Consider the following 57,671-nt stretch of genomic DNA (forward strand, 5'->3'; position numbering starts at 1 on the left):
TCTCTGGCGTCAGGCCGCGATTCAGCGATTCCAGCTGATGTGCCAGCTTAATCAGCGCACCAGGCGTGATTGCACTGTAGTTTCCTGCGGTTTCTTTTGCGGCAGCAATAAATTTTTCGCGCTGATCCTGATAGCTGTGCATCAGTTCACCCAGCTGGTTCACTTTCTGCAGCCCCTCTGGGTTCCAGCTAAAACGCTCCAGGCGCTGATAGAGCGAAGTGAACTCTTTCAGCGCCTCAACGTTCCGCACGGCAAACTGCTCATCTTTCGTGTACTGATACAGAGTGCGATTCAGCCGCGCTTTACCGAGCGTGTTCACCATCTCAACCGTCACGGTGCGCCGGGCTGAGTTATCTTTAATGCTGCGAAAACAATCAAATGCGATAACAGTGATTGCCAGTGAGGCGGCTATCACAATAACAAAACCGGCTCCCAGTTTCTTTCCGATTTTAATATTCGAGAGGGAGTGAGCAAGGCCCATAAAATTCACCTTTAGTGAGATAATGAAATGCAGTCAGAGGGAGGCGGAACACGTGCTCTGCCGTCAATTTACTATCGTCACGGCTTACAGAAGCTTGATATCTATTTTTAACGTTCGTCTTTTTATAAATAAATAAAAGATGATCCAGAACAATATGGCGTCGGGGAAAACAGGATCGCGCTAAATAAGCGGCTCCCCGCTACCGGATGCGGCAGCGCCCGGTATCAGGCGGCGCTGCCTGAAAAGCGCCGGGTCAGAACGGTCCCCAGTTGATAGCGACCCCTGTCAGCAGCATCACCACACAGATCACAAACCAGATTGCGATGACCGGGGCAACAAAGCGCAGCCACTGACCGAATGAAACGCCTGCCGTGGCCAGCACCGCCATCAGCACGCCGGAAGTCGGGCTCATACAGTTGACGATCCCTTCACCCAGCAGCACTGACTGCACCATCACCTGGCGCGTCAGGCCAAGGTTATCGCCCAGCGGTGAGAAAATAGGGATCAGAAGCGCCGATTCTCCGGAGCCGGATGAGATACCAAAGTGGATCAGCGCGGCGCTGATAAACATGCCGATAGTTGCCAGCCAGGCGGGTACCGGCTCCAGCAGATCGGAAAGAAACCCCACGATCGGGTCGAGTACATTGCCCTGCTGCAGCACCAGTGAAATGGCAGCTGCCATCCCCACGATAAACGCCCCTTTAACCAGCGTGGCGCAGCCTGCCAGAAAGGTGTTGGCAATGTCCGAGCCTGAGAGACGGCCCATCAGTCCGACCACAATGGTCAGCAGGATAAACATCGCTGACATCTCTCGGGTGCCCCAGTGATAGCGCACCGTACCGGCAATAAAGAGCAGCAGCGCCAGCGCCGTGGTCGCCAGAATCAGCTTATGTCGTCCGGTTACCGGAGCAGTACTCTCCGCAGCGGCAGACATAGCGGGCCGGCACTCACCGTTTTTGCGCGCCCGGCGCACCGCGTGGATCAGGTAAAGCGCGGCGCTGACCACAAACAGCAGGCAGGTCAGGGCGCGCAGCAGCATGCCGGAGAACAGCGGCAGCTGCGCAAGATGCTGCGTCAGCCCGGTAGTGGCCGGATTCAGGATCGCCACGTTATATCCGGCGGCGCAGGTCAGATAGACCAGCGAGGCCCCAAGCATAGGAGAGAGTCCGAGTGAGCGCCCCACCAGCAGCCCGATCGGCACGAAAGCGACCACCGCATTGACGACCACGCCGGTAGTGCCCAGCAGCGAGAAAATCACGGCGAAAATAATGATGATACGCGTGTCACTCAGCGTGCTGCTGCGCGACAGTGCCTGCAGAGCCGTCGCTATCGCCCCGGTTTTCTCGATTACCGCCAGTACGCCTCCGGTAAACAGGATCAGAAAGATAATGGGGGCCTGTTTAACCATGCCCGCAGCGATCGCCATAAAGATCTCCAGCGGCAGCACACCGCTCTGCGGCACCGCATGCAGACTCTCTTTGACGGCAAACTTAATGCCGTCGCGCGTCTCATAATCGTAGACGCCCGCCGGGATAATCCAGGTCGCCACCGCGGCCAGCACCAGAATAATAAACAGCAGCAGGTAGGGGCTGAGGCCCTCCCGCTGGCGGGCAGCCCTGTCCGGTTTTTCCAGCGATATCTGTGTCATGGCGTCTCTCCGCTCAGCAGGCCAGCCAGCAGCGCCGTACGCTGCACCACCTCTGCAACAATAATATGCTCATGCCGCGCGTGAATACCGGCACCGGTGGCACCCAGCCCATCCAGCGTGGGCAGCCCGAGTGCGGCGGTAAAGTTGCCGTCGCTACCGCCGCCCACGGAGGCCGCTTCCAGCGTCAGACCGAGCTGACGACCGATGTGCGCCGCGCGGGTAAACAGTGCGCGTGATGCCGCGCTCTGGCGCATAGGCGGGCGCCCCTGCTCACCGCTGATATGCAGGGACACGCGCGGGTCATGCGGCTGGAGCTGCATAATCGCCGCGTGCAGGCGGGCCGCCTCCTCTTCAGAAGTGACGCGCGTATCCACTTCCAGACGCGCGCGATCTGCCACCACGTTCGCCCGGCTGCCGCCGCTGGCAACGCCGACGTTGACCGTAGTGCCGCGTTCGGGCGCGTTGAGCGCGTGCAGCGCCAGAATCTGCTGCGCCATCTCCTGCACCGCGCTGGCCCCTTCTTCCGGATTGTTGCCGGCGTGCGCCGCCAGGCCGGTCAGCGTAAGGTCATAGCGGCCGGTGCCTTTACGGGCGACCTTCAGCGCGCCGCTGCCCGCTACCGCTGGCTCGACAACAAATACCTGGGCGGAGCCCTGGGCATGCGTTTCAATCCACTGCTGCGAACCGGGGCTGCCCAGCTCTTCATCACTGTTGCAGAGAAACACCACATTCTGCCAGCCGGGCAGATCAAGCTGCTGCAGCGCGCGTACTGCCCAGATCGCCTGTACCAGGCCCGCTTTCATATCGAGAATGCCGGGGCCGTACAGGCGTCCCTCTTCTTCACGCAACGTAAGCTCGCCTTTATCCCAGACGGTATCGAAATGGCCAATAATGGTGCTCTGCGGCGTTTGTCCGCCCAGCGAAAATTTCAGGTTATTACCGTATTGCTGCTGCGGTGTTATTTCCGCACGCACGTTAAGACGCTGCTGAAACAGCTGCTGCAGCACTTCACCGCAGGCGTCAACGGCAGATTTGTCATCAGAGGGAGATTCAGCCGCCACCAGCGTTTTTATGTCCGCCAGGATATCTGCGGCATGCTGTTCCAGATAAAGAGTAATCGCTTTCATTTTATAGTTTTCCTGTCTGTCGGGTTTGCACAGGCAGTATGCGCAGAAAAAATGCTACAGAAAAATAAGCCCTCGCGGCTATTATTGTTGCTCTCAGGTCAACAGATAAGCGCAAAGTATGACGTTATCCAGCTATCCGGAAAAATCGATAAGTTACTTATATGAGGTCGGAATGCACGGCGGGATCCGCCGCGCTGCAGATGCGCTGGGCGTCAATGCTTCCGCCATCAGCCGCCAGCTCGCGCAGCTAGAACGCGCGCTGCAGCTGCCGCTGCTGGAACGACGCGGCAGAAACGTGGTCCTGACCGATGCGGGTAAACTGCTGGCAGAGGATTATGCGCTGACCAGTCAGCGCCGCCGTCAGCTGGAGCGGCAGCTGCAGGATATGCGCCATATGCGCGGCGGCAGCGTTACGCTGCGCGTGGGTCAGGGGATGGCAGACGAAGTGATTCGTCACGTGATTGCCGAGTTCTCTCAGGCTTACCCGGCGGTTTTCGTGAATATTCAGTCGGGAGATATGCAGACCACGCTGACGCTGCTGGCAAAAGGTGAGGTGGATATGGCGGTGAGTTTTGGCCCCTCCGGCCCGCCCGGACTCCGCTGTAACAGCTTCAGGCGCGGTCCGATCTGTGCGGTCGTGCCGCCCTCGCATCCACTGGCTGCGCTGGATAAAGTGACGCTGTCACAGCTGGCTGAGCACCGTCTCATTGGCATGGATGAGCAGTTTGGTCTCCAGCGCTATCTGAATGCCATGTTCAGGAGTGAAGGACTCATCTTTACGCCCGCCTGTAGCTGTAACCTGTTTACCAGCGCCGTTTCTCTGGCGCTGGCCGGGCAGGGCGTGGCGTTCATGACGCCGCAGACGCTGAGAAGTATTCACGAGTGCGATCGGCTGGTCGCGATACCGCTCGACCACCGCATTGCGCGCGAGAGTCAGTGTCAGCTGCTGCACAGCGCCGATCACCGCATGACGCCCGCTGCGCACTATCTCTGGCGACTGCTCAACAGCTATTTCGCGCGCTCCGCTGATGGATTACCGGCATAAAAAAAGCCGGACAGTGTCCGGCTCAGGGTTCAGGGCTGGTCGCGATTAGAGCGCCATATCCTGTTTAGCAGATTCTTCGCGCGGCTTAGCCTGCATTGGCGCGGCCTGCTGCTCGCTCATATTGATGACCGGTGGTTTGGTCAGCTGCAGCACAGACGCGGTGTTATCCCATACCTGCTGCGTCAGCGCGGTATTGCCATTCAGTTTCTGGCCAAAGCTCGGCACGATAGTACGGATTTTTTCCTGCCACTCCGGTGAAGCAAACTGCTGCGGGAACAGCGATTTCATCACGTTCAGAGTGATAGGCGCAGCGGTTGAAGCACCCGGTGACGCGCCCAGCAGGGCCGCAACGGTTTTCTGCTGATCGGTGACAATTTCTGTACCGAGTTTCAGCACGCCGCCTTTATCCGCATCTTTCTTGATAATCTGTACGCGCTGACCCGCCTGGATCAGTTTCCAGTCCTCTTTGCGCGCGTTAGGATAGTACTCTTTCAGCGCGGCAAAGCGGTCGTCATCGTTCAGCATTACCTGACCAATCAGGTATTTCACCAGGTCAAAGTTATCGATACCCACGTGGGTCATCGGCATAACGTTGCTGGTGGTGGTCGCGCTCAGCAGATCGAACAGCGAACCATTTTTCAGGTATTTGGTTGAGAAGGTGGCGAACGGCCCGAACAGCACCACTTTTTTACCGTCGAGGTTACGCGCATCGATATGCGGAACCGACATCGGCGGTGCACCTACGGAAGCCTGACCATACACTTTCTGCAGGTGACGGCTGGTGATCTCCGGGTTTTCGGTCATCAGGAATGAGCCGCCTACCGGGAAACCGCCGTAATTGTCCGCTTCCGGAATGCCGGTTTTCTGCAGAAGCTTGATAGCCGCGCCGCCGGCACCGATAAAGACATACTTCGCATCAACGCTGCGATCTTTACCGCTCTTCACATCTTTGATGGTAACGTGCCAGGAGTTATCGCCGTTACGTTTAAAATCGGTGACTTCAGACGAGGTTTCCAGCGTGAAGTTCTGATCTTTTTTCAGACTGCCGATCAGCTGACGGGTAATTTCACCGTAGTTGACGTCAGTACCGACCGGCGTCCAGGTCGCAGCAACTTTCTGTGCCGGATCGCGGCCTTCCATCACCAGCGGTGCCCACTGCTCAATCTGTTTGTGATCGGTTGAGAACTTCATGCCCTGGAACAGGGTGGTTTTCTGCAGCGCGGCGTAACGCTTAGTCAGATACTCAACGTTCTTATCACCCCAGACGAAGCTCATGTGCGGCGTAGAGTTGATGAACGAACGCGGATCGTGCAGCACACCGCGCTCAACCTGGCTGGTCAGGAACTGGCGGGTAATCATGAACGATTCGTTGATCTCCAGCGCTTTGCTAACGTCGATTGAACCGTCTGCACGCTCTGGCGTGTAGTTCAGCTCCATGTTAGCAGAGTGACCGGTACCGGCATTGTTCCAGCCATTGGACGACTCCATCGCCACGCCGTCGAGACGCTCGACCATCAGCTGCTTCCAGCCCGGTTGCAGCTCCTGCAGCCAGGTGCCCAGAGAGGCACTCATGATCCCGCCGCCAATCAGCAGCACGTCGGTTTTTTCTGGTGCGTTTTCAGCGTGAACCGCTGAAGAAACAAGCAGTGCGGTCAGCGAAAGCGCGGACACAATTTTTTTGGTCTGATTCATGCCAGTCCTGTTCTTTATTCAAAGCAGATGAACGTTAAAAATTCGGTTGGCAAATTAAAATATTGTTACGGAAAGATTAACCTGTTTTTAGTTATTTAACTATTTACGCAGATTAATTAAGTTACATAATTATATTCAGGCTAAATAAGCAGCAAATAAGGCGAAGGAAGTGAGGCTAATATCGGCAGGATAACCGCTTCTGTAACGCGGTTATTCTTTATAACCACAGGCTGGACTTAAAGCAAATAAAAGTGCGGATAATTGCGCCCGCTGGTTATTCAGCAGGCGCAGAGCGTTAGCCGTTCAGCGCAATCTCATCACCGGTATAATAGAGTGTCGCTTTCGCCGCCAGTACCGGGTGCCCGTCATGCGCCGGCTCATGCGACTCCACATCACTGATATGATATCCCGCCGCTCCGGCGGCCAGCGTCTTTTGAACCACCGCATCGGTTAAATCTTCCATTGAGGTTGCCCAGCTCACGCTGGTTACGCTGGTGGGGCGCAGCGAAGCGATCTGCTCTGGTGTCAGATCGGCACGCACCAGCACCGGCTGAGTATCCTGCGGGGTAAAAATAGAGATGACATCATTGATCAACGCTTTCATAGGCCTGCTCCTGAGAGAATTGCACGGTATGGTCCGTTATGCATTTTTCTGCCCGGCTTGAAAAGCGCGGGCGACAGAATGACTAAACACCCTGCCGCGCCGTCTGGTTTAGCTTTAATTGCTAATAAGTTGTTAAGAAAAATTCTGCCACAACTTTGTCACTCTTACAGCAACCTGGTTGCATCTGCTTACAGGTTTATGCCGTGTTTTGGTGCACTTACGGGTTAAAACTCACGCTGACCACCCAGTTCGATAACGCGGTTAGGCGGAATATGAAACTGTTCATGAGCGCGCAGCGCGTTGCGCTGGCAAAAGTGAAAAATGCCGCCGCGCAGGCGCGCCAGACCACGACGCTGCTTCATCACCAGCGTGTCGTGGGAGGTAAAGAACGACGCTTCACTGACCGAGCAGCCAAAGCCCTCCAGCCCGCACAGGTGCAGGATCTCAGCCATCGACGGCGTTTCGCGCCAGCCATAGGCGGCAGTAACCTGCCAGAAGGAGGCGGAAAGCGGCGTCAGCGTAATACGCTGCTGGTTATGCACGCGCGGCGTGTCAACGGTGCGGATATGCAGCAGCACGACGCGACGGTGCAGCACGCGATTATGTTTAAGGTTGTGCAGCAGCGCCTGCGGGATCTCAAACTCTTTACGCGCCAGAAACACGGCGGTGCCCTCCACGCGGCTGGGCGGGCTTTTTTCCAGCGAGCTGACCAGCGCCAGCAGGCTGGCCTGGCTGCTGTCGAGACGCCGGATCAGCCGGTTGCGCTCGCTGCTCCAGATAAGCATCAGCGCCATCATGGTCAGCGCCAGCAGCACCGGGATCCAGCCGCCTGACAGCAGTTTCATCAGGTTTGCGATAAACAGCGGCACGTCGATGCACAGCATCATCAGCAGGAACAGCCCCGCCAGCGGCAGCGGCCAGCGCCAGTTGCGCCGCGCCACCACGCCTGCCAGCCCGGCAGTGATCACCATCGTACCGGTCACGACAATGCCGTAAGCAGAGGAGAGCGCCGACGACTCACGAAAGGCCACCACCACCAGCATCACTGCGGTAAACAGCAGCCAGTTCACAACCGGAATGTAGATCTGACCTGACTCAGTATGCGAGGTAAAAATAATGCGCATCGGCGGCAGAAAGCCCTGCCGTATCGCCTGATGCGTCAGCGTATACACGCCTGAAATCACCGCCTGTGCAGCGATAACCGTTGCCAGCGTCGAAAGCACAATCAGCGGGATCTGCCCCCACGCCGGTGCCAGCAGGTAAAATGGATTGCTGAGCGCGGCGCTGTTCGCCATCACCAGTGCGCCCTGACCAAAATAGTTGAGCACCAGCGCCGGCATAGCGATAACCAGCCAGGCGAGGCGGATAGGGGTTTTGCCCAGATGCCCCATATCGGCATACAGCGCCTCGGCACCGGTAACCGCCAGAACCACCATGCCGAGCGCCGCCAGCGACAGCGCAGAGTGGCTCAGCAGAAAGTCGAGTGCATAGTGCGGACTCAGCGCCTGAAGCACCTGCGGATTAAGCAAAATGCCGCGTAGGCCAAGCAGGGCAATGGCGGCAAACCAGACAAACATCACCGGCCCGAATATACGGCTGACCTTTTCAGTTCCCTGGCGCTGAATGACAAACAGCAGCGTCAGAATAACCAGCGCCAGCGGAACCACAAACCGCTCCAGCGCGGGTGAAACCACTTCAATGCCTTCAATGGCGGAGAGCACCGAAATCGCCGGGGTGATCACCCCGTCGCCATAAAAAAACGCGCCGCCGATCAGACCGGCCAGCATCACAGCGTGTCCCGCTTTGCTGCTGACACCGCGGCGCGCCAGCGCCATCAGCGTCAGGATGCCTCCCTCTCCGTCATCATCCGCGCGCATAACAAAACAGACATATTTCAGGGTAACAATCAGCGTCAGCGCCCAGAAGATGAGCGATAAAAAGCCCATGACGGCAGCCGGTGTGACGCTGCCATCAGGCAGAATCGACAGACACTCTTTCAGGGTATAAAGCGGGCTGGTGCCGATATCACCAAAGACGATACCGGCAGCAGCCAGCATGCCGGCAGGCAGCGAGGCTTTGTGCGGGTGTTTCATAGCGTTCCTGCTCAGGTTAACAGAGAGGCGCGGTCTCTTCAGCGCCGGAGTTATAGCGGCGAAGATAGCGGTTTTCGGCGCAGGCAGGGAGAGGGTGGCGAATATTTACACACCATTTTTACGCCGGAAGCGCAAATTTTTACGCGTTTTTTATATCGCTTTGCGTTTAACAGCCATAAAAAAGCCGCCCCTCAGGGCGGCATGCGGTTAAGGCTTACCAGCCTTTGATAATATCGCCTTTATAAATCTCGTTGGCTTTATCCAGTACCGGCTGCGAGCGGAAGGCCTCTTTCAGTTTCTGCACGTTCGCACTCTCTTTATTATCTTCACGCGCCACAATGGCATTGACGTATGGCGATGCTTTACCTTCCATAAACATACCGTCGCGTGAGGCGGAGAGGTTCACCAGCGCCGCAAAGTTGTTATTGATAATGGAGAGATAAACCTGCGGATCGTCCAGCGTGCGTGCCAGCTGCGGCGTATCGACTTCAACAAACTTCAGCTTTTTAGGATTAGCAGTGATATCCAGCGTGGTGGGCAGCAGACCCGCTTCAGGTTTCACTTTGATCAGGCCCTGCGCCTGCAGCAGCAGCAGGCTGCGACCCAGCGTGGTCGCTTCATTTGACAGCGTGATCGTCGCGCCATCCGGCAGTTCATTCAGGCTTTTAATTTTGCGGGAGTAGCCGGCAATCGGGAACACAAAGGTATTGGTGATCACAGCAAATTTATAACCGCGCTCTTTTGACTGCATCTCAAGATAGGGCAGACTCTGAAAGGCGTTTGCATCCACGTCTTTGTTGTAGAGCGCCTCGTTGGGCTGCACGTAATCGTTAAACGCAATCACCTCAACATCCAGCTTATATTTGTCATGGGCGACCTGCTTCACTGTCTGCCAGAGCTGTTCATCCGGGCCGCTGTTGATCGCAACTTTGATTTTTTCGTCATTATTATTGTCGCAGGCGCTAAGCAGCGTAACAGAAGCGGCCAGCAGCGCGGTCAGTAAATGTTTTTTCATGTTTGCAGCATCCTTATTCTTGTCAGCCCCGGACTATAATATGCGTCCAGACGTCTGTACATCCATAATTAACAGGTGGCTTATGCTTTTAGTGCATAAGTTATGCGCTACTTCAGGCAGTTGAGATAGCGCTGCGCGGAACGTGCGACGGCGCTATCGGCATCCTGCAGGATCTCACGGCCGTCAAATGCGCCGTAAAGCTGGGCAAAATGCCGGTTCTGCAACCGCTGCATCATGTCGCGTACCACCCGGGCAGGGAGCGGCAGCATGTTGGGATAGCTCCACATAAATGACACGGCATCCGCGCCCGGCGTCACCTGCAAAATATCGCCGCTCAGCATTACACCCGAATCGCGCTGCCAGTGCAGCACCGTGCCCCCGGCAAAGTGCCCGCCGAGACGCAGCAGCGTGACGTCAGGCAACAGGTCATGCTCCTCCTCCTGCCACAACCGGATCCACGGGCTGTCGCGCATGATCCACTCTCTGTCGCTGGCGTGCAGCCAGATGGGGGCGCTGAAGGCGGCGGCCCAGTCCTGCATCGTGGTGTAGTAGTGGGGATGGGAGATAGCGATCGCCTGCACGCCTCCCAGCGCATGGATCAGCGTTTCGGTGGCGTCATCCAGATGAGCGATGCAGTCCCAGAGAATATTGCCGTGCGGGGTGCAGAGCAGAAAAGCGCGCTGGTTAATACCAAATGCCGGCAGGCTCTGCAGCGAAAGCAGCCCGGGCAGGTGCTGCTGCCACCGGTTGGTATGCGCGGCGCGTAAATCCGCCTGCGCTATCCACCGCTGCCCGCCTGGCGGAATAAACTGGCGCTCATCTTCACAGACGGGACAGCGCCGGGGAGCCGGTTCGGCGTAAGAGGTGCCGCAGGCAGTGCAGAGCGTAATCATAATCTCTCCTTATCAGCTGATCCGATAAGGATAGCTACTCTGTAGCGGGCTGCAGCTCGTAAACCCAGGCAGCGATCTGCTCACCCCGATCGGTGGTCACGGCGACCGGCACGCGATCGTATCCCTCTTCAAACGCGTCGAGCAGCGGCCAGTGCGCGTCAAGATGCGGCGAGAAAAACAGATAGCCTGGTACGCGCGCGCCATCCGGTGAGAGCACCACGCCGGGAAAGTCAGCGGCAGCGCCCCAGCCCCGCGCATAATAGGTGCCGCTGACGCTGCCGGCCAGCCATTCGCCGCCTATCTGCTCCAGAAGATGGGCGTTATCGTGCCCGGGCTGCAGCGTACCGTAGACAAACAGAGGTTTCATACCACTCCTGTAAGGGTTGCGTTATACGAACCGGCTATTGTGACGCAGCGGGCGGGGCCGGTAAACGTCACGGGCGGGAAAAATTCCGCGTCAGTTAGACGAAACGTCAAATGTGGCATTTACTCATAGGAAGATTCAGGTCCCTGCAGGTAAAAAAGGGGGACATTACGACGGAGCAATTCATGTATCACCTTGATGTGCAGGTTCTTGAAACCGCGCAACACTGGGCAGAAGCACATCCGGTATGGCTTTGTACCGTACTGAGCACCTTTGGCTCCTCGCCGCGTCCGCCGGGTGCCATGATGGCGATCCGCGCCGATGGGCACTTCTGCGGCTCGCTCTCCGGCGGCTGTGTGGAGGAGGATTTTCGCCAGCGTATCGCGGCAGACGCTTTCAGCGAGGCGAGCGCCGTTGTGCGCTATGGCGATGGCGGACTCACGCCTGACCGGGCTCTGCCGTGCGGCGGCGTGCTGGATATTCTGGTGGAAAAGCTGCCGCAGGGAGCGGCATCCATTCACTATCTGCGCCAGATGCACGATGCGCTGGTTCGGGCCGAAGCCATCAGTAAAACGCTGCTGCTGCCGCACCCCTGCGCCGGCATAGAGACGCACCCCTATACGCAGCAGACCGCCGCGCACATTACCGGCAACCAGGTTACGCTGACGCTCTCTGCGCCGCCGCGCCTGATTATCGCCGGTCTCTCCAGCGTAGGCATTTACTGCGCCAACTTTGCGCAGGCGCTGGGATTTGAGACGCTGGTCTGCGAGCATCGTGATGAGGTGCTGGAGAATATGGGCGCGGAGTTGCAGGCTGGCGTGCGGATTATACGCTGTTTTCCGGCCCGCTATCTGGAGCGTGAGGGGTGCCACAGCGCAACGGCGATTCTGTCACTGACCCACGATCCGCGTATCGATGACCTGACGATGATGGAAGCGGTGATGCTGCCGGCATTTTACCTTGGCGCGATGGGCTCGAAGCGCAACAGCAGCCGGCGGCTGTCGCGTCTGGCGGAGATCGCCGGGCTGACGCCTGAGCAGCTGGCGCGCATTCACGCCCCGGTGGGGCTGGATATTGGCAGTAAAACCCCGGCAGAAATTGCGCTATCGATTATGGCAGACATCGTGCGTCATAAAAATGGCCTTGCAGCCCGTCAGTAAGCCCGTTCCGACAGCCCTGGCCCTTTGCGCCAGGGCATTTTTTGCGATAATCCCCCACAAAGTTTGTCCTTTTTTCTGACAACACCTTCCGAAATGCGCTCAGCGTCTAGACTTAGCGGGTGCGCACGCTATCAAGAGATCCTAAACGCGCATCCCGATCGATTCTTTCACTATTGGAAATGAGCCATGTCAGAAAACATACAACTGCACCTCGAAGTCAATGGGCAGCCCATTGAACTTAGCGTCGACCCGCGCGTGACGCTGCTGGACGCGCTGCGTGAACACCTGACGCTGACCGGTACAAAAAAGGGCTGCGATCAGGGCCAGTGTGGCGCCTGTACCGTGCATATTAATGGCAAGCGGGTGCTGAGCTGCCTGACGCTGGCCGTGCAGGCTAACGGGCAGCAGGTCACCACTATTGAAGGTCTGGCGCGACCTGACGGTACGCTACATCCGGTTCAGGCGCGTTTTCTGGAGCATGACGCGTTTCAGTGCGGCTACTGCACGCCGGGGCAGATCATGTCTGCCGCCGCCTGCATTGCCGAAGGACATGCCGGATCTGCTGACGAGATCCGGGAGTATATGAGCGGTAACCTTTGCCGCTGCGGTGCTTATCCTAATATCGTCGACGCCATTCAGCAGGCCGCCGCCGATCTCAGTTCGGAGGCGCGATGAATCCCTTTGATTACCTTGCGGCGAACAGCCCTGAACAGGCGCTGCAGCAGAAGCAGCGTGCCGGCAGCCGGTTTCTGGCAGGTGGCACCACGCAGATTGACTTAATGAAATGTGACGTGGAACAGCCCGCGGCGCTGGTGGATATCAGCGGTCTGCAGGAGATGCGTGAAATTGCGTTCAGTGCTGACAGCCTGCGCATTGGCGCGCTGACGCGCATGAGCGAACTGGAGCATCACGCAGAGTGTCAGCGTGAAGCGCCGGCGATTTATCACAGCCTGTGGCAGGCGGCGTCGCCGCAGCTGCGTAACATGGCCACCATTGGCGGCAATCTGCTGCAGCGTACCCGCTGCGTTTACTTCCGCGATCCGCATACGTTCAGCGCCTGTAATAAGCGCAATCCGGGCTCGGGCTGCGCCGCGCTGGAGGGCATTAACGGCAACCACGCCATTCTGGGTACCAGTGACAGCTGTATTGCGGTTTATCCGGGCGATCTGGCTGTCGCACTGACCGCCTTTGATGCCGTGGTTATCGTGCGCAATGCCGCACAGCGCGAGCGCCGTATCCCGATCGATCAGTTCTATCTGCTGCCCGGCGATACGCCGCATCTGGAGCACGATCTCGCCAGCGATGAGATGATTATTGCGGTGGAGCTGCCGCGCACCGCCGCGCTGAAACATTCGCACTACCTGAAAGTGCGCGATCGCAGCTCGTATGAATTTGCTGCCGCCAGTGCTGCCGTTGGTATTGAGCTGGATGGCGACCGTATCCGTGACGTGCGTATTGCCGTGGGCGGCGTGGCGACAAAACCCTGGCGGGCACAGCAGGTGGAAGGAGCGCTGCGCGGCCAGCCGTTTGATGAACAGACGCTGCGTCGTGTCGCAGAGCGTATCGTGCAGGATGCGAAAACACTGCCGCAGAATCAGCATAAAAAAGTGCTGACACCGCGCGTGATTGCACGTGCACTACTTCAGGCTGGCGGCAAGGCGTAACGGGGAGATTGTATGGACAAGCAGGAACAGAACTATCAGGCACTCGGTGCCGGACGCAGTCGGGGCGACGGCGTGGTGAAAGTCACCGGCGCTGCGCGCTATGCGGCGGAGTATCAGCCTGAGAATATGCTGTATGGCGTGGTGGTGCAGTCCACTATCGCCAGCGGCCGGATGACGGATATCGATACCGCTGAGGCGGAACAGCAGCCTGGCGTAGTGGCGATTTATACCCATCTCAATCCGCTGAAGATTAACAAGCCCACCGCCATTGCTGATGGCGGCGCGGCGCAGTCTACCTACACACCGCTGCAGGATGACAAAATCATTCATAACGGTCAGAACATCGGGCTGGTGGTGGCAGAAACGTTTGAGCAGGCGACCTGGGCTGCCAGTCTTGTGAAAGTGCGCTATGAGGAAGCGAAGCCGCTGGTCTGGATGGACGATCCGGCAGCGGAGCGCCAGGAGAGCGCTACCGTTGAAATGGGGAATGCGCAGCAGGCGATGGCGCAGGCAGAAGTGAAAATCAAAAGCTGCTACGCCACGCCGCGTGAATATAACATGCCAATGGAACCGCACGCCTGTATCGCCTCATGGCAGGATAATGCGCTCACGGTATGGGAGCCAAGCCAGTGGGTGATGGGCGCACAGACTGAAATAGCTGAATGGCTCGGCATTGAGCAGCAGCAGGTTCGGGTGATTTCTCCCTATGTGGGCGGCGGTTTTGGATCAAAACCCGTGCCCTATACCCATGTGGCGCTGGCCTGCGTGGCATCGCGCGCGCTGACGCGTCCGGTGAAAGTGGCGCTGTCGCGCCCGCAGACCTTTACCGGACTGGGCGGTCGTCCGGCAACGCAGCAGACGATTGAGATGGGGGCCGCACAGGATGGAAAACTGCTGGCGATCCTGCATGAAGGTTTGAGCGATACCTCGCTCATTGACACCTTCGCTGAAGGGACGAACAAAGTCACCGGACGCATCTATGATGTGCCCAACGTCTATTCACGTCATTACGTGGCCGCTATTAACACCGTTACGCCAGGCTGGATGCGCGCGCCCGGTGAGAACCCGAGCGCGTTCGGGCTTGAGGTGGCGATGGATGAGATGGCCTATGCGCTGGGTATCGATCCGCTGGAGCTGCGTCTGCGCAACTACGCAGAACAGGATCCGCAGGAGAACCTGCCGTGGAGTACGCGCCGCCTGAAAGAGGCTTACAGCGCGGCTGCGGAAGCCTTTGGCTGGAAAGATCGCACCATGGCGCCGCGATCAATGCGCGAAGGCCGTGAGCTGATTGGCTGGGGCATGGCAACGGCAACCTATCCTGTGAACAAAGCCCCGGCTGAGGCGCGCCTGATCCTTAACAGTCAGGGTGAGCTGGTGGTGCAGAGTGCAGGCGCCGATATCGGTACCGGAACCTACACCATTCTGGCGCAGACCGCGGCAGAGGTGCTCTGCCTTGATTCAACCCGTATAAAAGTGGAGCTGGGCGACACCCGGCTGCCGCGTGCCGGCGTTGCGGGCGGTTCGCAGCTGGCCGGCAACCTGACCGGTGCCGTGCATAAAACGGCGGTGGCACTGCGTGACCGGCTCTACGCGCTGGCAGGCGCTTCTTCAGATGCTCCGTTCCCGCAGACCGACGCTGAACAGCTGACGCTCTGCGCAGGAGGCGTATGCCTGAAAGGTCAGCCGGAGCGGGCAGTATCGCTGGGCGATCTGGTGCGGCTGAGCGGTGAAGAGACGCTGGCGGTAACGGACGGCACCTTTAAGCCGGACGAAAGTGCAGAAGAGCGCGATGAAGCGGTGCACTCGATGTCGCGGATGACCACGCCGGAAGCGTTCTCTTCGCACAGCTGGGGCGCGCAGTTTGTAGAAGTGCGCGTGGATGAAGATTTCGGTACGGTGCGCGTCAGACGTATGGTCTCTGCCTTTGACAGCGGGAGGCTCTACAACCCTAAACTTGCACGCAGCCAGTGGATTGGCGGAATGGTCATGGGGCTCGGGCAGGCGCTGCTGGAGGGCGGGGCGGTCGATCCGCGTAACGCCCGCATCGTGAACAATAATCTCGCTGACTATCTGATTGCGGTGAACGCTGACGTGCCGGAGATTATCACTATCGACGTGGGTGAACCGGATCATCACGCCACGCTGATGGGCGGCAAAGCGGTGGGCGAACTGGGTATTGTCGGCATGGCTGCGGCTATCAGTAACGCCGTCTATCACGCAACCGGCAAGCGCATTCGCGATCTGCCGCTTTCCCTGGAGAAGTTACTCGATTAATGCAGGCTGGCGGCGTCAGGAGGATGCCGCCGCTTTACCCCGTGGGCGCTTATATGACAATTCCCTATCTCAGGCCTGGTGAACAGGTGGTGCTTTACGACGGCGTGTGCAAACTCTGCAACGGCTGGGTAGCATTTTTGCTGCGACACCGGCTGGATCGGCGGGTACGGTTTGCCACCGTGCAAAGTGAGGAGGGTAAAACCTTGCTGCGTCATGTCAACATGCCCGTTGACGATATCCACACCATTGTGCTGATTGGTGAAAACGGACACTGGCTGCGTGCCCAGGCAATCTGTCGCGTGATGAAAAGACTCCACAGCGGGTGGCGTATTTTTGCGCTGCTGCGTTATTTCCCCGATGCGGTAAGCAATGCGATATATAACCTTATTGCCCGAAACCGCTATCGCCTTTTTGGCCGCTATGGTGATGTCAGACAGCTCTCTCCCGATTTTCCCGAAAGATTTATTGCGCGTTGAACAGCATCAGTGCTTTCATAGCAGAAAATAATAATAAGCGGCGCAGGTAAATAAATTTTCTGCATGGTGCGCGCTTATGCGCTACGTCAGAATGGTTTACGGGTATTTTTATAACTTCATGATTATAATGTAATTTTACGGCATTCCATGCAGCAGAAAGTTGCAGCGAATGTTTTGCATACGTTTCTTTACATACTAAATTACATTTTAAGGCTTATTAAAACAAATTACACCTCACTAACAGAGTGCATTTTCATCCATTTCTTCCCTCAAAAATACTTACCCTCGCGGAAAATGGCAGAACAGAAATAACGCCATATACTTTAAGCATATTCTCTTCCGGAATATACCCTGACTCTTATTTTCTTTCGCAGCGCAGCGGACGTATTAATGACGCCGCTGTACAGGAGTAATTAACATGGACCAGACTGCATTTCTCATCGGGTTTTTGGTAATGGCGCTTGCGTCACTGGCAATTTATGCCACCGGCAGTAAAACCTTTCCCTCCCGTCACCATACCCTGATGCATGCATCAGTGCCTTTTATCGCCGCTACGGCGTACCTGGCGATGGCGTTTGGCTACGGCAATCTCACGCTCGACAGCGGCACGACGGTCTATATGGCACGGTATGCTGACTGGTCAGTCACCACGCCGATTCTGCTGGCGGGACTGGTTATGCTGGCTTTTCATGAACATGGCAAACCGGGTGAGATGGGCGGCTTTCTGACCGCCATCATTGTGCTGGATGTGATGATGATTGTGACCGGCCTGATCTCTTCGCTGGCGGAAACCGCAGCAGGAAAATGGGTCTGGTATCTCTGGTCCTGTGCCGCATTCCTTGGCGTGATCTACCTGCTGTGGGGACCGCTGCGGAGGATGGCAGCAGAGCGGGGCAGCGCGCTGGCGGGGGCCTATAACAAAAACGTGGCGCTGCTGACGGTAGTCTGGTTTATCTATCCGGTGGTATTTCTGATCGGGCCGGAAGGGCTGAAGATTATTTCCGATCCAGCTTCGATTTGGGCATTCCTGATCCTGGATATTATCGCCAAAGTTTTCTACGCCTTTTACGCGGCGGCGAATCTGGAAAAAGCGCTGCGCTACGCAAAACGCGATGGCGCCGTGCGGGTATGATCCTGCGGCAGCATACCGGCTGGCTGACGCTCTGGGGGGCAGCTCTGGCTGCCTCTTTCAGTCCGCAGCCGGTTCAGCTGCTGTTCGCCATCGTCGCTATCGGCATTATCGGTATGGCACACGGCGCAAGCGATCTTGAGATTGTCAGGCGCGAACAGCAGTGCGTTTTTCTGGCGGGTTACGGCGTGGTAATTGTGCTGTGCCTGTTCTGGTGGCACTGGCGGCCGGCAATCGCGCTGCCGGGCTTTCTGCTGGCCTCTGCTATCCATTTTGCGCTGGAAGATGCACCGCACGGCTCTCTGGCTGAACGACTGGCGCGCGGCGTCAGCCTGATTGCGACGCCTGCCGCGCTGCATCTGGCAGAGTACCGGACGATTTTGCACCAGGCCGGGCTGGCATCTGCCATGCCGGAGAGCATAACTGCAGCACTGGCTGTGGCAGGCGGCTTTACCGCCGCAGCGCTATTGCTGGCAGGCATTCTGCGGCGCGACAGGCGTCTGCTGGCCGGAACGCTGGCTCTGCTGGTGCTGCCACCCTTTGTCGGTTTTTCCGTGGGCTTTTTGATCCTGCATGCGCTGCCGCAGACCCGCGAACGGCGTGATTTACTGGGCTTCAGACATTACGCAGACTACCTGCGCGCCGTCTGGCCGGTGCTGACTGCGGCAATTCTGCTGGCGATAGCGATAACGTTTATGATGCAACCCACCGATAGCGCCGGCGTGCGTTCGCTGTTTGCCGCGCTCGCTGCGCTGGCCATTCCTCATTTGCTGATTACGCCGTGGTTTGAGAAACCGCCGTACCGTAAATAATGCGTGCCATTCATTACGCCATCCTCTATTCAAATATAAGCAGGAAAATGGCAGGTGAGATAATAAGAATTTCCTGCCAGAAAAACTGTTTTAATTAATAATGTATCACCATGCGACATTGTACTGTCAGTTTGCGACATAACGCGGATATTTCAAAATTAATATCCCTATCTCTATGTAATTATTGACTTTTCGCGCGCGATCACTTGTTGCATTCATGAAGCCAGTCACAACTCTGGCACGCGCAATCCATTCTCTGTTTAATTACGCACTATTGCGTATTAGATTTAACGCGTCATCACTCTTTATTATCTTACGGTTTCGTAAGTGTCCGGCAGTTAATGTGCATATCAACATATAATGGAGATTTTATGGGCGCAAATTCCAACCGCGGTGTGGTGTATCAGGGGCCAGGTAAAGTCGAGGTACAGGATATTGCCGATCCGGTCTTTGCTAATCCGGCCGGCAAGAAGATTGGCCACGCCGTGATCCTTAAAGTGCTCTCCACCAATATCTGTGGCTCAGATCAGCATATGGTACGCGGACGTACCACTGCGCCTGCGGGTATGGTGCTTGGCCATGAAATTACCGGTGAAATTATCGAAAAGGGCGCTGACGTTGAGATGCTTAACGTCGGTGATATTGTCTCGGTGCCGTTTAACGTTGCCTGCGGGCGCTGCCGGTGCTGCCGTGAACTCGATACCGGCGTCTGCCTGACCGTCAATCCGGCGCGCGCGGGCGGCGCGTTTGGCTATGTTGATATGGGTGGCTGGGTAGGCGGGCAGGCGAAATATGTGATGGTGCCCTATGCGGACTTTAACCTGCTGAAATTCCCTGATCGTGACCAGGCGCTGGCGAAGATTCTGGATCTGACCATGCTGTCTGACATTTTACCGACCGGGTTTCACGGCGCGATCAACGCGGGCGTGGGCGTCGGCTCAACCACCTATGTTGCAGGCGCCGGTCCGGTTGGGCTGGCCGCGGCGGCCTCAGCACAGATCCTCGGTGCGGCGGTGGTGATGGTAGGAGACTTCAACAAAGAGCGTCTGGAACACGCCAGGAAAATGGGCTTTGTGCCGATCGACCTGAGCCAGCATGACCGCCTGGGAGAGATGGTCGCGCAGGTTACCGGCACGCCGGAAGTCGATTCAGCTATCGACGCCGTCGGATTTGAAGCGCGCGGCCATTCCGGTAAGGAGCAGCCGGCGGTGGTGCTGAATCAGATGATGGAGATCACCCGCGTGGCCGGTAATATCGGCATTCCGGGCCTGTATGTGACGGAAGATCCGGGCGCGCACGATAAATCAGCACAGGAAGGCTCTTTGAGCCTGAAGTTCGGCCTCGGCTGGTCTAAAGCGCAGTCGTTCCATACCGGGCAAACCCCGGTGGTGCGTTACAACCGGCAGCTGATGAACGCCATCCTGCACGATCGTCTGCCAATTGCGAAAATCGTTAATGCCAAAGTGATCCCGCTTGAAGAAGCGGCGCAGGGATATGCCCAGTTCGACGCCGGCGTAGCCGCCAAGTATGTGCTGGATCCGCATGGCATGCTGACGGCAAAATAGTCTGGCGCAGGTAAACTTATTGGGCAAGGCGTAAGGCACGCGCGAAGAGGCGCTGTGCCTTACGCTTATTTAAGTGCGCATAATCATGATTATGTTAAATTCAATATCTTGTGAATTATGAGGCTTATCATTAATGACTATGTATAACCCCCCGCACGCGGGTGAAATCATTGCCGATATTATGGAAGATCTTCAGATCGGTATCAGAGAGCTGGCGCGTGCTTTAGCTGTAGCTCCCTCCACCGCTTCAAGAATAGTATCGGGAGCAACGGCGGTAACGCCAGAGATGGCGATCAAATTATCGGCCGTGATTGGCAGTACGCCTGCGATATGGCTGCGCATTCAGGCCGCTTATGATTTAGAGCGGGCAGCCAAAACTGTTGACCTCTCGGTTCTGAATACCAGCTTCAAGCCTGACCCGCTGCAGGGTGTCAACTGAAGCCTGTGGGTAACGTAAGCAGCTGGCGTTAATTGCTCACTACACTGTGCGCCGTTTCACTGAAAGCAAGAGCTTAAGCAGAACGATATGAGTGGAACACGATATCTTTCTTCAGTTGCTACCTGCCTGAGGATAAACGCTGCAGGAAAAATTGTTTGGGCGCGGCGTGCATGTCCCAATACCTTACCGACCACGTTTGAATACTCCCCGCATAGTGTTCAGCGAGAAGGCGGCGGTCACTGCTAACGATCTTTATAAGTACAACTTCATATAATGGGACTTATATGAACTTATAAAGAGGGTATTGACGGGAGTTGTGATGATGGGCGTGGTGCTTCAGCTCAAAAAACCGGCGTCGCTACGTGAATTCTGCAGGTATTGCAGCACTGGTTACCCTGCAGAATTCACCCAGCGTTGCCGGTTTTATCAGCAAAAAACAGCACCGGAGTGCTGTGTAGTTTGTCGGGTTACCAGAAACGTACGCCGGTAAGATGCAGCGTACGGGCGATGCCGCCTGCTGCAATCAGCGAAAGCGCGATTCCCAGCATAGCCATTGCGTTAAAGCCAAAGTGCCGGAACAGCAGATAGCCCGCCACGCAGCCGGTAAGAAAAGAGAAGATGGTTACAAGGTGGGTATAAAGAAGCTTGCGATGCAGATGGCGCTCCCCCGCTTCGCTGCTGCTGAACGTTGCCCGCAGAAACGAGCCCAGCGCAATACCGGCATCGGTCAGCGTACCGGTTACGTGCGTTGAGCGTACGCGACCAGACGAGAGCTGTGTCGAGGTGGAATTATGGATCCCCATCAGCAGGCCGAGCGTGACAAGGATTTCACCGTTGTTACGTTCTGAGTACCACAGGATCTCCACCACTGACGTCATCAGCAGAAGCAGTCCCTCAATGAAAAGCACCTGACAAAAAATGGTCCTGATATTGCGTTTAAGCCCCCAGGCAACCGTCAGGCGCGCGATCATTGAGCCGGTGACAAATGCCAGAATTAAGCCGGCCAGAAACAGCAGATCCTGCAGATCGGAACCTGAAACTTCAGCAGAGATTTGGGAGGTGTTACCGGTCATATGGGAGGGGAAAAAACCAAAAGCACCGAATGCCATGGCGTTAAGTATACCTGCAGTGGTCGCCAGCGTGAGCGCCAGCAGGCGATCTTCGCTGTGCGAACGTAACTTCTTTTTTCTCAGCAGCATCCTTCTCTTACCTCGCAGCGTTAAGGCACATAATATTAGCGTAGCGCACTATTCAGCATAGCGAAGTCTGGCCAGGACGCCTGTAACTAACTGCTTTCAATAGTTAATAATGTCAGAAAATGCAAATTCAGAGTGAGAGCCGGAATAACCCGCTTTTAGTGACGTTGTCACATAATACAGGCGATTCCGGCTATGGCGTTACTTATTATCAAAATAATCAGCCGGCATCTGTCCCGGTGCCATGTTGATCACCTCGTCATTGTCTGGCCCCTCATTTTTCATATAAGTGACCTGAGCAAACTCCGGGATGATGATATAAGGATAGGCCGGTCCCTCGTCACGAAAACGCTGCATATCTCCAATAAATTCATTTTGATAACAGATCGTTTTTTCCGGATGCTGCCCTTCCCCGGCGATCCACTGCGGGAAAAAAATCGTGCCGTGAATAAGTTTACGTTCGAGGTCGAACAGCAGGCTTACGCAGGTGCCGGTGGGTTCATGCCAGTCAACCTTATAGATACCGGGTGCAAACTGCACCGCATGCATCTTCTGATGGGTAACCCAGCGTCCCCCTACGAGCCCCTGATGAATACGGTAGTCGCAGGTGGTTGCATTACGGGCATACCACTCATATTTCCAGCCGTTGTCATAGGTATAAACAAAGTGGGTTCCGATAAATGCAGACAGATCGCTGGCCTGTTCTGTCGCTGATGCGATTGAACTCATGCTTCACCTCACCAATGGGTAAAAAAAGCGTACTGGTAAGGTATAGCGCGTAAAACGGAATTGCGTATCGCTTAACGACGTTTACACATACCCCATCAGTCTCAGCATCGACCGCGCTTCGTGCATGGCTTCATTGCGATGTGTCACTCCCAGTTTCTGATAGAGGTTACGAATGTGGGTTTTGATGGTGGTGGCGGCGACATCAAGCTCGCCGGCAATCTGCTCATTGCTGTAACCGGAATAGATCAGACCCAGCACCTGCCATTCGCGCTGCGTCAGTGGGCTGGTGCGGACCAGCTCCGGAACATCGGGATGGTTGAGTAAACGGCTGACAAAGCCCTCATCAAAATGAGCAAATTTATGCCGGTGATACTTATTAATTTCGTGCAGGATGCGGCGGGCGCGATGTTCATCTATCTCTTCCAGCACCGAAAGCTGCAATAGCTGCCGCAGCTGCTGCGCCATGATCTCGCCCTCAATCACAAACTGACTCATAAATCCTGTACTGCGCGCCAGCTTCAGGGCGGCAATCAGCACCCGCTGCGCATCGGGTTTACGATTAGTCTGCCAGTAAAGCTGATTAAGCAGCAGCAGGTTGCTGTTAAAATCGCTGGTGAGGTGAAGCGCCTGGGCATTCTCATTCAGCTCATCCAGAATGACTTCTGCCTGAATCAGATCGCCCGCCAGAAGCTGTGCCCGCGCCACGTTACGCCACTGCTCCTGCAGGAAGTGATTATTGGCGCTGGCCGGCCGGGAAGTAACGCGCAGCCACTGGCTGGCGCTGGCGCTATCCCCGGTCAGCTGCCAGTAAAGGATACGCGCTTTATCCGCGTTGGCGATCCAGTCGATATGCAGCGTGCCGTTATTGAGCAGATTCTCCAGCCGGGTAATGTGTGATCGGGCATTATCCAGATTACCCCGCGCCAGCGAGCACTGGATCAGCAGTCCCAGACACTGGATCTGCTGCTGCGGAGGAAAGCCGCGCAGCACCTGCATGCCACTGCGAGCCGCCTGTTCAGCTTCATCAAGCCGGCCCCAGGCCCAGAATAGCTGCGCGCGAATGCGTAACAGAAACTCATGCAGCGGAAACTGTGCGAGATGCTGTTCGTGAACCAGGCGAAACGCCTTTTCCTGCATCTCCCACGCCGATTGTAAAAATCCCTGTGCAAAGAGAATTTCGCTCTGCTGGATCAGGCTCCAGAGAACGTAGTGCCAGGTCTCTTCATGCCGCGCCATCTGCTCTGTCTGACGCATCAGGGCCAGCGAATCAGCCAGCTCACCTTTGCAGTGCATGACCTCGCCGTGGACAGAGGTCGCGACAATGCGGCTGTAGCTTTTCGACGCCGGCAGCAGCTGCAGGGCAAGACGCGCCAGCTGCGCGGCTTCATCCGCATTGCCATCATTGATGGCCACCTGAGCGCGTATCGCATGCAGCTCGCCCTGCAGAGAGGCATCCATCTCACAGCGGCGCTGCTGTTCAAACTGCGCCAGCAGGCTGTTAACTTCGGAAAAACGATGCTGGCTCTGCATCAGCCACGCCTGCAGCAGCACCAGCTCCGGGTTTTCCAGCAATAGCGGCCATGGCAGTACCCGCAGCGAAGACTCCAGCAGCGCCAGTTCGCTTTGATTAAACAGGGTCCAGGCGTGCTCCAGCAGCACGTCGCGCAGCATATCGGTATCACCCGAGGCCAGGGCATGGTGAATCGCCTCGCCCGGAAAACCCTGCCTCATCCAGCCACGTGCCGCCGCACGATGCAGGGCCGGCAGCTCCGCGCTAAGCTCCCACTGACAGCGCTGGCGCAGAAAACTGCCAAACAGCGGATGGTAGCTGAACCACTCGCCCGCATTATCCATGCGCTGTAAAAACAGCCCCTGCCGCTCAATCTCCTCCAGCCGCATGCGGCCATTGTCTTCACCCGTGACTGACGTCACGAGGGCGTCATTCATTGAGCGCAGCAGCGCACTCTTCAGCAGAAACTGACGGGTATCGGCATCGACAGTATCCAGAACCTCCTCAACCAGATAATCGGTGAGATGGCTGGCGTTGATGCCTGACAAACGACGCGCGGAGTCCTGCGCCGAGCCTGCGCCCTGCCGGGCAGAGATAGCAATCAGCTGCAGTGCGGTCGCCCAGCCTGCCACATCGTCACACAACTGGTCGCTCTCTTCGCCGGGCAGCGGCGCCTGCAGCCGGTTAGCAAAAAATTGTTTAGCTTCATCGTGCGTAAAAGCAAGCTGCTGGCTGCTCAGCTCCAGCAGCTGTTCACGCACGCGCAGATTGGCGATGCCCAGCTGTGGCAGACCGCGCGACAGCACCACCAGGGTCAGATTTTCCGGCTGATGCTTCAGAAAAAAGCGCATCGCCTCATGAATAACCGGATTAGTAATATGATGATAATCGTCAATAACCAGCCAGGCCGGACGCTGATAGTCAGCCAGCTCAATAAACAGCTGCGAGAAAAGCGCATTGAGATTAACGTAGTGCCGCTTTTGCGCCAGCGATTCACTGCGGCTGCAGCTGCCCTGAGTGGCCTGCTGCAGCGCAGCAATCAGATAGTCAGCAAACCGTTCCGGCTGATTATCCCCCTCATCCAGCGAATACCATCCCAGGTCGCGCTTTTCTGCCGCCCACTGTGAAATCAGCGTGGTTTTACCGTACCCTGCGGGACTGGTAATCAGTACTAACCGGTAAACGGCGGCTGCATTCAGTTTCTGCAGCAGACGGCTACGGACCACCATGGCGTCATGGCGCACAGGACGACTCAGTTTTGACGGGATCAACATCGACGCACGCTCCTCCGTTAACGTCTGCGCAGTATTATTTTACGCTTCGTAATTATTCGACATACACGTTATCCATACGCCATCTTAATGCAAGCGAACTCAGCAGCGCGGCTTAACAAAAGCGAGGGGTATCACACTCCTGTCGCGCTTTCGGAGTTTCCTTACCCTCTCCTCCCTCTCTATCCTCCTGCCTGAATAGTGCCGGGGAGGAGGAGATACCTGAAAGGCGCAGGCAAAATGCACGATGACCTCTTCCTCTGACGGATGCTTAAGCCATGACCCAGTTACCTTTTGATTCCGATCGCTTTTCTGCTGCCCTGACGCGTCAGTGGCAGCGCTTTGGCCTGTCCGGTGCGCAGGCGATGACCCGGCAGCAGTGGTGGCATGCCCTGAGCGGTGCGCTTGCCGAACTGCTGGCTGAACTGCCCGCGCAGCCGGCAGCGGGACCGCAGCGCCACGTTAACTATATTTCGATGGAGTTTCTCACCGGCCGTCTGACCGGCAATAACCTGCTTAACCTCGGCTGGTATCCGGCGCTGAACGATTTGCTGCAGCAGCAGGGGCAGTCGCTGAGCGATGTGCTGGAGCAGGAGATCGATCCGGCGCTGGGAAACGGCGGTCTGGGTCGCCTGGCCGCCTGTTTTCTAGATGCGATGGCAACCACGGGTCAGCCCGCTATCGGTTATGGCCTCAATTATCAGTACGGACTGTTCCGGCAGCATTTTAGCGACGGGGCGCAGCAGGAGCAGCCGGATGACTGGGGGCGAAATCGCTACCCCTGGTTTCGCCATAATGCGGCGCTGACGGTAACGGTTAATCTGGGCGGCAAGGTGATAACTGAGCAGGGAAAAACCCGCTGGATCCCGGCGTTTCAGCTGCAGGGTGAGGCCTGGGATCTGCCGGTTGTGGGTTACCAGAACGGGGTGGTTCAGCCGTTGCGCCTGTGGCAGGCGAGCCACGCGCAGCCGTTTGACCTGCAGCGGTTCAATAACGGCGATTTTTTACGGGCAGAAAAGCAGGGCATTGATGCAGAGAAGCTGACTAAAGTGCTCTACCCCAACGATAACCATCAGGCGGGTAAGAAACTGCGCCTGATGCAGCAATATTTTCAGTGCGCCTGTTCGCTGGCGGATATTCTGCGCCGCCATCAGCAGGCGGGTCACGCTATTGAAACGCTGGCCGATCGCGAAGTCATTCAGCTCAACGATACGCATCCCACTCTGGCGATTCCGGAACTGATGCGCCTGCTGCTGGATGAGTATGATTTCAGCTGGGAAAGCGCCTGGCAGCTGACGCAGCGCACCTTTGCCTATACCAACCACACGCTGATGCCGGAGGCGCTGGAGTGCTGGGATCTGACGCTGTTCCGAACCCTGCTGCCGCGCCACATAATGATTGTGAATGCAATCAATGCGGCCCTTAAGCAGCAGGTTGAGGCGCAGTGGCCCGGCAATGCTGCCATCTGGGCCAGACTGGCGGTGGTGCATAACCACCAGGTGCGCATGGCTAACCTCTGCGTGGTAACCTGTTTTGCCGTTAACGGCGTCGCTGCCCTGCACTCAAAGCTGGTAACAGAGGATCTTTTTCCCGAATATCACGCGCTCTGGCCGGCGAAATTCCATAATGTGACGAACGGCGTGACGCCGCGCCGCTGGATCAATCAGTGTAACCCGGCGCTCGCTGCCCTTATCGACCGTTCGCTGAATAAACCCTGGCTGACCGATCTCGACGCGCTGCGCGCGCTGGAGCCCCTGGCAGAAGACGCCTCATTCCGCGCAGAATATCGCGCTATCAAACAGCAGAACAAACGCGAGCTGGCGCAGTGGGTGGAACAGAAAACCGGCATTGTGATTAATCCGGACGCGCTGTTTGATGTACAGATAAAACGGCTGCATGAGTACAAGCGTCAGCATCTGATGCTGCTGCATATTATTGCACTGTGGCAGACGCTGGTCAGCGATCCGCAGGCCAACCTGGCGCCGCGTGTGATGCTGTTTGGCGCAAAAGCGGCACCCGGCTATGCGCTGGCTAAAAATATTATCTACGCCATTAACAAAGTTGCCATGACGATAAATGCCGATCCGCGCGTGGGCGATCGGCTGAAGGTGGTGTTTATCCCGGACTATAACGTCTCGGTCGCAGAAAGACTGATCCCGGCAGCCGATCTCTCGGAACAGATCTCCACGGCTGGCAAAGAGGCGTCAGGCACCGGCAATATGAAGCTGGCGCTGAACGGCGCCCTGACCATCGGTACGCTGGATGGCGCTAACGTGGAGATTGCCCGCGAGGTTGGCGACGAGAACATCTTTATCTTTGGCCATACCGTGGAGCAGGTCAGCGCGCTGAAAAAAGCGGGTTACACCCCGGCGGTCTGGCGCAAAAAAGATAAACAGCTGCATCAGGTGCTGACAGCGCTGGAGGATGGCACCTTTAGCGACGGCGATTGCACGGCGTTTGATGCGCTGGTGAAAAGTCTCGGGGCGGAGGGTGGCGATCCTTATCTGGTACTGGCCGATTTCCGCCACTATCTCAATGCGCAGCAGGATGCAGAAAAACGCTGGGCCGATAGTGAAGCCTGGACCCGCGCGGCGATCCTGAATACCGCACGCTGCGGCATGTTCAGCGCCGATCGCGCTATTCGTGACTATCAGCAACATATCTGGCAGGCGGTGCGCTGAAGATGACAATGACAACGCTTACTCCGGCAACGCTGATCGCGCCGGAATATATTGACGCTCACGGCAGGCCGCGCCGCATTCCGGCCGCCACCGAGCAGTGGCTGCACACGATCATACAGCCGCCTCTCGCCACGCCCTCAGCGCTGCCCCCGGTAGCGATTTTTCGTGGCGGAGAAGCCGTGATAGTAGAGCCGGCGCTGAGCGGGAGGGCAGCATGGGAGCTGACCAGTGAAGCGGGCGAGCGCTGGTCAGGTGAGTGCCAGCCTGGTGAAACGCTGCGGTTGCCGGCACTGCCGGAAGGCTATCATCAGCTGACCCTGACGCAGCCGGCGCTGTTGTCGCGCTGCAGCCTGATTGTTGCGCCGCCGCGCTGCTATGAGCCACCGGCATTGCTGGCTGGCGACAGGCTCTGGGGCTGCTGCGTGCAGCTCTATACGCTGCGATCGCAGCATAACTGGGGCATCGGCGACTTTGGCGATCTGCGCCAGATGGCGGCAGAGATCGCGCAGCGCGGCGGCGCGTTTATCGGGCTCAATCCGCTGCACGCCCTCTTTCCGGCTAATCCTGAGGGCGCCAGCCCCTACAGCCCCTCCTCGCGCCGCTGGCTGAACGTGCTCTATATCGACGTCAACAGCGTGGAGGATTTCAGACGCAGTGAGGCGGCGCAGGCGTGGTGGCAGCAGCCTGATACCCAACAGCGGCTTGCGGCCGCGCGTGACAGCGAATGGGTGGATTACGCCGCCGTTACTGCGCTAAAGCTGGAGGGCTTACGCCTGGCCTGGCGACAGTTCAGGCGACGTTCGCCGGATGAGCCGGTGATGCAGGAGTTTGATGCGTTTGTAAAAGCGGGCGGACAGAGCCTGCTGAGTCAGGCGTTGTTTGATGCGCTGCAGGCGCATCAGCGCGCTAAAAATCCTGCGCTCTACGGCTGGAGAAGCTGGCCGGAAGCGTATCAGCATCCCGACAGCGCCGCCGTACTGGCGTTTCGTATTGAACATAGCGACGAAGTACGCTTTTACCTCTGGCTGCAGTGGCTGGCCGCCTCTCAGTTCGCAGCCTGCTGGTCCGTCTGCTGCGCGCAGCAGATGCCGGTTGGCCTCTACCGCGATCTGGCGGTAGGCGTCGCGCAGGATGGCGCAGAGACCTGGCGCGAACGCGATCTCTATTGCCTGCAGGCCAGCGTGGGTGCGCCGCCCGATATCCTGGGGCCGCTGGGGCAAAACTGGGGGCTGCCGCCGATGGATCCGCAGATCCTGACAATGCGTGCGTTTACCCCGTGGATCGATCTGCTGCGGGCCAATATGCGCGACTGCGGCGCGCTGCGGATTGATCACGTGATGGCGCTGCTGCGCCTCTGGTGGATACCAGAACATGAGAAGGCCGCTGAGGGCGCCTACGTTCACTATCCGGTTGATGCCCTGCTGGCCATTCTCGCGCTGGAGAGCCAGCGCCATCGCTGTATGGTGATAGGTGAGGATCTGGGCACTGTACCGGAAGCGATAGTCGCTAAGCTGCGCGACAGCGGCGTCTACTCCTACAAAGTGCTCTACTTTGAGCAGACGGCAACGCGCGCTTTTCGCGCGCCGGAAGCCTGGCCACGGCAGGCGATGGCAGTTGTCACCACGCATGATATGCCTACCCTGCGCGGCTGGTGGCAGAGTGATGACTTAACGCTGGGCAGCAGGCTGGGCCTCTATCCGGATAAAGCGATCCTGGCGGGTCTGTACCGCGAGCGCGCGGCGGCAAAAAAGGCGCTGCTGCATACGCTGCAGCAGCAGGGAGCGCTGGCGCACCGCTATCCGCTTCAGCGCGGCCGCGCGCCCATGCGCCGCGCGATAAACCGTGCGGTTCACCGCCTGGTGGCGGCCAGTAACAGCGCCCTGCTTGGCCTGCAGCCGGAGGAGTGGCTCGATATGGATCGGCCGGTAAACGTGCCCGGTACGGTGGAGAGTTACCCTAACTGGCGCCGTAAGCTCACGCTGTCGCTGGAGGCGATGTTTACGGATGAAGGGATCACGCGCCTGCTGCAGGAGGTCAGTCACGTGCGTCAGCAACGCTCCTGATCAGACGCCCCGGGCCGGGGCGTTTTTTGCAATAAAAAAGGTGCGCCGGAGCGCACCAGGTGCTGCAACTCAGCACTGTCGGGGCAGGTTCACCCCTTGCCTTTTACACTGCTGATAAACGTTTGCCGCGCTGAGGTGGACCCCAGTCGTTCGGCCTCATTCAATAGCTTCAGCGCTTTATCAATGTTGCCCTGGCTGACCGCCTGACGGATATTCTGATTGAAGTAACTCTCGGTGTCGTTTTCCAGCGGCACCGGCTTCACGGCAGAGGCGGGACGCACGGCAGCGGGCGCAGGCGCCTGAGTATTGCCGATCATAACCGGAGCCGGTGTTGATGAACCAAACAGCGGGCCAACCAGAATAGAGGACGCGGAACTGGTGGAGACTTTCAGCTTCAGCCTGCCGCTCTGGCTGTGTGTGGCAACCGGATCGGGAATATCAGGAACCGCATGGCCGGTGCCTCTCGCGTAAGCTTTGGCCGGATCGACCAGCGTGGTGGTCTGGGTCAGATCTCTGTCGGTGGTAAAGACCAGCAGATAAATTTTCTGCTGTCCCGGCACCGGCGTCAGTTTCATTACGCCTTCAAGACGATCGGCGCTCATGACGCCCGGCTGCTGGTAAGCAAAGAACTGCGACGGGAACCACGCTGCCGGACGCAGGTTTTCATCGAGCACCAGTACATTAGGCGCGAACACGCGGTTGTCAGCGACCTCGCTGCTCAGCGTAACGGTCAGCTCACCCTGACTGGCTGGCAGGCTATACGCCGCAACCGGACCACGGATACCCGGCAGAGTATTTCCGGTGCCGCTGTCGCTCAGCAGAGTGGTTACCGCACGCGACGTGTCAGCAGGTTGCCAGTTCAGGCGCTGCAAAGTTTCGGGTGAAACGACGGGCGCTGTGGAGAGATCCTGCGGCACCAGATTAATATCAGCGACAGCGGGCAGCGTGACGCCGGCCAGCAGCGCAGCGCTCAGGCAGAGCGCGGTAAGCGTTTTTTTCATCGTTTTATCTCTGATAGCTGGAGGCAGTGCCGGCACCAGGCAATGGCCAGCGCTGCCTAATCGGTGAGCCGCACCGACGGATGCGGCCGTTCTGTTACAGGGTAACGCTGTGGCTTACCACCAGATTTCCATCTGTGCGCCAAAGCTCCACTCGTCATTGTCGCCCCGGCTATTGGTGAACAGGCCGTTACCGGTGCTGTCAGCTGCGGCCAGCGTAGTCAGGTTGCCATCTGCATTTTTGCTATAGCCCCACTTCTCATCCCATTTGGCATAGGTCGCAAACAGGCGCAGCGCCGGACGGGACCAGATGCTGTCGCCCGCCTGCCACTGCTGGGCCAGGGTAATTTTGTACTGCCCGTTGCGATCGCCAACCTGCTGCGACTTCACATTGTCGTAGCCCAGCTCAAGCAGCGTGCTCATGATAGGCGTCCATTTGTACATCGGGCGCACGCCCACGGTGTACCACTCGTTGCCGCGATTATTATCGAGGTCGGTGTTCTGATACATCGCGACGTACATCAGGTCCCAGCGCTCGGCCAGCGAGATGGCACCGTGATCCAGCACGCGGTACATTTTGCCGTCGTTGTTGATATTCGTGCCCTGCGGCAGCCCTTTGCCCTGCGAGGTCAGCGCGTCCGTTGCGTACTGAAGTACAAACTTGTTGTAGCCTTTCAGCATGCTCTGCGTATGTTCGGCGGTGAAAAGCCAGCCATCTTTGGACGCGCCATCCTCCAGACGATACCCGTCGCGCGCATTGGCACGGCCATAGTCGACGCCGAGCTCCAGCACGCCATCCGGGTTGGTCTCCAGACCCGCCAGGCGCACATCAAACACGTCGTTTGCGGTGCTGGTTGCGTAGTCGCGGATGCGATCGCTGGAGAAGGTGTAGGAGCCGCCCGCTTCTGATGAGCGCGTGGCGGCGAAAGAGAGTTTGCCGAAGCCGAGGTCAACATCTTCCAGGCCTGCGCCGGGACCGGAGATATCCCAGTAGTAGAAGTCGATCATATGCACGTCGTGACGCTGATAAAAGCGCTTACCGGCCCAGATGGTAGAGCCCGGCAAAGCGTCAATCAGGTTTTTGCCTTTAACGTTGGCTTCGCGGAAAGCAGGTGAAGTTGCCTCCCAGTCATTCTGCTGCGATACGGAGTAGGCAACGTTGGTGTCAAAATAGAAACTCTTATCGCCCTCCTTCCAGACTTCCTGTCCCAGCTTAAGCTCGGCGTAGGTTTCACATTCGTTACCCAGACGGTACTTACTTTGTGCGCCGGTCGCCTGGAAGCACTGTTGTTCACCGCCGCTGCCGGTCCAGCCAATGCCGGAACGGGCGTAACCGGTGAAGTCCACCGCCATAGAGGAGGCGGACAGGGTACCCGCAGCGATGGCGATCGCCACGGGGAGTTTGCGCAGAGTTATCATTTATTTATCTCCTGAGATCATTGCTTTTATTGTTTTGCAGGGTACACACCAGGCTCCTGATGCAGCCTGCGACAGGCGCTGCCATCTTCACGAAACAGATGACAGCGTTCCGGCGGCAGGCCGATGCCCATCAGGGCGCCCTCTTCTGCCAGCACCACGTCCTCCTGGCGATAAACCAGGTTTTGACGGATGGCGGGAATTTGAATGTGGATTTGCGTTTCATTGCCGAGCTGCTCAACGACCTGCACCTCTCCCTCCAGGGTGACATCGGCGATATCGCTGGAGAGCAGATGCTCAGGCCGGATACCCAGTGACATGTTGCTGCCGATCTGCACGTCGGTGCTCTCGACCGGCAGCCAGACCAGCTGATTGTTGGGTAGACGCACTTGAACCTGATCGATTGCGGTGGCGGTCACTTTTACCGGAAGGAAATTCATCCGCGGGGAACCGATAAAGCCGGCGACAAAGCGATTGGCGGGGTAGTGATAAAGTTCAAGCGGTTTGCCAATCTGCGCGATGCGCCCTGCTTCGAGCACCACAATTTTGTCGGCGAGCGTCATCGCTTCTACCTGATCGTGGGTAACGTAGATCATGGTGCGCTTCAGCCGTTTATGCAGCCGCGAAATTTCGATGCGCATCTGGACGCGCAGCGCGGCATCAAGGTTGGATAACGGCTCGTCGAGCAGAAAAACGCGCGGTTCAGCCACCAGTGTCCGGCCAATCGCCACCCGCTGCCGCTGACCGCCGGAGAGCGCTTTAGGCCGCCTGTCCAGCAGATGCGCCAGCTGCAGCACCTCGGCTACCTGGTTTACACGCTGCTGGATCTCAGCACGCCTGACGCCGGCCAGCTTCAGGCCAAAGGACATATTTTCCGCAACGTCCAGATGCGGATAGAGCGCATAGGACTGAAACACCATGCCGATCCCGCGTTCTGCTGGCGGGACCTCATTCATGCGCTTGCCGCCTATCAGCAGGTCGCCTTTAGTGATGGTTTCAAGCCCGGCAATCATCCGTAGCAGGGTCGACTTACCGCAGCCGGATGGTCCGACAAACACCACAAATTCACCTTCGGCAATCTCAAGATTGATATCTTTCGAGACTTCGGTTTCACCCCATGTTTTGGAGACATGACGTAACGCAACGCTCGCCATAATACTTTTCCTCTCAACGTGCCCTGTTGGCTGATATGACTGCTGGCCGATTCTGTGGCTCATCATGAAAGCCCCGGCAGCCGCTGACATCCTCCGCCACAACGTGAATGCACGGGGGATGAGCCGGGAGGAGGAGAAAGGATGCGGGCTGGCTGCCGGCAGCTGGATGAAGAAATTTTTGTGATGTCAGACGCAGAAAAAAGCGGGAGAAAGTGTGCGCCAGCCCATAAAAACAGCGGTTTTTGCAGGCAGGATCACGCGTTTACGTCTGCAGGCGTAGAGAGCAGGAGGATGAAACCGTGCTGCAGAACCTGACAATAAACGGGACGCTTACTTCCCGCTTTCGTTTACAGGATGGACTTATGACAATGAAAACCGTCTCGCGCTTATTTGCCCTCTCCGCGCTCTCCGCCGTGCTGTTCTCTGCTTCGGCTCTCGCAAAGATCGAAGAGGGAAAACTGGTTATCTGGATCAACGGTGACAAGGGCTACAACGGACTGGCCGAGGTTGGCAAAAAATTTGAGCAGGAGACCGGCATCAAAGTCACCGTGGAACATCCGGATAAGATGGAGGAGAAGTATCCGCAGGTGGCCGCCACCGGTGATGGCCCCGATATCATTTTCTGGGCTCACGACCGTTTTGGCGGCTATGCGCAGTCAGGTCTGCTGGCGGAGATCTCACCTGACAAAAATGTGCAGGACAAGCTGTTTCCCTTTACCTGGGATGCGGTGCGCTACAACGGCAAGCTGATCGGTTATCCGGTATCTGTCGAGTCCCTCTCGCTGATTTATAACAAAGATCTGGTCGCCGAACCGCCAAAAAGCTGGGAAGCCATTGCCGATCTGGACAAGCAGCTGCGCGCCAAAGGCAAGAGCGCCATCATGTTTAACCTGCAGGAGCCTTACTTCACCTGGCCACTGCTGGCAGCAGGTGGTGCTTACGCTTTCAAACCCACGCAAAGTGGATTTGATATCAAAGATACCGGCGTGGATAACGCCGGAGCGAAAGCGGGCATGCAGTTCCTGGTGGATCAGGTCAAAGCCAAAGTGCTGAATGCGGATACCGACTACTCCATCGCTGAAGCGGCATTCAATAAAGGGCAGACGGCAATGACCGTTAATGGTCCATGGGCGTGGAGCAACATCGACAAGAGCGGCATCAAATATGGGGTGACCACCCTGCCAACGCTCAATGGCAAACCCTCCAAAACCTTTGTCGGCGTACTGAGCGCCGGTATCAACGCCGCCAGCCCCAATAAAGAGCTGGCAAAAGAGTTTCTGGAGAACTATCTGCTGACCGACAGCGGGCTTGAGGCGGTCAATAAAGATAAGCCGCTGGGCGCCGTGGCGCTGAAATCGTATCAGGCGATTCTGGAGAAAGATCCGCGTATTGCCGCCACCATGAGCAACGCACAGAACGGCGATATCATGCCAAACATCCCGCAGATGTCCGCCTTCTGGTACGCCATGCGCACCGCCACCCTTAACGCGCTGAAAGGACGCCAGAGCGTGGACGCCGCGCTGAAAGATGCGCAGACCCGTCTGAACAAGTAAACCCTGTCTGAAGCCGGCGCTGTCCGGCTTTTTATCAGCTGTTGAGGAATTTCGGATCATGTCAGGAAAAACGGAACGGTACAGCCAGATGCTGAAAGGCGTACTGGTTGGCGGCTGCTGTCTGTTAGTCGGCTATCTGCTGGTGCTAATGTATGCGCAGGGAGAATATCTGTTTGCGCTCATGACGCTGATTGTCAGCGCGACCGGCATCTGGATTTATGCTAATCGCCGCGCTTATGCCTGGCGCTATGTCTATCCGGGCCTGGCCGGCATGGCTATTTTTGTGCTGTTTCCGCTGGCCTGTACTATCGCTATCGCGTTCACCAATTACAGCAGTACCAATCAGCTTTCGCAGGAGCGGGCGCAGCAGGTGCTGCTTGGCAGGCAGTATCAGGATGGCGCCGGGCTGAATTTTGCGCTCTACCCGGCCGATCGGCGCTGGCAGCTGGTGCTCAGCGACAGCAGCAGCGGTGAGCGCTACGTCTCCACGCCGTTCGATTTCGGCGGCGCGCAGACCCTGACGCTGCAGCAGGCGCCGCTGCCCGCTACTCAGCGCGCCACGCTGAAAGTCATCACCACGCATCGCCAGGCGCTAAGCCAGATCCGTGCCCGGTTGCCGGATGGACGTGAGCTGGTGATGAGCTCGTTACGCCAGTTCTCGGGTACCCGTCCGCTCTATGTTGCCGGGCGCCAGGGCGTGCTGGAAAATCAGCAAACCGGCGTACGCTATCAGGCGAATCAGGACACGGGGTTTTACCAGCAGATTGCGGCTGACGGCAGCTGGGGCAGTGAACAGCTGAGCCCCGGATTTACCGTCAGTGCGGGCTGGAAAAATTTTGCGCGCGTCTTTACTGACGAAGGGATCCAGAAACCGTTTCTCGCCATTTTTGGCTGGACGCTGATCTTCTCGCTGGTGACGGTGATCCTGACCGTTGCAGTGGGCATGGTGCTGGCCTGTCTGGTGCAGTGGGAAGCGCTGCGCGGCAAGGCTATCTACCGCGTGATGCTGATTTTGCCCTACGCCGTACCAGCTTTTATCTCCATCCTTATTTTCAAAGGTCTGTTTAACCAGAGTTTTGGTGAAGTTAACGTCATGCTCAGGGCGCTGTTTGGCGTCCAGCCTGCCTGGTTCAGCGATCCCGCGCTGGCGCGTACCATGCTGGTCATCGTGAATACCTGGCTCGGCTATCCCTACATGATGATTCTGTGCATGGGGCTGTTGAAAGCTATCCCGGACGATCTGTATGAGGCTTCCGCGATGGATGGCGCGGGTCCGCTGCAGAATTTTTTCCGCATCACGCTGCCGCTGCTGCTTAAGCCCCTTATGCCGCTGATGATCGCCAGCTTTGCCTTCAACTTTAATAACTTTGTTCTGGTGCAGTTGCTTACTAACGGCGGACCGGATCGGATCGGGACTACCACGCCCGCCGGCTACACGGATCTGCTGGTTAACTACACCTGGCGTATTGCGTTTGAGGGCGGCGGCGGGCAGGACTTTGGTCTCGCGGCGGCAATTGCAACGCTGATTTTCATGCTGGTCGGGGCACTGGCGGTCATCAACCTGAAAGCCGTGCGCATGAAGTTTGACTGAGGACAAATTATGGCAATGGTACAACCCCAATCACAAAAGCTTCGTTTGCTGCTGACGCATCTGCTGCTGCTGGTTTTTATTGCCGCCATCCTGTTTCCGCTGCTGATGGTGGTCGCTATTTCACTGCGTTCCGGCAATTTTGCGACCGGCTCGCTGATCCCGGAGCAGATCTCCTGGGAGCACTGGAAGCTGGCGCTGGGATTCAGCGTGACTCAGCCGGATGGCAGCGTCACACCGCCACCCTTCCCGGTGCTGCTCTGGCTGTGGAACTCGGTGAAGATCGCAGCGATAAGCGCGCTGGGTATCGTGACGCTATCCACGACCTGTGCCTACGCCTTTGCCCGCATGCGTTTTGCCGGCCGCGCAACCCTGCTGAAAGGTATGCTGATCTTTCAGATGTTTCCGGCGGTGCTGTCGCTGGTCGCGCTTTATGCGTTGTTCGACCGGCTGGGTCAGTATGTCCCCTTTCTTGGACTCAATACGCACGGCGGCGTAATCTTTGCCTATCTTGGCGGCATTGCGCTGCACGTCTGGACCATTAAAGGCTACTTCGAAACCATCGATGGCTCGCTTGAAGAAGCGGCCGCGCTGGATGGCGCAACGCCCTGGCAGGCGTTTCGTCTGGTGCTGCTGCCGCTATCGGTGCCGATTCTGGCAGTGGTCTTTATTCTGGCCTTTATCGCCGCGGTTACCGAAGTGCCGGTCGCTTCGCTGCTGCTGCGTGACGTTAACAGCTATACGCTGGCCGTTGGTATGCAGCAATATTTAAATCCGCAGAACTATCTCTGGGGCGACTTTGCCGCCGCTGCGGTACTGTCTGCCATTCCCATAACGCTGGTATTCCTGCTGGCACAGCGCTGGCTGGTCAGCGGTCTGACAGCGGGTGGTGTTAAAGGCTAACCTCTTCATCATTGTGTGACCTCGCTGCCCCGGTGTTTAACCACCGCTGGGGCGTTTGACGGCCCCCGGGCCGTCTTTTTTTATGGCGAGGGAAATAATCAACATTTTTTCTTACTGAACCCGACCTCCCCCAGGATAAGAGATGATTGATTTATGCAACTCCATCAGGAAATTCTTTAGAAAAAAAGAGGCATAGCCGCGCAGATAAAAATCCTGATATCACCTTTGAAATCAATCACCCGGAAAATGAAATATAAATCGGTAAGGAGTTATTTTTTAAATAGTAATATTTCCGGTAAAATAATATGAAAAATTAAAGATAAAACTGCCAAAAGCTTCAATAAGCATAAATTGATCTGGCGCACATTTATATTATTCAGGGTTTGAACTCAGAATGGATATTAATTAAATATATCCCTGCCGCAATCAGCGGCTTGCTAATAAAGGAGTCTAATCATGGGATATTTAAACTCAGGCATCAGCAACAGTAATAGCGAGAATGCGAACAAAGCCGTACTCACTATTGAAGAAGAGGAAGTGTTAGCGTCCGTCTCACAGGCGGATGAAGAGAGTCAGTCTGAAGACTAACATTTCAGCGGCACATTATTGTGCCGCTTTAATATGGACATTTATCATGACTATTCTGCCTGAAAGATCTGTCACCCTTACCCGGTCAAGAAACGCAATAGAGCGTTATTTTTCCCGCCAGAATATACAGATTAAAAATGACAACTTTGGCAATACGCTTTCAGCTACGGTTACGCTGTTGAACAGGGAAAGTAGCACCAAACCGATCTCTGGCTGCGGTAAAGGCTATGCAGAGGAAGCCAGCGTTGGTGCACTCTATGAAGCTTATGAACATTACAGAAGCTTTCCGGCACTCAGAGAGAAAAGCAGGTTATATCCTTTCGGGTCAGTCATTCAGCAGGCAGAACTTCGCGGGATGTTACCGTTGACTATTCTTGCGAAATCATCACCCGCCAAAATTGCAGCAGTGGAATTTACAGATAAAAAGGGTTGTGCATCACTGCTCTGGCCTCTTTTTTTAACGGATTGCGAATATTTCAGCCATGTCATTCAGGGAGACACTACAGACTACAGTGCAGCGCGACGCTATACCAGTAATGCAGGTATCGCTGCAGGTTATGGTTTTACGGAAGCAGCGATTCACGCCATCGGGGAAATAATAGAACGCCACTGCACAGGTATCCTGCTGGCAAAAACATTTTTCTATGATGTACAAAAAGAGATCCGACTGGTTAATACAGACTCACTGCCACCTGCAGCTGAAAAACTTTTCAATGATGCTCAGTCTGCCTTAGAGGATGAAATCAATATTATTGATGCCTCAGAACCGTCACTGCCTCCTGTTTATCTTGCTTACTGTAAGAGTAAGCCGCGTCTGGGGATAAACATCTACGGCGCTGGCTGTTCACTTTATGCTGACCATGCGGTTGCGCGGGCTATCAAAGAACTTGTCCAGCTGCATAAACTGGCCGATAATTTTACCTGCTTCACTGAGGAACTGGAAAAACACCAGCATAACCTGAGAGAGCATGAAAAATTATATCGCAGCCTTGTTGCCGATTTTGGCAGCCTCGCTTCTGTTAGTGTTGACCTGCCTGAGAAACGCGTTGTACTGACACTGCAAGAGCACCTTCACCGCCTGACAACCTTGTGCGAAATAGCCGGATTACCAGTATGGCTTAAAGAAATAGACAGCGATCCTGCCGGCGTATCACTGGCCTGTGCCGTCATGCCCGGCATGGAGCGATTTGCCCTGGTCAGTTTGGGCAACGTCGTTATTCCCTGCCGGAGCTATCAGGATCAGATATGAGTAAAATAATCTATATCCGGATCCCGAATCGGGAACGGCATGATATTTTTATCATGACAACCTCTGAATCGATTTTTGCCGGCATAAGAAAGCCGTTAACCCACGTGGCTTACAGCATCATTCTTCCCGATATGATAAAAGGACCGCTCATTTCGCTGGATGAAACCAAAGATGAAATAACCCTCGGCATCAGAGTGCCGGACAATCCGGCGTGGTGTGAAAAATTACTTCCCCCCTGCCCGGATTACAATATTCACTTTCCATGGCCGCCGCTGGATGATGAAGGGAATGAGGCTATATGCCCGGAATCATTCTGGGACCAGATGGCCGGCACACCTGAGAAGCTGGACATACAGGAAGCGCACTTCCGCCTGCATACCGTGAATCTGCTGCGTGAGATTGCTTTACCTGGCTGCCGCGTATTTGACCCGGCCTGCTCTACCGGAACCTTCCTTGCCTCCGTAAAACAAAAGCTTCCCCGGCTAAACTATTTCGCTGCCGATCGCGCGGAGAAAATGGTTCTGAAGGCCAGGCAGCAGCTGCCGCAGGTTATACAGAGCGACTTTATGCAATCCGGTGACCGTGACAGGTATGATATTGTTTTTTGCCGCTTCGCCAATCATGAAGTGATAAGACACGATCAGGCAGCATCTGTTATCGATAAACTGATTACGCTGCTTAATAAGAAAGGGTATTTAATTATTTTTGGTCATACCCCTGTAAATTGTGATGTTAAAGATCATGTGCGGGGCAAAAACATTGCTCTCAAAATAACAAGCGGCTATAGCGAACGTTCGGCAGGTTTTTTCCAGTATTATCTATTACAGACACTTTGAAAGAACGCGCTGAGGCCACAGGCACGTGCGACATACCGCTTAGCATAAAATGCTGCGGTGACACCGCTGCTCTTCAAGCTGAATAACAGATTTTGCTTTACGCAGTGATTACTAAATTTTCGATCAAAACTAATTCCATTCATCAGATACCCTGAATACATTAGCGAAACTAAATTCTACTGTCAGGGATAATTGTGGATTCGCTCAGGAAATCAGTGACTGTCAGCGCGGTATCGGATGGCGTTCTAAGTAAAAGAACGCTCAAACTATGCAGATTACTTAATGATAGCGATAAGCTGATCGATATTGCGCCGGCAACCGCTTTTCTCGATTTTTTGAAAGGCATGGAAGTCACGCATAGCGCCTATCAGCGCAGCGGTATTATCAAGAGCAAGCGTGCGCTGTTTCTTTATAATGAGGGCCTGCTTCATCCCGACAGCACCCTGTTTCTGGCACGTAAAAAACAGGAGATCCTTGGCACAATCAGCGTGATTGCTCAGCGAAACCAGCAGCTGCCCTGCTCCCTGCTGTTTGGTGCTGAGCTAGCCGCCCTCGGGCTGGAGAACCGGAAAGTCGTAGAGCTGGGTACGCTGTCGGTTAAGCAGACGCAACAGCAGGACAATCTGGTGTTTATGCTCTATCTCAGGATTATGATTTATACGATTTTTGTGGAACAGGTTGACGATCTGCTTATTCAGGTTAAAGAGAACGTAGCGCCTTTTTACATGCGCAATTTCATGTTTACCCGGGTAGGCAAAACCAAAAAACATCCTGAGTACAGCGATCTGAATGCTGTGTTATTGCGTCTCGACGTCAAGAAGATGCGGGAAAAAATCTACGAACAACAGTGCTACGGTGCCAATGGCTGGCTGCGTATTTTATGCGAACTTGGACTAAACCGGCACTATCGTACCATCTGTGCTCAGTGTCGTAATGGGCAGCGCTTCAGACCGGATCCGCAGGATGCCGCTGTTTATCGTTATCTCTGCTCGCTTCAGAGGTAAATGTCCAGTGAAAGGCCACCGCGCGCCCTGTCAGGCGATATCATTGCTGTGGCCGCAAATGGTTTAACTACATCACTTAGAATGTTGTAACTAGGATGCCAAATCTCTTCAGTTAACGCTTAGAAACAGAATCCCTGTGCCGGGCCGCCTCTGTTCGCTGATGACCATCTACACTTATTTCACCTGAGATCCCCTGAAAACATGAGGTTAAGATGAGTCTGTTATTTAGCGCCACGAAACTGGGACAGCTCTCGCTGGAAAATCGCATTATTATTGCGCCCATGTGTCAGTACTCCGCTGAGGCGGGTAAAGCCACCGCCTGGCACCGTATCCATCTGGGGCAGCTCGCCCTGTCCGGTGCGGGCTTACTGATTATCGAAGCAACAGCCGTTGAGGATATTGGCCGCATATCGCCGGGCGATCTGGGATTGTGGAACGATGAGACTGAGGCGGCACTGGCCAGCGTGCTGGAGGATATCCGTCCGTGGGCAACCCTGCCGATAGGTATCCAGCTGGGTCACGCAGGTCGCAAAGCCTCCTGTGCCGTGCCGTGGGAAGGCGGCGAGCAGCTTTCGGCCCAACAGGGCGGCTGGCAGACGGTGGCGCCTTCCGCAGAGGCTTACCAGTCGGGCGAACAGGCACCACACGCGCTGAGTAAAGAGGAGCTGATGCGCCTGAAACAGGCCTTTGTTGACAGCGCACAGCGCGCGGTTCGCATCGGTATCGAGCTGGTTGAACTGCATGCCGCCCATGGTTATCTGCTGCATCAGTTTCTCTCTCCGCTCAGTAACAAGCGCGATGATGAGTATGGCGGATCGCTGGAAAACCGCATGCGCTATCCGCTGGAGGTGTTTCAGGCGATACGTGATGCTCTGCCAGATTCCGTGCCGGTAGGCGTGCGTATTTCCGCAACTGACTGGGTTACAGGCGGCTGGGATAATGAGCAGTCTATAGCGTTCAGCCAGCAGCTGGCCGCCGCAGGCTGTGCCTATATCCACGTCTCCAGCGGCGGGCTGTCGCCCGATCAGGAGATCGATATCGGCCCGGGCTACCAGCTCTCATTTGCGCGCGATATACGCAAAGTGGTGGAGATCCCGGTAATCGGTGTCGGACTGATAACCGATCCGCAGCAGGCGGAACAGGCTCTGCACACCGGTGATACGGATCTGATTGCGCTGGCGCGCGGCATGCTCTGGGATCCGCACTGGCCGTGGCACGCTGCCGCTGAGCTGGGCGCTACCGTTAAGGCTCCGCCGCAGTATCTGCGTTCAGAGCCGCACGGCCTGAAAGGCACGCTGGTACAGAACGGCAAGTGATCCATTGCGGCAGGCGCTCCGCCTGCCGCACCCCTCTGGGAAATTTCACAGATTGCGGCCAGCGTGAGGCGCTCCGGCCTTTACCCTCTATGCTTCATTTCACGCATTCACATTAAAGGACGATGAAATGAAACCTCAACACCTTCTGCTTTCTGCTGTTTTACTTTGCACCGCTGGCGTCGCCGCGGCTGATACCATGAAAAACCCGGTGAGCGTGCACGTGCTCAACCTGCAGACCGGCATCCCCACTGCCGGCGTGAAAGTAGAACTGGATCAGAAAGCAGGCGATAACTGGACAAAACTGGCGGAAGCCACCACGGATGCGCAGGGGCGGATCCCGGCACTCTATCCGAAAGATAAAATGGCGCAGTCAGGTATTTATCGCGTGGTGTTTAAAACCGGAGAGTATTATAAGTCGGTTAATCAGCAGACTTTCTTTCCGGAAATTCCGGTGATTTTTAACCTTGAGAAAACCGATCAGCATTACCATATCCCGCTGCTGTTAAGCCAGTATGGCTACTCAACCTATCGCGGTAACTGATTGTTAAAACGCGCTGGCGTCAGACCAGCGCGCGCTCCTTTCAGTCTGCGCCAAACAGCGGCAACCACCCCAGCCAGCTCAGCAGCCAGGCCACAATGTTCAGTCCCCCGAATAGCAGTACCAGCGTAATCGCCAGCGAGGATTTTTTATGCGTGGCGAAGCGCTTTTCTGCGCGTAATGCGAGTAAGGCGGGGATCGCTACCGCCCACAGTATGGCAAACAATCCGGCATAGCCGATGGCCGCTACAAACCCGTGTGGCCAGACAATCGACGCCAGCAGCGGCGGCAAAAAGGTTAGCAGTGCCGTTTTCACCCGCGCCCGGCGCGTATCCCCCTGCCCCATACGGTCGGCGATATAGTCGAACAATCCTGCGGTGACGCCAAGAAACGAAGCGATAACGGCAAAATGGGAAAAGAGCGACAGCATCAGGGTTAGTGCCGGTACCTGCAGATGCGAGCCCAGCGCCGCCATCAGGGCGGCGATATCCCCGCCCTGCGCAACAATACCCGGAAATGCGCTACGCGGCAGATTTCCCATCGTGCTGACGATCCAGAACAGGTAGAGCGCAAGCGACATCAGGGTTCCGAGCAGCAGCGCGCGTGCGATCCTGCGCCGGTCGCGATGGTAGTAGCTCACCAGCCCGGTGATATTGCCATGATACCCGAAAGAGGCCAGGCAGAAAGGCAGCACGCCGAGCGCATAGGGCCAGTAAGCGCTGCCTTCTGGCGCTGGCTGCAGCAGTGAGGCGCGGTCAACCTGCATCAGGAGTCCGCCAAACAGCAAAATAAGCAGTGCGATTTTTGCCACTACGCAGAAGGTCATCAGCCGGCTCACGCCACGCGTGCCGAGCAGCACCACCCCTGCAACCAGCAGCGTCAGCGCAATTTTTGCACCGGCCGCTGTCAGCGGCAGCCCCAGCTGATTAAGGGAGTGCTGATAGACCGGACCGCTGGCTGAAATATAGGCGTAGGTCAGAATGCCCAGTACAAACAGGATGCTTAACCCGTTAAGCCTTGCCCAGCCGCGCCCCAGCAGATCGCGAACCAGCGTGTCATAACCGGCGCCGGCAGCATAGTGCAGGCTGACGCGCATAAACAGCAGCCCGGAGAGCAGCATCGCGCCCCAGCTGATAAACAGCAGCAGCACGCCCCAGCCAAACCAGCTTCCTGCCATAACAACAGGCAGCGTAAACATACCGGCACCCACAACGGTGCCACAGATGATCATAGCGCCCCACCAGACTGAGGGCTGGCGCGGCGTGAGTTGAGGTACTGACATTAAGACGCCTCAGAAAATTAGCAAAGGCGGGATGATACACATCATGTACTAGTATGTAGAGTACAAAGCGCAAAAACAGGCGGGCAGGGTTGTAAGCAGATGATGACAGCAGCGCGCCTGCAGAGCAGGCGCGCTGTTCAGGCGGGGTTACTGATAAAAAGCCGGACGGGGCGGCATCGTAATCGGAACAATATCGCCGCTCTTCTGAGCGGCGACACAGGCGTCTGCTGCCACCGCCGCCGCATAACCATCCCAGGCAGAAGGCCCGGTCAGCTCATCGGCAAGCACATTGTTGATAAACGCCTGCAGCTCCACATCGTATGCATCGATAAAGCGCTTTTTCCAGTCGGTCAGGATGGCCACAGAGAGCGCCGCGTTACTGCGCGTCTGCACCGCCATAGGTTCCGGCAACCGGGCAACACCGCTCTCTCCGACAACTTCACACTGAATGTCATAGCCATACTGGCAGTTAACAAAAATTTCGACGTCGATGCGCGTACCCTGCGCCGTTTCCAGCAGAACAATCTGCGGATCTTTCAGATGTGAACTGGCGTGGCGCGTTTTGCGTGGCCAGATCACCTGCGCGCTGACGTAATCATCATTCAGCAACCAGCGCAGCACATCCAGCTCGTGGATCAGCGTATCGGTAATCGCCATATCCGTGGTGTAACTGTCACCCACCTCCGGATTGCGATGCGCGCAGTGCAGCATCAGCGGCGCGCCAATCTCCCCGCTCTCCAGCACCTGCTTCAGCGCACGGTAGCCGCTGTCATACGGTCGCATAAAGCCGACCTGTACGCGTTTTTTACCGCCGGCCATCTCCGCTTCAACGATGTTCATACAGCCCTGCGCCGTCACGGCCAGCGGCTTCTCACAAAACACCGCCTTGCCCGCTTTGATCGCCGCCAGCACAAACTCTTCATGAGTGGGCCCCCAGGAGGTCACCAGCACCGCCTGTACGTCAGGCGCATTAATCAGATCGTGCGCGCTGTCGTAGATCTCCGCCTGCAGCTGTAGCGCAGCTGCTACCTCTTCACACTGACGGCGGTCGATATCATTTAGCGCCACTACGCGCGCGTTCTGCAGTACCTGACTGCAGCGCCGGATATGTTCACGGCCGATTGCACCGGTGCCAATTACGCCAATATTGAGTGTCATAGTCTGTTTCCTGAGCCGGTTGCGGTTAGCGGTTGAGATAGTCGATGCTGCTGCGGATCTGCTGCTCAATCTCAGCAGCGCTCCAGCTCTCCATCACCGATGAGAAAGGCTCAAAGGCATAGATCCCGCGATACCCCATCTCTTCAAGGCGGGCCACCTGCTGCTTTGTCTGCAGTCTGTCATCGGCGCTGAGCATAATACGCTCTTCATCCGTCAGCTCTGCCGCCGGCCGCGTATCGGTCACGCCGGACAGGTGAACCAGGCCAATCTCATGCACGTTGACGTGCCCGGCAAAGTCCGCTTCGGCACCTTCATAAAGATGATGATGGAAGGTATCCAGCACAATTTTGAACGGCACCCCGGCCTGTTTGATCAGCTGCTGCGCCTGCGCGGCAGAACGCAGCGAACTCTGCGGAAAGCCCAGCGGCTCAACCAGCCCCTGAATGCCGTACTCTGCAAACAGTGGCGCCAGCGTTTGCAGCGCGTCGATAGTCTGCGCGTCGCTGACCGGCGTACCATCGTTGAGCGGACAGAGCACCAGCGCTTTGGCACCGCTTTCAGCTGCGTCTTTCAGCAGGCTGCGGGTCTTTGCCAGCACCTCATCATTGAGCTGGTTAAATGGATAGACCGCATTGATCGTTTCGATAGTCAGATCGTGCTCGCGCGCCAGCGCGCTCACCTGCGCGCCGCCGAGATGGTCGGTCACGCTGCCGCTTTTCATGTCGTTGCGGATTTCAACCTTGTGCAGCCCCAGTTTTGCCACCAGCGCAAAAAATTCACTGATGCTCAGAGCGGGAGCAATTTTGCGATTAATACAGAGGCGGTCGCTGCTAAGTTTACCGGTCATATTCAGTCCTGATGCGTACGGGTTGGAAGGCAACTGAAGCGATACTAAAACATCAGGCTGAGCGGCTCCGCCGCTTCTTTGAGTGATTTACATCAGCGCTGTATTGCGCTGCCGCTGACGGTCGCGAAGCAGATATCCGCAGCTCTATTTTCTACCGCGTGGCAGCGATACCGCCAGCAGGCCCGCCACAATCAGTACTACACCCGCCAGGCTACTCCAGCGAAAAGGCTCATGAAACCACGGCAGAACCACAGCAGCCAGCCAGACCCCTACGTAGCTCAGACTGAGTAGCGGATAGAGCTGACTGAGTGGCTGATAGCGCAGGGCGGCAAGCCAGCAGAGCATCGATAACCCGTAGGCTGCCAGGCCGGCGCAGAGCATCAGCACAGGGCGTGCGCCGCCCTGCAGCAGCGTACTGACCGCGGGAACATCCATCATCGCACTGCGCAGCATCAGCTGCGCCAGCGTCACCAGCGCTACACTTACGAGCGCCAGCCCTGTACCTTTCATAGCTGACTCCCCATCAGCGCCACCCCCGCGACAATCAGCAGCGTGCCCAGCCACTGCTGCAGCGTATAGGCTTCGCGCCAGATCAGGCGTGCGGCGGCCGCCACCAGCACAAAGTTAAGGCTGAGCATTGGATAGGCCTGGCTGACCGGCACACTGCGCAATACCAGCAGCCAGAGCAGCATCGCCGTCCCGAGCAGCAGCATACTGAGCGCAACCCAGTGCGCCATGCGTCTGCCGCCTGACGCCATCAGCGCGGCCTGCTTCTGACAGAGCTGCGCTGCACAGCTGAGCAGGCTGACCAGAACAATCAGCAGCAGATTCATGGCGTGCGACGGTAGCTGTAATAAAGCAGCCGTCCCTGCTGCCAGATATCATCCGGCACCGGCAGCATCGCATCCGGCGCTTTCTGCCCGGCATCCAGCAGCAGTACCAGTGCGACATCACCCTCTCTGCGCCGGACGCGCAGCCAGTCGGCAAACTCCGCTCCGCCAACGTAGCGCTTTCGGGCATCAGCATAGCTGAGACCATACTCCAGCTCGCCTTTACTGCTGTAAAAAAGGATATCGCTGCGTTTGAGCTGCCAGGCGATCGCCGAGGCGACGCCGGGGTTATCCGCCAGGATAAAGCGGCTCTGCGCAAGCCGCTCCTGTATGTGGCGGACAAAGTTCTGCGGCTGTTTGGCGTCCCGTATCCGGTCAGGAATAGCAAATCCCACCAGCAGCGCCAGCGCCAGCGGGCAGAGCGCCGCCAGCTGCCAGCGCCCGGTGCGCAGGCTGACACCTGCCGCCAGCGCCCAGCCGGTAAAAGCGAGCGCAGCCAGAGTCGCACGCAGTTTCTCGTCGCTGCTGTAGAGCGGCCGGTGTGCCAGCCCCCACGGCGCCAGTACGCTTATCACCGCCAGCGCGGCCAGTGCGCCAAACAGCAGGTTAATCCAGCCGTTAAACCGCAGCGCAGTGCTTAAGCGTGCACTGTTTCCTGATGCATAACCTGCTATCAGCAGGCTCAGCGGAGCAAAACAGGGCAGGATATAGGTTGGCAGCTTGCCTTTTGCAATACTGAAAAACAGCAGCGGCAGCACGACCCAGCTCAGTAAGTAGAGCACGCCTGCCTGCTGGCGACGCTGCTGCCAGCCGCTTATCAGCGCGCCGGGCAGCAGCCCCAGCCAGGGTAGCGTGCCTGCAACCAGCACCGGCAGGTAGTACCAGAAAGGCGCTTTATGCTGCGCGTTCTCCTCAGCAAAACGCTGAATATGCTCAACCCAGAAAAAGTAGTGCCAGAAATCTCCCGCCTGCTGCGCTATCGCCAGCGCCCACGGCAGGCTGAGCAGTATCGCGGTCAGCAGCGCCAGCGGCCCCCAGCGCAGCAGTTCCGTGAAGCGGCGCTGCCACACCATCCACGGCACAATCGCCAGCACCGGGACCGCGAGCGCCAGGAAGCCTTTGGTCATAAACCCCATGGCGCAGGCCGCCCCCAGCAGCAGATAGCCGGAGAAGCGCTGCCGGAATGTGCGTGCCTGAGCCGCGTACCAGAAGCTGCACATCGCTCCCGTCAGCCACAGCAGCAGAACAGGGTCCAGCACCGCGTAAGTGCCGATTCCGTAAACCAGCAGCGAGGTCAGAAAAACGGTGCTGGCCAGCAGGGCGACGCGGCGGCTGGCAAACATCCGGCATCCCAGCCAGAAAATCAGCAGGCCGCTGCATAGCGTGCTAAAGAGCGCACCGGCGCGGACGCCAAAATTAGTGTGTCCGAACAGCAGCTGGCCCAGGTTGTTTATCCAGTAGCCGGCGACAGGTTTTTCAAAGTAGCGCAAATCAAAAAAGTGCGGCACAACCCAGTTGCCGCTGACAAGCATCTCGCGGCTGATCTCTGCATAACGCAGCTCATCGGGCTGCCACAGATCGCGAAATGGAACCGGCAGCAGATAATAGAGCGCAAACAGCATCAGCAGCAGCGTGATTTTGGTGCCTGTACGCATCAGAACTCCCTGATTAATTTTCTGCCTGACAGCCCAGCCACCCTTCCCGACCTGCAATCCGGCCGCGTACCACAGGCGCGCGCGGCAGAGTGGAGAGATCGGCAGGCAGAAGCTCGCTGAGCGGACAAAAGTGAATACCGGCCTGTCGGGCGCGATCGAGCAGGTTGCTAAAGGCGTCGCGCGCGGCGATCCCCTCAACTTCGGCATGAATGGTATAAACCGCGGTGCCCGTAGCGTGCTGCATGTGCTCAAGGATGAAATCGTTGAAGCGCGCAGCGCTCACCTGTTGCCCCACCACTTCATCCCAGGTAGGCAGCGTGACCGGGATCTGAACTGTGCCTTCCGTGCCGTCCGGCAGCAGCGGGATAAACGGGCCGCTGCCGCGGCAGTCGCTGTTGTACCGAAAATGGAAGGATTCTTTTGCAGCAATAATCCGGCTGTCTGCCCGCCAGCCGGCAACGGCTGAACAGGTGACGGCGTCACCTGTCAGCGCTTCCAGCATCTGCCTGCCCCGCCCGATCTCCTGCGCCAGCCGCTGATCTGACCAGACGCCCGCCCAGGTCTGCCAGGCGAAGTGATCCCAGGCGTGCAGGCCAACCTCATGATGATCGGCGGTGGCGCGAATAATGTCCGCCTGGCCGCGCCCGATGTGGCGTCCTGGCCAGGCGGTACCGGCCAGCAGAATATCCCAGCCATAGAGCGATGCCGCCCGCGAGCGCACCATTTTGCGAAAAAAATGCGGCTTAAGCAGGCGCCAGATATGGCGCCCCATATTGTCCGGCCCGACGCTGAAAAAGAAGCTCGCCTGCAGCTGATGCAGGCTGAACTGCTCCAGCAGCGCCGGAACGCCCAGCCGGGTGCCGCGCCAGGTATCAACATCGACCCGCAGCCCCACTTTTTTCATGGCTTCTCCTGCAGTTCAACGGTGCGCAGAAAGAAATCAAGGGTGTTGTCGATGGTGGTATCCATATCCACATCCGGTGCCCAGTTCAGCAGCCGGCGCGCATTTTTTATCGAGGGCTTGCGATGCTCCACATCCTGATACCCTTTGCCGTAGTAGCTGCTGCTTTCAACTTCGCGGAACCCGGCAAACGGCGGAAAACGGTCGCGCAGCGGATGGCGCTCAAAGCTTGCCAGCAGATGCTCCGCCAGTTCACGGATACTGGCTTCATTTTCAGGGTTCCCGATATTGATGATCTGCCCGTCACAGTTACCGTTGCGGTTTTCAATGATGCGGAACAGCGCCTCAATGCCGTCACGGATATCGGTGAAGCAGCGCTTTTGCGCCCCGCCATCCACCAGTTTGATGGGCGATCCCTCTACCAGATTGAGGATCAGCTGCGTAATGGCGCGCGAGCTGCCAATGCGTGCAGCATTAAGGTTATCCAGCCGGGGGCCCATCCAGTTAAAGGGGCGGAACAGCGTAAAGCGCAGGCCCTCTTTTTCACCATAGGCCCAGATCACCCGATCGAGCAGCTGTTTGGAAACCGAGTAGATCCAGCGCTGCTTGTTAATCGGACCGACCACCAGGTTAGAGCTATCCTCATCAAAATGCCGATCGGTGCACATGCCGTACACTTCAGAGGTAGAAGGGAAAATGATGCGTTTTTTATATTTAACGCAGTCGCGAATGATTTTCAGGTTCTCTTCAAAATCGAGCTCAAATACGCGCAGCGGGTTACGGGTGTACTCAATCGGCGTGGCAATCGCCACCAGCGGCAGCACCACGTCACATTTTTTGATGTGATACTCAATCCATTCGGAATGAATACTGATGTCGCCCTCAACAAAGTGGAAACGCGGCTCGTTCAGAAAACGGCTTATCGCATCAGAGCCGATATCCAGCCCGTAAACCTCAAAATTATCATCCTGCAGCAGGCGTTCAGTCAGATGATTGCCGATAAAGCCGTTCACCCCGAGGATCAGCACCCGCGTGCGGCGTTTAACAGCCGCCACCGGCTCAGAGTAAAGCAGCGCGCCGGGTACCAGCCCCAGGCTCTGCGCCAGCTGGCTGCCATTCATAAACACGCCGTTGTCACACTGGCCGGTGATAATTTCCAGTGCGCCCTCGCCGCAGGCGACCTGCAGCGGATCGACAGAGAGTACGGTTCCGGCTCTGACACCCGGCGTGCCGGCGTGCACACGTCCTTTCCACACCATAAACTTCACCGTACCGGCATAGGCAAAAGCACCGGGCCACGGCCAGGTTACCGCGCGCACCAGATTATTCACCTGCTGCGCACTCTGCTCCCACCGGATACGTCCATCTTCCGGCGTGCGGCGTCCGACCCGGGTTGCCAGCCGCTCATCCTGCGGCCGGGCAACTATCTCGCCGCGCTTTAGCGCTGGCAGCGTACCTTCCAGCAGCTGTGTGGCACAGGCGACCAGCTTACGGTGCAGCGTTAGCGCGTCATCCTGCTCATCGATCGCCACCCTTTCTTGCGTGACAATGTCACCGGCATCGGCCCGCTTAACCATGCGATGCAGCGTCACGCCGGTTTCCTTTTCGCCATTAACCAGCACCCAGTTAAGCGGTGCGCGTCCGCGATAGGCGGGCAGCAGCGAGCCGTGCAGATTAAACGCGCCGCGTGCCGCACATCCCAAAATAGCGTCGCTCAGCATGGCGCGATAATAAAAGGAGAAAATACAATCGGGCTGCAAGGCGCGAATGCGTTCAATCCATAGCGGGTGATTGACCTCTTCAGGCGCATGTACCGGAATGCCGCGCTCAGCGGCGAGGCGCGCGACGGAATCAAAAAAATGGCTCTCTGCGCCGGTGTCGGTGTGCGTAAAGATCGCCGCAATCTCAAAACCCGCTTTCAGCAGCGCGTTGATTCCTGCGCAACCCATTTCCGCATAGGCAAAAACAACTGTTTTCATGGTTTGATTTCCTGAACCTGAGGAGTTTCCTGCTGCGGGTGGATCACCCGCTGAATGAAATAGCGCGGCCGTGCGCGTACGTCGTTGTAGATACGCCCGATGTACTCGCCCAGCAGGCCCATTCCGATAAACTGCGCGCCGACAAAAATAAACAGCACCGCAAACAGCATAAACAGACCGTCGCCGGCCCAGCCGGCGCCAAAAAACAGGCGTAAAATCACCAGCACTAGTGAAAAAGCAAAGCCCGCCAGCGCAATCACGCTGCCAGCAATACTCAGCAGGCGCAGCGGCGTCGTGGTCAGACAGGTCACCAGGTCATACATCAGGTTGATAAGCTTCATGACGCTGTATTTGGAATCGCCAAACTCGCGCTCGGCGTGTGCGACCGGCAGCTCAATGGTGCGGCGGGCAAAGGTATTGGCCAGAATGGGAATAAAGGTGCTGCGTTCATGGCAGTTCAGCATGGCGTCAACAATGTGCCGGCGATAGGCGCGCAGCATGCAGCCATAATCGCCCATCGCTTTGCCGGTGACGCGCTGGATCAGCTGATTGATGGCGCGTGAAGCGCGTTTGCGAAACCAGCTATCCTGTCGGTTCTGCCGTACCGTGCCCACCACGTCGTAGCCCTGCTGCGCAGCCCTGACCAGCGCCGGGATCTCTTCAGGCGGATTCTGCAGATCGGCGTCCAGCGTAATAATCAGGTCGCCCGATACATGGGCGAAACCCGCCATAATCGCAGAGTGCTGACCGTAATTTCGGTTAAGCAGTACGCCGACGACGTGACTTCCTGGCATATCAGCGGCATCGGCGATCATCTGCGCCGAGCGGTCGCTGCTGCCGTCATCCACCAGCAGGATCTCAAAGTTCAGACCCAGCGTGCCGCAGGCTGCGCTGGTGCGGCGTACCAGCTCCGGCAAACTCTCCTCTTCGTTATAGACCGGAATAACCACAGAGATTTTCTGAAGCGGCTTTTCATCCAGCATGGCGGCCTCCTGCCAGCGTACGCAGCGCGCTGATTACCCGGCTGACATCCTCATCCTCCATATCGGGAAACAGCGGGAGCGAACAGATACGTTCGCTGTTCCATTCCGTATCAGGCAGGGAAAGTTGCGGATAACGTTCGCGATAATATTTGTGCGTGTGCGCCGCGCGAAAGTGAAGCCCGGTGCCGATCTCCTCCGCTTTCAGCGCCTCCATCAGCGCATCGCGGCTGATGCCGCAGGTCGCTTCATCCACGCGAATGATAAACAGATGCCAGGCGTGCTGATGCGGCCAGTCCGGCTGTTTCAGCGGCAGAAAAGGCGTATCCGCCAGCGCCTGCAGGTAGCGCTGCGCAATCTCCCGGCGGCGACGGTTAATCGCCTCAAGCTTACCGAGCTGGATCAGCGCAATAGCGGCATTGATATCCGGCAAATTGTATTTAAAACCGGGTGCTATCACCTCTGCCTGCGGTTTACGCCCGTGCGTATCGCGATCCCAGGCATCCACCCCCAGGCCGTGAAACTTCAGGCTGCGCACCCGGTCGGCCAGTTCAGCGTCATCCGTTACAACAACGCCGCCCTCGGCACAGGTGATATTTTTGATGGCGTGCAGTGAAAAGATCGCGGTGCCGCGCTGTCCGACATGCTGGCCGTTATAGTGGCAGCCGGTCGCGTGCGCGGCATCCTCAATCACCGGAATGGCGTAGCGCTCACCCAGCGCGCAGATTGACGCCAGATCAACCGGCGCACCGGCGTAATGCACCGGAATAATTGCCCGGGTGCGTGGTGTAATCGCCGCTTCAATCTGCAGTGCCGTCACCATCAGCGTATGGCGATCAACATCGATCATGACCGGCGTGGCTCCCAGCAGCGTGATGATATTGAGCGTAGAGACCCACGTTAATGAAGGGGTGATCACTTCATCTCCGGGCTGAATGCCCAGCGCCAGCAGCGTGACGTGCAGGCCGGCAGTCGCTGAACTGACGGCAATGGCGTGCTGGTTTCCGGTCAGTTCACAGAAAGCCTGCTCCAGCGCAGCATTTTTCGGGCCGGTGGTGATCCAGCCCGAAGCGAACACCGCGCTGACGGCGGCCAGCTCTTCTTCGCCCAAAGCGGGGCGCGAAAAGGGTAAGAAAGACATAAATCCACCTTATCAATTATGCTCTGAGCTCAATGCAGGAACACACTCTGCACCTGTCACTCTGCGCAACTTAAACGCACTCTCAACGTGTCACAGTGAAAAACCGGATAACATCGTGCCCGTTCACTGGCTCAGTGCTGACATAGCCGATCGACTAAAACATTAGCGGCCTTGCTATTTTTCCTGCGTAATCACCTTAAGCGCCAAAACTTAACGCAACATTAAATTTGCGGCGTTTACTCAGCCAACTTCTTCAGCGTTTAGGGTTGATTGATAAACGTGCAGATCGCGGTATGACAAAAGCGGGACTGCCATTGAGATTTTCACACGCTCAACTTTCTGGATATGGCGCGCAATTATTCATGCAACACATTGAAATTGTTGATTTTGAATACCGCTTTAGCCAGATATAAGGTAGGTTGCCCGCAGATGAATTACGTCATGTGAGAAGGAGGACAATATGGTGCTGGTAATGGTGACGCTACTGTCGCTGGCGACGGGCAGTTTTATTAACGTTGTGGTGTATCGGCTGCCGCGGCATATTACCGGGGCGGCCACCTTCACTTCCCTGCTGGCCCCCTCCTCCTGCTGCATACACTGTGAACGCGTCCTGCGCTGGTATGACATGCTCCCGGTGCTGAGCTGGCTGCTGCTGCGCGGCCGGTGTCGCGATTGCTGCGGCCCTATCAGCGGTCACTATCCGGTTACTGAGGCCGCAACGTCGCTGATCGCCCTGCTGCTGATGCAGCTGCTGCCCGCGGACAGCCGCCTGATTGCCGCACTGCTGCTGGCATGGTCACTGCTGGCGCTTTCGCTTATCGATATGACGCATCTGCTGCTGCCGGATGCGATTACGCTGCCGCTGCTCTGGCTTGGCCTGCTACTGCATGCCGGTGATGTAATGCCCGGTACGCTTCGTGATGCCGTTACCGGCGCAGCGGCCGGGTACAGCGTGATTCGCTTTACCGGCTGGTGCTATCAGCTGCTGAGAAACCAGCCGGGCATCGGGCGGGGGGATGCAAAATTAATGGCGGCGCTGGGCGCCTGGCTTGGCTGGACGTCACTGCCGGCGCTGTTGCTTATCGCCTGTGGCAGCGCGCTGATTTTTGTGATCTTTATCAAACCCTGCGGTTTTCAGCAGCCAGGCCGCCCTGTCCCGTTTGGTCCGTGGCTTTCACTGGCGGGCATAAGTCTCTTTATTCATTCAATAATTTAAAGCTGGCCATTTTAGCGGAGAAATAACAGCGGCCAGTTTCTGTCCAACGTTATGATTCGTATATGAAAAGAATAAACAATTCTACACAAAATTAATCATTGTGATGTGAGGCAAAAGGCTCTATATTGGCCGCGCTTTTTACATTACTGATACTTTTTTGTTCAATTAGTCAATCGGCCAGCCACTGCGAGCCCCGGTTGAAGGAGAGATATGATGACGGATAAAGTCCGTATTGATAATTTTGGTGCCAGCTCATTCAACGGAAACAACGACGCATTCTTAGCCCGTCAGGCTGAGTTTGAATCAAACGTCAGGAGTTACCCGCGCAAATTGCCTTTAGCTATCGCTAAAGCCAACGGCGTGTGGATTACGGATGTTGAGAATAAGCAATATCTTGACTGTCTGGCTGGCGCAGGGACGCTGGCACTTGGTCATAACCATCCTGATGTTCTGCAGAGCATCCAAAATGTCATTACCAGCGGCTTGCCGTTACATACTCTTGATCTGACCACACCGCTGAAAGATCAATTCTCTGAATCACTGCTTTCTCTGCTGCCTGGCCAGGGCAAAGAGTATTGCCTGCAGTTCACCGGCCCATCCGGTGCGGACGCCGTTGAAGCTGCGCTGAAGCTGGCGAAGAAAGTCACCGGCCGCAGCGGTATTATCAGCTTCTCAGGCGGCTATCACGGCATGACGCACGGCGCGCTTGCGGTGACCGGCAACCTGTCGCCAAAAGAAGCGGTTAACGGCATGATGCCGGAAGTGCAGTTTATGCCTTATCCGCACCAGTACCGCTGCCCGCTGGGCATTGGTGGTGACGCAGGCGTAAAAGCGCTGACCTACTACTTCGATAACCTGATCAATGACGTAGAAAGCGGCGTGCGCAAGCCGGCAGCCGTTATTCTGGAAGCGGTTCAGGGTGAAGGCGGCGTGAACCCGGCTCCGGCTGAGTGGCTGCAGCGCATTCGCAAAGTTACGCAGGAGCACGGCATTCTGCTGATTCTGGATGAAGTTCAGGCAGGCTTTGCCCGTACCGGCAAATTCTTCGCCTTTGAACACGCCGGCATCGAGCCGGACATCATCGTGATGTCAAAAGCGGTTGGCGGTGGCCTGCCTCTCGCTGTGCTGGGCATTAAAAAGCAGTTTGATGCCTGGTCACCAGGACACCATACCGGGACTTTCCGCGGCAACCAGCTGGCGATGGCGACCGGTCTGGCGACCCTGAAAGTGCTGACCGAGCAGAATATTGCTGCCAAAGTTGCGGAACAGGGCGAATGGCTCAAAGCACAGCTGGCAGAGATGCAGCAGCGCTTCCCGGTTATCGGTCACATTCGCGGCATGGGCATGATGATCGGTATCGAAATCGTTAAGCCTGATGAGCCAGCCGATCACATGGGTAGCTTCCCGGCAGATGGCGAGCTTTCTGCGCTGCTGCAGAAGAAATGCTTCGAAGCGGGCCTGATTCTGGAGCGCGGTGGCCGTCACGGTTCTGTCCTGCGTCTGCTGCCGTCCCTGCTTATCACAAACGAAGAGCTGGCCGTGTTCCTGGATAAATTTGAGCAGGCGCTGCTGGGCGCTGGCGTCAAACCTGTTTGACTGGAAAAGTAAATGAGTGAAGTGAATCCGATTCTGGCCGCCTCTGCGCAGAGCATTGAGGCATATCAGCAGGCGATTGCCCAGAGCAGCGCCGCGGTTGTGCAGTGGCTGCAACAGCCTGAGATGTATCAGGGCAAAACGGTTGCTGAACTGCGCGAGCGAATTGCGCTTGACTTCAATCCTGACGGCCTGGGTAACCAGGCCGCGATTGAGCGCGCAATTGAGTATTTCCTGAAAGACAGCCTGTCAGTGCATCACCCGCAGTGTGTGGCGCATCTGCACTGTCCAAGCCTGGTAGTAAGCCAGGCCGCTGAAGTTCTGATCAACGCCACGAACCAGAGCATGGATTCCTGGGATCAGAGCCCATCAGCGACCATCATTGAGGTCAAACTCATTGAATGGCTGCGTGCCCAGGTGGGTTACGCTGCCGGCGACGCGGGCGTCTTTACCAGCGGCGGCACCCAGAGCAATCTGATGGGCCTGATGCTGGCGCGTGATGCCTTCTTTGCCCGCCAGGGACATTCAGTGCAGCAGGATGGCATCACCGGCGATCTGCGTAAAATGAAAGTGTTCTGCTCTGAAAATGCGCACTTCTCCGTACAGAAGAACATGGCGCTGCTCGGCCACGGCTATCAGTCTGTGGTTCAGGTGAAGTCGGATGACTTTGCGCGCATGGATGTCAACGATCTGCAGGCCAAACTGGCGCAGGCTGAAGCGAATGGCGAACAGGTACTGGCGATTGTTGCTACGGCGGGTACCACCGACGCAGGCGCTATCGATCCGCTGCGCGAAATTGCTGCCATTGCTGCTGAACGTAACATCTGGGTGCACGTGGATGCGGCATGGGGCGGCGCGCTGCTGCTGTCAGAGAAGTATCGCCACTACCTGGATGGCCTGGAGAGGGTGGACTCCGTTACCCTGGACTTCCATAAGCAATATTTCCAGACCATCAGCTGCGGCGCGTTTCTGCTGAAAGATGCGCGTCACTATGAACTGATGCGTTATCAGGCGG

49 protein-coding genes (2 of these 49 running past the window's edge) are annotated in these 57,671 nt (G+C 56.8%); 24 read left to right on the forward strand and 25 right to left on the reverse strand.

The features are described from left to right. From F3I15_RS06520 to F3I15_RS06530, 3 genes are all read right to left on the reverse strand, one after another. A protein-coding gene (locus tag F3I15_RS06520; RefSeq protein WP_150017125.1) for a methyl-accepting chemotaxis protein crosses the window boundary here: on the reverse strand, positions 1-481 show its start. It extends 1,445 nt beyond the left edge of the window; only the first 481 of its 1,926 coding nucleotides appear in the window; the start codon lies at positions 479-481; its stop codon lies off the left edge, out of view. 253 nt (positions 482-734) lie between these two features. Next, positions 735-2,129 (reverse strand): YfcC family protein, encoded by a 1,395-nt coding sequence (locus F3I15_RS06525; protein ID WP_150017126.1) that lies wholly within the window; start codon positions 2,127-2,129, stop codon positions 735-737. Then, entirely contained in the window at positions 2,126-3,256 is a 1,131-nt protein-coding gene (locus F3I15_RS06530) for a M20 family metallopeptidase (RefSeq protein WP_150017127.1), read from the reverse strand. The genes F3I15_RS06525 and F3I15_RS06530 overlap by 4 nt, the downstream gene beginning before the upstream one ends. A gap of 118 nt (positions 3,257-3,374) precedes the next feature. On the opposite strand from F3I15_RS06530, the gene F3I15_RS06535 reads away from it, so the two are divergent. Then, a complete protein-coding gene (locus F3I15_RS06535) occupies positions 3,375-4,301 on the forward strand; it encodes a LysR family transcriptional regulator (protein ID WP_150017128.1) in 927 nt (308 codons plus the stop codon). A gap of 45 nt (positions 4,302-4,346) precedes the next feature. Here the strand turns inward: F3I15_RS06535 and mqo are convergent, their stop codons facing one another. From mqo to F3I15_RS06565, 6 genes are all read right to left on the reverse strand, one after another. Then, the gene (mqo, locus tag F3I15_RS06540; RefSeq protein WP_040113506.1) at positions 4,347-5,993 is read right to left on the reverse strand and encodes a malate dehydrogenase (quinone); all 1,647 of its coding nucleotides are present in this window, start codon (positions 5,991-5,993) and stop codon (positions 4,347-4,349) included. Between the two features lie 295 nt (positions 5,994-6,288). Next, positions 6,289-6,597, reverse strand: coding sequence for a DUF1471 domain-containing protein (locus F3I15_RS06545; protein WP_150017129.1), 309 nt, complete (start codon positions 6,595-6,597; stop codon positions 6,289-6,291). A gap of 224 nt (positions 6,598-6,821) precedes the next feature. Further along, complete coding sequence (kup, locus tag F3I15_RS06550) at positions 6,822-8,690, reverse strand: low affinity potassium transporter Kup (RefSeq protein WP_150017130.1); 1,869 nt, start codon at positions 8,688-8,690, stop codon at positions 6,822-6,824. Positions 8,691-8,904: 214 nt separating this feature from the next. After that, complete coding sequence (locus F3I15_RS06555; RefSeq protein WP_040113501.1) at positions 8,905-9,705, reverse strand: MetQ/NlpA family ABC transporter substrate-binding protein; 801 nt, start codon at positions 9,703-9,705, stop codon at positions 8,905-8,907. 107 nt (positions 9,706-9,812) lie between these two features. After that, complete coding sequence (locus F3I15_RS06560) at positions 9,813-10,598, reverse strand: MBL fold metallo-hydrolase (protein ID WP_150017131.1); 786 nt, start codon at positions 10,596-10,598, stop codon at positions 9,813-9,815. Between the two features lie 34 nt (positions 10,599-10,632). Continuing rightward, on the reverse strand, positions 10,633-10,965 hold the full coding sequence (locus tag F3I15_RS06565; protein ID WP_150017132.1) for a gamma-glutamylcyclotransferase: 333 nt from the start codon (positions 10,963-10,965) through the stop codon (positions 10,633-10,635). 182 nt (positions 10,966-11,147) lie between these two features. Here F3I15_RS06565 and F3I15_RS06570 point away from each other — a divergent pair, with 182 nt between their 5' ends. From F3I15_RS06570 to F3I15_RS06610, 9 genes are all read left to right on the forward strand, one after another. Then, positions 11,148-12,122, forward strand: a complete 975-nt coding sequence (locus F3I15_RS06570) for an XdhC family protein (RefSeq protein ID WP_150017133.1) — start codon at positions 11,148-11,150, stop codon at positions 12,120-12,122. 186 nt (positions 12,123-12,308) lie between these two features. After that, positions 12,309-12,797, forward strand: a complete 489-nt coding sequence (locus F3I15_RS06575; protein ID WP_071668343.1) for a (2Fe-2S)-binding protein — start codon at positions 12,309-12,311, stop codon at positions 12,795-12,797. Then, positions 12,794-13,786 carry a xanthine dehydrogenase family protein subunit M gene (locus F3I15_RS06580; protein ID WP_150017134.1) on the forward strand — a complete coding sequence of 331 codons (993 nt, stop codon included), beginning with the start codon at positions 12,794-12,796 and terminating at the stop codon, positions 13,784-13,786. The genes F3I15_RS06575 and F3I15_RS06580 overlap by 4 nt, the downstream gene beginning before the upstream one ends. Positions 13,787-13,798: 12 nt before the next feature. Continuing rightward, positions 13,799-16,060, forward strand: coding sequence for a xanthine dehydrogenase family protein molybdopterin-binding subunit (locus F3I15_RS06585; protein WP_150017135.1), 2,262 nt, complete (start codon positions 13,799-13,801; stop codon positions 16,058-16,060). A 53-nt stretch (positions 16,061-16,113) separates the two neighbouring features. Then, positions 16,114-16,536 (forward strand): thiol-disulfide oxidoreductase DCC family protein, encoded by a 423-nt coding sequence (locus tag F3I15_RS06590; protein ID WP_150017136.1) that lies wholly within the window; start codon positions 16,114-16,116, stop codon positions 16,534-16,536. Positions 16,537-16,954: 418 nt separating this feature from the next. Further along, a complete protein-coding gene (locus F3I15_RS06595) occupies positions 16,955-17,668 on the forward strand; it encodes a bacteriorhodopsin (protein ID WP_150017137.1) in 714 nt (237 codons plus the stop codon). Continuing rightward, positions 17,665-18,477, forward strand: coding sequence for a Brp/Blh family beta-carotene 15,15'-dioxygenase (locus tag F3I15_RS06600; RefSeq protein ID WP_150017138.1), 813 nt, complete (start codon positions 17,665-17,667; stop codon positions 18,475-18,477). The genes F3I15_RS06595 and F3I15_RS06600 overlap by 4 nt, the downstream gene beginning before the upstream one ends. Positions 18,478-18,848: 371 nt before the next feature. Further along, entirely contained in the window at positions 18,849-20,042 is a 1,194-nt protein-coding gene (gene fdhA / locus F3I15_RS06605) for a formaldehyde dehydrogenase, glutathione-independent (protein ID WP_071668338.1), read from the forward strand. A 133-nt stretch (positions 20,043-20,175) separates the two neighbouring features. Beyond that, positions 20,176-20,481 carry a HigA family addiction module antitoxin gene (locus F3I15_RS06610; protein ID WP_150017139.1) on the forward strand — a complete coding sequence of 102 codons (306 nt, stop codon included), beginning with the start codon at positions 20,176-20,178 and terminating at the stop codon, positions 20,479-20,481. Between the two features lie 467 nt (positions 20,482-20,948). Here F3I15_RS06610 and F3I15_RS06615 read toward each other — a convergent pair whose 3' ends face one another. From F3I15_RS06615 to malT, 3 genes are all read right to left on the reverse strand, one after another. After that, on the reverse strand, positions 20,949-21,680 hold the full coding sequence (locus F3I15_RS06615) for a YoaK family protein (protein WP_104085652.1): 732 nt from the start codon (positions 21,678-21,680) through the stop codon (positions 20,949-20,951). Positions 21,681-21,878: 198 nt separating this feature from the next. Next, complete coding sequence (locus F3I15_RS06620) at positions 21,879-22,406, reverse strand: phenolic acid decarboxylase (protein WP_150017140.1); 528 nt, start codon at positions 22,404-22,406, stop codon at positions 21,879-21,881. A gap of 81 nt (positions 22,407-22,487) precedes the next feature. Next, on the reverse strand, positions 22,488-25,190 hold the full coding sequence (malT, locus tag F3I15_RS06625; protein WP_150017141.1) for an HTH-type transcriptional regulator MalT: 2,703 nt from the start codon (positions 25,188-25,190) through the stop codon (positions 22,488-22,490). 275 nt (positions 25,191-25,465) lie between these two features. On the opposite strand from malT, the gene malP reads away from it, so the two are divergent. Further along, the gene (malP, locus tag F3I15_RS06630) at positions 25,466-27,868 is read left to right on the forward strand and encodes a maltodextrin phosphorylase (protein WP_150017142.1); all 2,403 of its coding nucleotides are present in this window, start codon (positions 25,466-25,468) and stop codon (positions 27,866-27,868) included. 8 nt (positions 27,869-27,876) lie between these two features. Beyond that, positions 27,877-29,931: a 4-alpha-glucanotransferase gene (gene malQ, locus F3I15_RS06635; protein WP_150017143.1), complete on the forward strand. Its 2,055-nt coding sequence runs from the start codon at positions 27,877-27,879 to the stop codon at positions 29,929-29,931. Positions 29,932-30,020: 89 nt separating this feature from the next. Here malQ and malM read toward each other — a convergent pair whose 3' ends face one another. From malM to malK, 3 genes are all read right to left on the reverse strand, one after another. Further along, positions 30,021-30,932 (reverse strand): maltose operon protein MalM, encoded by a 912-nt coding sequence (gene malM / locus F3I15_RS06640; protein ID WP_150017144.1) that lies wholly within the window; start codon positions 30,930-30,932, stop codon positions 30,021-30,023. A 114-nt stretch (positions 30,933-31,046) separates the two neighbouring features. Further along, positions 31,047-32,348 carry a maltoporin gene (locus F3I15_RS06645; RefSeq protein WP_040113487.1) on the reverse strand — a complete coding sequence of 434 codons (1,302 nt, stop codon included), beginning with the start codon at positions 32,346-32,348 and terminating at the stop codon, positions 31,047-31,049. A gap of 26 nt (positions 32,349-32,374) precedes the next feature. Further along, a complete protein-coding gene (malK, locus tag F3I15_RS06650) occupies positions 32,375-33,499 on the reverse strand; it encodes a maltose/maltodextrin ABC transporter ATP-binding protein MalK (protein ID WP_150017145.1) in 1,125 nt (374 codons plus the stop codon). Positions 33,500-33,861: 362 nt separating this feature from the next. Here malK and malE point away from each other — a divergent pair, with 362 nt between their 5' ends. The 9 genes from malE (at position 33,862) to uraH (ending at position 43,077) form a co-directional block, all read left to right on the forward strand. Then, complete coding sequence (malE, locus tag F3I15_RS06655) at positions 33,862-35,052, forward strand: maltose/maltodextrin ABC transporter substrate-binding protein MalE (protein WP_071668331.1); 1,191 nt, start codon at positions 33,862-33,864, stop codon at positions 35,050-35,052. A gap of 58 nt (positions 35,053-35,110) precedes the next feature. Continuing rightward, positions 35,111-36,643, forward strand: coding sequence for a maltose ABC transporter permease MalF (malF, locus tag F3I15_RS06660; protein ID WP_150017146.1), 1,533 nt, complete (start codon positions 35,111-35,113; stop codon positions 36,641-36,643). Between the two features lie 9 nt (positions 36,644-36,652). Beyond that, the gene (gene malG, locus F3I15_RS06665) at positions 36,653-37,543 is read left to right on the forward strand and encodes a maltose ABC transporter permease MalG (RefSeq protein ID WP_150017147.1); all 891 of its coding nucleotides are present in this window, start codon (positions 36,653-36,655) and stop codon (positions 37,541-37,543) included. A 456-nt stretch (positions 37,544-37,999) separates the two neighbouring features. After that, a complete protein-coding gene (locus F3I15_RS18420; RefSeq protein ID WP_255474547.1) occupies positions 38,000-38,131 on the forward strand; it encodes a hypothetical protein in 132 nt (43 codons plus the stop codon). Positions 38,132-38,177: 46 nt separating this feature from the next. Next, the gene (locus tag F3I15_RS06670; protein WP_190314943.1) at positions 38,178-39,380 is read left to right on the forward strand and encodes a YcaO-like family protein; all 1,203 of its coding nucleotides are present in this window, start codon (positions 38,178-38,180) and stop codon (positions 39,378-39,380) included. Next, positions 39,377-40,216, forward strand: coding sequence for a trans-aconitate 2-methyltransferase (locus F3I15_RS06675; protein ID WP_150017149.1), 840 nt, complete (start codon positions 39,377-39,379; stop codon positions 40,214-40,216). Before F3I15_RS06670 ends, F3I15_RS06675 begins: the two co-directional genes overlap by 4 nt. A gap of 215 nt (positions 40,217-40,431) precedes the next feature. Beyond that, positions 40,432-41,220, forward strand: a complete 789-nt coding sequence (locus F3I15_RS06680; RefSeq protein WP_150017150.1) for a hypothetical protein — start codon at positions 40,432-40,434, stop codon at positions 41,218-41,220. Positions 41,221-41,432: 212 nt separating this feature from the next. Next, on the forward strand, positions 41,433-42,536 hold the full coding sequence (locus F3I15_RS06685; protein WP_150017151.1) for an NADH:flavin oxidoreductase/NADH oxidase: 1,104 nt from the start codon (positions 41,433-41,435) through the stop codon (positions 42,534-42,536). A 127-nt stretch (positions 42,537-42,663) separates the two neighbouring features. Beyond that, on the forward strand, positions 42,664-43,077 hold the full coding sequence (uraH, locus tag F3I15_RS06690; RefSeq protein WP_071668326.1) for a hydroxyisourate hydrolase: 414 nt from the start codon (positions 42,664-42,666) through the stop codon (positions 43,075-43,077). 40 nt (positions 43,078-43,117) lie between these two features. Here uraH and F3I15_RS06695 read toward each other — a convergent pair whose 3' ends face one another. The 10 genes from F3I15_RS06695 to arnB all read right to left on the reverse strand — a co-directional run bounded on the left by F3I15_RS06695 (position 43,118) and on the right by arnB (position 53,847). Next, positions 43,118-44,356: an aromatic amino acid transporter gene (locus F3I15_RS06695; RefSeq protein ID WP_150017152.1), complete on the reverse strand. Its 1,239-nt coding sequence runs from the start codon at positions 44,354-44,356 to the stop codon at positions 43,118-43,120. 147 nt (positions 44,357-44,503) lie between these two features. Continuing rightward, on the reverse strand, positions 44,504-45,514 hold the full coding sequence (locus tag F3I15_RS06700) for a Gfo/Idh/MocA family protein (RefSeq protein ID WP_150017153.1): 1,011 nt from the start codon (positions 45,512-45,514) through the stop codon (positions 44,504-44,506). Between the two features lie 25 nt (positions 45,515-45,539). Then, the gene (locus F3I15_RS06705) at positions 45,540-46,361 is read right to left on the reverse strand and encodes a TIM barrel protein (RefSeq protein ID WP_150017154.1); all 822 of its coding nucleotides are present in this window, start codon (positions 46,359-46,361) and stop codon (positions 45,540-45,542) included. A gap of 144 nt (positions 46,362-46,505) precedes the next feature. Next, the gene (arnF, locus tag F3I15_RS06710; protein ID WP_150017155.1) at positions 46,506-46,871 is read right to left on the reverse strand and encodes a 4-amino-4-deoxy-L-arabinose-phosphoundecaprenol flippase subunit ArnF; all 366 of its coding nucleotides are present in this window, start codon (positions 46,869-46,871) and stop codon (positions 46,506-46,508) included. Next, a complete protein-coding gene (gene arnE, locus F3I15_RS06715) occupies positions 46,868-47,194 on the reverse strand; it encodes a 4-amino-4-deoxy-L-arabinose-phosphoundecaprenol flippase subunit ArnE (protein WP_150017156.1) in 327 nt (108 codons plus the stop codon). The genes arnF and arnE overlap by 4 nt, the downstream gene beginning before the upstream one ends. Beyond that, the gene (gene arnT, locus F3I15_RS06720; protein WP_150017157.1) at positions 47,191-48,846 is read right to left on the reverse strand and encodes a lipid IV(A) 4-amino-4-deoxy-L-arabinosyltransferase; all 1,656 of its coding nucleotides are present in this window, start codon (positions 48,844-48,846) and stop codon (positions 47,191-47,193) included. The genes arnE and arnT overlap by 4 nt, the downstream gene beginning before the upstream one ends. A 13-nt stretch (positions 48,847-48,859) precedes the next feature. Further along, positions 48,860-49,750, reverse strand: coding sequence for a 4-deoxy-4-formamido-L-arabinose-phosphoundecaprenol deformylase (arnD, locus tag F3I15_RS06725; RefSeq protein WP_150017158.1), 891 nt, complete (start codon positions 49,748-49,750; stop codon positions 48,860-48,862). Beyond that, on the reverse strand, positions 49,747-51,726 hold the full coding sequence (arnA, locus tag F3I15_RS06730; RefSeq protein ID WP_150017159.1) for a bifunctional UDP-4-amino-4-deoxy-L-arabinose formyltransferase/UDP-glucuronic acid oxidase ArnA: 1,980 nt from the start codon (positions 51,724-51,726) through the stop codon (positions 49,747-49,749). Before arnA ends, arnD begins: the two co-directional genes overlap by 4 nt. After that, positions 51,723-52,709 (reverse strand): undecaprenyl-phosphate 4-deoxy-4-formamido-L-arabinose transferase, encoded by a 987-nt coding sequence (gene arnC / locus F3I15_RS06735; RefSeq protein WP_150017160.1) that lies wholly within the window; start codon positions 52,707-52,709, stop codon positions 51,723-51,725. Before arnC ends, arnA begins: the two co-directional genes overlap by 4 nt. After that, positions 52,699-53,847 (reverse strand): UDP-4-amino-4-deoxy-L-arabinose aminotransferase, encoded by a 1,149-nt coding sequence (gene arnB / locus F3I15_RS06740; RefSeq protein WP_150017161.1) that lies wholly within the window; start codon positions 53,845-53,847, stop codon positions 52,699-52,701. The genes arnC and arnB overlap by 11 nt, the downstream gene beginning before the upstream one ends. A gap of 460 nt (positions 53,848-54,307) precedes the next feature. Here arnB and F3I15_RS06745 point away from each other — a divergent pair, with 460 nt between their 5' ends. The 3 genes from F3I15_RS06745 to F3I15_RS06755 form a co-directional block, all read left to right on the forward strand. Then, entirely contained in the window at positions 54,308-55,063 is a 756-nt protein-coding gene (locus F3I15_RS06745; RefSeq protein ID WP_150017162.1) for an A24 family peptidase, read from the forward strand. Positions 55,064-55,276: 213 nt separating this feature from the next. Continuing rightward, positions 55,277-56,659, forward strand: coding sequence for a diaminobutyrate--2-oxoglutarate transaminase (locus F3I15_RS06750; protein WP_108569902.1), 1,383 nt, complete (start codon positions 55,277-55,279; stop codon positions 56,657-56,659). Positions 56,660-56,671: 12 nt separating this feature from the next. Continuing rightward, positions 56,672-57,671, forward strand: the 5' portion of a protein-coding gene (locus F3I15_RS06755) for an aspartate aminotransferase family protein (protein ID WP_150017163.1). 479 nt of this gene lie beyond the right edge of the window; only the first 1,000 of its 1,479 coding nucleotides appear in the window; the start codon lies at positions 56,672-56,674; its stop codon lies beyond the right edge, outside the window.

It is taken from the genome of Pantoea sp. M_9 (assembly GCF_008631385.1).
Classification (GTDB): Bacteria; Pseudomonadota; Gammaproteobacteria; order Enterobacterales; family Enterobacteriaceae; genus Pantoea; species Pantoea eucrina.

Coding starts and splice junctions, on each gene's coding strand:
- F3I15_RS06525 (WP_150017126.1), bottom strand. CDS start 2,129: ATGACACAGATATCGCTGGAAAAACCGGACAGGGCTGCCCGCCAGCGG.
- F3I15_RS06530 (WP_150017127.1), bottom strand. CDS start 3,256: ATGAAAGCGATTACTCTTTATCTGGAACAGCATGCCGCAGATATCCTG.
- F3I15_RS06535 (WP_150017128.1), top strand. CDS start 3,375: ATGACGTTATCCAGCTATCCGGAAAAATCGATAAGTTACTTATATGAG.
- mqo (WP_040113506.1), bottom strand. CDS start 5,993: ATGAATCAGACCAAAAAAATTGTGTCCGCGCTTTCGCTGACCGCACTG.
- F3I15_RS06545 (WP_150017129.1), bottom strand. CDS start 6,597: ATGAAAGCGTTGATCAATGATGTCATCTCTATTTTTACCCCGCAGGAT.
- kup (WP_150017130.1), bottom strand. CDS start 8,690: ATGAAACACCCGCACAAAGCCTCGCTGCCTGCCGGCATGCTGGCTGCT.
- F3I15_RS06555 (WP_040113501.1), bottom strand. CDS start 9,705: ATGAAAAAACATTTACTGACCGCGCTGCTGGCCGCTTCTGTTACGCTG.
- F3I15_RS06560 (WP_150017131.1), bottom strand. CDS start 10,598: ATGATTACGCTCTGCACTGCCTGCGGCACCTCTTACGCCGAACCGGCT.
- F3I15_RS06565 (WP_150017132.1), bottom strand. CDS start 10,965: ATGAAACCTCTGTTTGTCTACGGTACGCTGCAGCCCGGGCACGATAAC.
- F3I15_RS06570 (WP_150017133.1), top strand. CDS start 11,148: ATGTATCACCTTGATGTGCAGGTTCTTGAAACCGCGCAACACTGGGCA.
- F3I15_RS06575 (WP_071668343.1), top strand. CDS start 12,309: ATGTCAGAAAACATACAACTGCACCTCGAAGTCAATGGGCAGCCCATT.
- F3I15_RS06580 (WP_150017134.1), top strand. CDS start 12,794: ATGAATCCCTTTGATTACCTTGCGGCGAACAGCCCTGAACAGGCGCTG.
- F3I15_RS06585 (WP_150017135.1), top strand. CDS start 13,799: ATGGACAAGCAGGAACAGAACTATCAGGCACTCGGTGCCGGACGCAGT.
- F3I15_RS06590 (WP_150017136.1), top strand. CDS start 16,114: ATGACAATTCCCTATCTCAGGCCTGGTGAACAGGTGGTGCTTTACGAC.
- F3I15_RS06595 (WP_150017137.1), top strand. CDS start 16,955: ATGGACCAGACTGCATTTCTCATCGGGTTTTTGGTAATGGCGCTTGCG.
- F3I15_RS06600 (WP_150017138.1), top strand. CDS start 17,665: ATGATCCTGCGGCAGCATACCGGCTGGCTGACGCTCTGGGGGGCAGCT.
- fdhA (WP_071668338.1), top strand. CDS start 18,849: ATGGGCGCAAATTCCAACCGCGGTGTGGTGTATCAGGGGCCAGGTAAA.
- F3I15_RS06610 (WP_150017139.1), top strand. CDS start 20,176: ATGACTATGTATAACCCCCCGCACGCGGGTGAAATCATTGCCGATATT.
- F3I15_RS06615 (WP_104085652.1), bottom strand. CDS start 21,680: ATGCTGCTGAGAAAAAAGAAGTTACGTTCGCACAGCGAAGATCGCCTG.
- F3I15_RS06620 (WP_150017140.1), bottom strand. CDS start 22,406: ATGAGTTCAATCGCATCAGCGACAGAACAGGCCAGCGATCTGTCTGCA.
- malT (WP_150017141.1), bottom strand. CDS start 25,190: ATGTTGATCCCGTCAAAACTGAGTCGTCCTGTGCGCCATGACGCCATG.
- malP (WP_150017142.1), top strand. CDS start 25,466: ATGACCCAGTTACCTTTTGATTCCGATCGCTTTTCTGCTGCCCTGACG.
- malQ (WP_150017143.1), top strand. CDS start 27,877: ATGACAACGCTTACTCCGGCAACGCTGATCGCGCCGGAATATATTGAC.
- malM (WP_150017144.1), bottom strand. CDS start 30,932: ATGAAAAAAACGCTTACCGCGCTCTGCCTGAGCGCTGCGCTGCTGGCC.
- F3I15_RS06645 (WP_040113487.1), bottom strand. CDS start 32,348: ATGATAACTCTGCGCAAACTCCCCGTGGCGATCGCCATCGCTGCGGGT.
- malK (WP_150017145.1), bottom strand. CDS start 33,499: ATGGCGAGCGTTGCGTTACGTCATGTCTCCAAAACATGGGGTGAAACC.
- malE (WP_071668331.1), top strand. CDS start 33,862: ATGACAATGAAAACCGTCTCGCGCTTATTTGCCCTCTCCGCGCTCTCC.
- malF (WP_150017146.1), top strand. CDS start 35,111: ATGTCAGGAAAAACGGAACGGTACAGCCAGATGCTGAAAGGCGTACTG.
- malG (WP_150017147.1), top strand. CDS start 36,653: ATGGCAATGGTACAACCCCAATCACAAAAGCTTCGTTTGCTGCTGACG.
- F3I15_RS18420 (WP_255474547.1), top strand. CDS start 38,000: ATGGGATATTTAAACTCAGGCATCAGCAACAGTAATAGCGAGAATGCG.
- F3I15_RS06670 (WP_190314943.1), top strand. CDS start 38,178: ATGACTATTCTGCCTGAAAGATCTGTCACCCTTACCCGGTCAAGAAAC.
- F3I15_RS06675 (WP_150017149.1), top strand. CDS start 39,377: ATGAGTAAAATAATCTATATCCGGATCCCGAATCGGGAACGGCATGAT.
- F3I15_RS06685 (WP_150017151.1), top strand. CDS start 41,433: ATGAGTCTGTTATTTAGCGCCACGAAACTGGGACAGCTCTCGCTGGAA.
- uraH (WP_071668326.1), top strand. CDS start 42,664: ATGAAACCTCAACACCTTCTGCTTTCTGCTGTTTTACTTTGCACCGCT.
- F3I15_RS06695 (WP_150017152.1), bottom strand. CDS start 44,356: ATGTCAGTACCTCAACTCACGCCGCGCCAGCCCTCAGTCTGGTGGGGC.
- F3I15_RS06700 (WP_150017153.1), bottom strand. CDS start 45,514: ATGACACTCAATATTGGCGTAATTGGCACCGGTGCAATCGGCCGTGAA.
- F3I15_RS06705 (WP_150017154.1), bottom strand. CDS start 46,361: ATGACCGGTAAACTTAGCAGCGACCGCCTCTGTATTAATCGCAAAATT.
- arnF (WP_150017155.1), bottom strand. CDS start 46,871: ATGAAAGGTACAGGGCTGGCGCTCGTAAGTGTAGCGCTGGTGACGCTG.
- arnE (WP_150017156.1), bottom strand. CDS start 47,194: ATGAATCTGCTGCTGATTGTTCTGGTCAGCCTGCTCAGCTGTGCAGCG.
- arnT (WP_150017157.1), bottom strand. CDS start 48,846: ATGCGTACAGGCACCAAAATCACGCTGCTGCTGATGCTGTTTGCGCTC.
- arnD (WP_150017158.1), bottom strand. CDS start 49,750: ATGAAAAAAGTGGGGCTGCGGGTCGATGTTGATACCTGGCGCGGCACC.
- arnA (WP_150017159.1), bottom strand. CDS start 51,726: ATGAAAACAGTTGTTTTTGCCTATGCGGAAATGGGTTGCGCAGGAATC.
- arnC (WP_150017160.1), bottom strand. CDS start 52,709: ATGCTGGATGAAAAGCCGCTTCAGAAAATCTCTGTGGTTATTCCGGTC.
- arnB (WP_150017161.1), bottom strand. CDS start 53,847: ATGTCTTTCTTACCCTTTTCGCGCCCCGCTTTGGGCGAAGAAGAGCTG.
- F3I15_RS06745 (WP_150017162.1), top strand. CDS start 54,308: ATGGTGCTGGTAATGGTGACGCTACTGTCGCTGGCGACGGGCAGTTTT.
- F3I15_RS06750 (WP_108569902.1), top strand. CDS start 55,277: ATGACGGATAAAGTCCGTATTGATAATTTTGGTGCCAGCTCATTCAAC.